Consider the following 54,803-nt stretch of genomic DNA (forward strand, 5'->3'; position numbering starts at 1 on the left):
TTCCCGGGCAACCGGACACCTCTTTCAGCCCGCGCCCTCCGGGCGTACGCTGAGGCGGCACAGCCAACGGAGGCTGCCTGGTGCAGCCCGGACCGAGGGGAACTGCCATGAGCACAAGGAACCTGCAGGATGCCCGGAGCAGCAACGACGACGGCGTTCGGAATATCAAGGAACGGGTGGTCACCGCCCAGGATGCCCGCGCACTGGCCGAGGACTCCCGCATCGCCGAGGACCGGCGGCCAAGCTTCGCCAAGGGCATTTACATGGGCAGCTACAACCTGGACCTGATTCGGCCCCAAGCCGCTGATCCCGAGGCAGCAATCCGGGAACGCGATTTCCTGGACCGGCTGGCCGCTTTCTGCGCCACCCTGGACGGCCAGCTGATTGAACGCACCGGAGTGATTCCGGACGAGTACCTGCGGGGCCTGACCGAACTGGGAGTTTTCGGAATGAAGATTCCCCGGCAGTATTCCGGCCTGGGCCTGTCCCTGCTCGCCTACGGCCGCGGCCTGATGCTCCTCGGATCGGTGCACCCCAGTTTGGGCGCGCTGGTGTCCGCCCACCTCTCGATCGGCGTGCCCGAACCCGTCAAGGTCTTCGGCACCGAGGAGCAGAAGGAGGAGTACCTCCCCCGCTGCGCAACCGGGGCCATCTCAGCGTTCCTGCTGACCGAACCCGACGTCGGATCCGACCCGGCGCGGATGCGCGCCACCGCCGTCCCGTCGGAGGACGGCAGCGAGTATGTGCTGGACGGGGTAAAGCTCTGGACCACCAACGGAGTGATCGCCGAACTGGTGGTCGTCATGGCGGCGGTGCCGACCCACGGAACGGAAAAGGGCGGCATCAGTGCCTTCGTTGTGGAAATGGACACTCCCGGGATCACTGTGGAGAACCGCAACAATTTCATGGGCCTGCGCGGCATCGAGAATGGCGTCACCAGGCTCCGCGGGGTGCGCGTGCCAGCGGCCAACCGGCTGGGCAGGGAAGGGCAGGGCCTGAAAATCGCCCTCACCACCCTGAACACCGGGCGCCTGTCCATCCCCGCCCTGTGCGCCTCCTCCGCCAAATGGTCAGTGAAAATCGCCCGCGGCTGGACGGGCACCCGCGAGCAGTGGGGACAGCCCATCGGCCGGCACGAGGCGGTGGCCAAAAAGGTGGCGTTCATCGCCGCCACTGCCTTCGCCGTGGAAAGCGTGTTTGAACTGTCTGCCTCCATGGCCGACGCCGGCACCAAGGACATCCGGATCGAAGCGGCACTCGCCAAGCTCTGGGCCTCCGAGATGGCCTACCGGGTCGCTGACGAACTCGTTCAGATCCGCGGCGGCAGGGGTTTTGAAACAGCGGCGTCCCTGGCTGCACGGGGGGAACGGGCGGTGGCCGCCGAACAGCAGCTGCGGGACCTGCGGATCAACCGGGTCTTTGAAGGCAGCACGGAGATCATGCATCTGCTGATCGCCCGTGATGCCGTTGATGCCCATCTCAAGGCCGCCGGCGACCTGGCGGTGGCGGACTCCCCGCTGGGAAACAAGGCCAGGGCAGCAGTGAAGGCCAGCGGTTTTTACGGCCGCTGGCTGCCCACACTGGCGGCCGGGCGCGGTTCCGTGCCCACCGCCTACGCGGAGTTTGGCCCCCTTTCCGGACATCTGCGGTACGCCGACCGCGCCTCCCGGCGGCTCGCCCGGTCCACCTTTTACGGCATGGCACGGTGGCAGGCCGGGCTGGAGCACCATCAGGTGTTCCTCGGCCGGATTGTGGACATCGGCGCTGAGCTGTTCGCCATGTCGGCAGTGTGCATGCGGGCCGAGACGATGCGCGGGAAGAATCCGGCGGAGGGTGCCGAAGCGTATGAGCTGGCCGGGGCCTTTTGCGCCCAGTCCCGCGCGCGGATTGACGCGCTCTTTGACGACCTGTGGCGCAACTCAGATGCCGAGGACCGCCGGCTCGCCAAGGGGGTGCTGTCCGGGCGGTACACCTGGCTGGAGGAGGGCGTGCTGGACCAGTCCGAGGGAACCGGCCCCTGGATCGCGGAAGGGGCAAACGGCCCGGAGGCCCGGGGAAACCTGCACCGCCGGTACCGGTGACGGCTGCCCTCCCGCTGCCTGGCAGGCGGTGACGTGGCCCTTGACACACTATTCGCGCTACAGCAGACTTAGCCCTGACCGCGCATCATACCAAGCGGTTGCTTGGGAGTGGTGCCCTTTCGGCGGCCCGGTCCCGGCAATCAGAGGAGTCCCATGCAGGAGTACAGCGAGTCCCGGCGACTGGAGGGGAAAACGGCCATCGTCACCGGTGCCAGCCGGGGCATTGGCCTTGCCGTGGCCCGGCGGCTGGCCGCCGAGGGTGCCCGGGTCTGCATCACGGCCAGGAAACCCGGGCCCCTCGAGGAGGCAGCGGCGTCGTTCCCGGAGGGATCGGTCCTGGCGATTGCCGGCAAGTCGGACGACGCGGAACACCGCGCCGAGGTGCTGGACACCGTGGCGGGGGCATTCGGCCGGCTGGACATCCTGGTGAACAACGCCGGCATCAATCCTGTGTACGGTCCGCTGATGGAGCTGGAGCCGGAGGCCGCCCGCAAAATCATCGAGGTGAACCTCTACGGCACGCTCGGCTGGGTACAGGCCGCCTTTCACCATCCGAAGCTGGACTTCGCCGAACGGGGCGGATCGGTCATCAACCTGTCCTCGGTCAGCGCGCAGACCCCCTCCCCCGGCATCAGCTTCTACGGAGTCAGCAAGGCCGCCATTGAGCAGCTCACCAGATCGCTGGCGGTTGAGCTGGGGCCGGCCATCCGCGTCAATGCCCTGGCTCCCGCCGTCGTCAAGACGGCCTTTGCCCGCGCGCTGTACGAGGGCAGGGAAGAACAGGTAGCCGCTGCTTATCCCCTCGGCCGGCTGGGCACGCCTGAGGACGTGGCTGCCGCCGCGGCCTTCCTGGCGTCGGACGACGCCGCCTGGATCACCGGCCAGATCCTGAACCTCGACGGCGGCCTGCTGGCCGCCGGCGGCAATGCCTAAGCTGCTAAGGACATCCCCATGAGCACCCTGCCCTCCGAGGTCGAAGACCTGCGCATCCGCACCCGGGACTTCATCCGGTCCACCGTCATTCCGGCCGAGCCCTTGCCGGGTGAGCGCCTCGGCGAGGACTCCCTCGACCGGCTGCGTGCCGCGGCCAAGAGCGCCGGCGTCTTCGCGCCGCACGCTCCGAAGGAATACGGCGGCCAGGGCCTGGCGCTGCGGTTTTGGTCGCCCATCTTCCAGGATGCGGGGTATTCCCTGATCGGCCCGACCGTGCTCAACTGCCAGGCCCCGGACGAGGGCAACATGCACATGCTCGAGCTGATCGGCACGGAGGACCAGAAGAAGCAGTATCTCCGCCCCCTGGTCTCCGGTGCGGCCCGGTCCTGCTTCGGCATGACCGAACCGCACCCCGGCGCGGGATCGGATCCGGCCGCCCTGCAGACCTCGGCCGCCAAGGTGCACGGCGGCTGGATCATCAACGGCCACAAACGCTTCACCAGCGGCGCCAACAACGCCGCCTTCTGCATCGCCATGGTCCGCACCCCGGCCCTCGACGCGTCGGCGCCGGAGGGTGGTGCCCCGGCCGGAGCCACCATGCTCCTCGTGGACATGGACACCCCCGGGGTGCGGATCGGCGAACAGATTTCCACCATGGACCGCGCCATCGGCGGCGGCCATCCGCACCTGCACTTCGAGGACGTGTTCGTGCCGGACTCGGCGGTGCTGGGCACTCCCGGCAGGGGATTCCGCTATGCCCAGGTACGCCTCGGCCCGGCCCGGCTCACCCACTGCATGCGCTGGCTCGGGCTGGCCCGGCGGGCCATGGACATTGCCCTGGACCGGACCAACACCCGGGAAATGTTCGGCTCCGCCCTACACGAGTTGGGCATAGCGCAGGACATGCTGGCCCTGAACGTGATGGATCTGGAAACCTCCGATGCCATCATCACCAAGACCGCCACGCTGCTGGAATCCAATGCCAAGGCCGGCTCCGCGCTGTCCTCGGTGGCCAAGGCGCACACGTCCGAGGCGGTATACCGGGTGATTGACCGTTCCCTGCAGCTGTGCGGCGGCGACGGCGTCTCCGACCGCCTGCCACTGGCGTCCTACCTCAACGAGGTGCGCGCCTTCCGCATCTACGACGGTTCAAACGAAACGCACAAGTGGGCCATCGCCCGCCGGGCGTCCGCAGAACGACGGCGGGCGGTGGAGGACGGCGCGCCCTTCCAGGCCGACGTCGCCCAGACCTACAGCTCCGCGGAGGCATAGAAGATGGCAGGCGCGAGCCTCCTGCACTCAGTGCCGGACGGCACCGAGGTGGTGGCAACCCAGGCCGATGCCGAGGCGCTCGCCTCCCCGCCCCTGCTCATCCTGGACGCCGTCACTGCTTTCCTGGATGCGCACAACCTGGGTTCCGGCCCGCTGTCCTGGGCTCAGATCGGCGACGGGCAGTCCAACATCACCTACCGCATCCAGCGCGGCAGCGAGGTATTCGTGCTCCGGCGCGGGCCCCGTCCGCCGCTGCCGCCTTCGACGCATGACATGGTGCGTGAAGCGCGGATCCAGCAGCTCCTGCACACCCAGGGGGTTCCGGTTCCGGACATCCTGGCAGTGTGTGAGGACGAGTCGGTGCTGGGCGTGCCGTTCTACGTCATGACCTACTTGGAGGGCCTCGTCATCACCGATACCGTCCCGGCGCCCCTGAACTCGGCAGCACAGCGGCTGGCCACCAGCAACGCCGTCGTCGACACCCTGGTCCAGCTGCACCGGGTGGATGTGACCGTCGGCGGACTCGCGTCCTTCGGCCGCCCGGACGGCTATCTGCGCCGGCAGGTGGAACGGTTTTCCGCGCTCTGGGACATCAATACGACGCGGTCCCTGCCGGACGTCGCGCGCCTGGGCAGCTGGCTGGCCGACAACCTTCCCGAGAGCCAGCACGCCGCAGTCCTTCACGGCGACTACCGGCAGGGAAACCTGATGTTCCATGGCAGCGCCCCCGCTCGGGTGACCGCCGTCCTGGACTGGGAGATGGCCGCCGTCGGCGATCCGCTGGCCGACCTCGGCTATCTGACGGCAACCTACGCTGAGCCCGGCAGCCCTCCCAGCCCACTGGAGCTGTCTGCCGTCACCCGCGGCCCGGGCTACCTGCGGCGGAGCGAGCTGATCGCGCGCTACCAGGCGCAGACCGGGCTCTCCCTTGAGGCGCTGCCGTGGTATCAGGCGCTGGCCCTGTGGAAGGCCTCCATCTTTTGCGAAGCCATCTACACCCGGTGGCTCAAGGGCGAACGGCCCAACGACACGCGTTTTGCCCCGTCCCTGGAGGCAGGCGTGCCGCAGCTGCTGGAGCAGGCCCGCGCCTTCGCAGGCCTGCTCCCAACAAGCACGGGGTAGGGAAGCGCCGGAGCCCAGCGGTGCTTTCTGTCAGCCGAACAGCGCAGCAGCCCGGGAGAGGGTCTGGAAAACGCCGTACCCCAAGGGAACACCCACCAGGAGCCAGCTCAGGGCTACCCGAAGGTCGAGAGATTTTTTCACTGGTGCTCATCCTTCAGCTTGGTTGCAGGTGCGTTCTCCGGTGCCGCACCCTGCGGTTCATGGTGCCGGGAATCGACCGGACGCACCATCAGATTGGCGATGAAGCCGATGATCAGCAGGCCCACCATTGTCAGCAGTGCCGGCTGGTACGCGCCGGCATCCAGTTCGCCAGGCGTTCCCTGGGCGTCCAGGAAGGAGTTCACGATCAACGGGCCGGCGATGCCTGCGGCTGACCACGCCGTCAGCAGCCTGCCGTGGATCGCGCCTACCTGATACGTGCCGAAAAGGTCCCGGAGATAGGCCGGCACCGTGGCAAACCCGCCACCGTAGAAGGACAGGATCACAAAGGCCAGGAGGACGTACAAGATGGTGGAGGTGCTGCCGAACAGCGAGAGCATCAAATAGAGCACGGCGCCCGCCCCCAGATACACCATGTAGATGCGCTTGCGGCCGATCACATCCGAGGTGGCGGACCAGACAAAGCGTCCACCCATGTTGCCGATCGAGAGCAGGCCCACAAAGCCTCCCGCCACCGCAGCGCTGACCAGGGAGACGCCGTCGGGCTGGCGGAAGAAGTCCTGGATCATCGGCGAGGCCTGTTCCAGGATGCCGATCCCGGCCGTGACATTGCAGAAAAGAACGATCCAGACCAGCCAGAACTGCCGGGTTTTGATCGCATTCGCGGCGGAGACGTGGGCGGTGGTGACCAAGGACTTGGCAGCTACTGTGGCCGGATCGAACCCCTCGGGGCGCCATCCTTCCGCGGGCACCCGGATGGTCCATGCACCGTAGAGCATATACACGAGATACACGGCAGCGAGGGTAATGAAGAGCTTTCCAACAGCCTCGCCCCCGTCACCGTCCGCGGTGCCGAACTCCGGGTCATAGAAGGTGAGCAGGGCCGAGGACAGCGGGCTGGCGATCAGCGCGCCGCCGCCAAAACCCATGATCGCCATCCCGGTGGCCAGTCCGGGCCGGTCGGGGAACCATTTGATCAGGGTGGAGACCGGAGAAATGTAGCCGATGCCCAGCCCGATGCCGCCGATGACACCGTAACCGAGGTAGAGGAGCCACAGCTGGTCGGTGAAGATTCCGGCCGCGCCCACGAGGAACCCGCCGGACCAGAAAACGGCGGACACAAACATCGCCTTTCGCGGACCGTTCCGATCCACCCAGGTGCCCATGATCGCGGCGGACAGGCCCAGCATCACGATGGCCACGGAAAAAATGACGCCGATCTGCGTGAGGCTGGCGTCGAAGTGCTCCACCAGCGCGTTTTTGTACACGCTCGTGGCATACGCCTGCCCGATGCAGAGGTGGACCGCCAGTGCGGCTGGTGGGATCAGCCAGCGGTTGAACCCAGGCGGGGCGATGATGTTTTCACGGTCAAGCCAGCTCATCCGAAGCTCCCTTGTCGATGGTGAAGCACCTGCAAACTGCCGTCGCCGCCAGCATTCACCACGACGCTGCCGCAACCGGCCTGACACGCCGATGGCTTTATCTGATTTTTATGGGGACTGCAACTTACCCGCGGGTAACTTCTTCCCGAAAATCCTTGCTTTGTTACCGGTCAGTAAGTTAGATGTAACAGACATCACACTTTTGTCGGGGGAATTCGTCATCAGAGCAGAGGCGCTTTCGGTCCGGCAGCACTGAGAGCGGGAGCCCACCGGCACCCCTCGCGGCCCACCCGGTCACGGGACCGGTTCTGACCCACATAAAGGAATTTCAATGACGAGTTCTCCGTCCGGGCGGGCAACTTCCCGCCCGCATGCACTTCTGACAGCACTGCTGGCCCTGTTCCTGATCCTCCTCCTGGCCTTCTTCGTGCTGTTCACCAGCCGGGTTGCCACCGGAGCCGCCCAGCTCAGCGAAGGCGCCGAGCGGGCATCCACCGGTGCCGGCGACCTGAAAGAGGGAGCCGCCAAGGCCCATGACGGCGCGGACAAGGTTGCCGCCGGGAGCGAGAAGGTCGACGCCGGGGCGAACACCCTGGCCAAGGGCATCACCTCGGCCAAGACCGGCGCCGCCACACTCAAGGACGGCGCGACGAGCCTGGATGAGGGTGCGGTTAAACTCCTCATCGGCGCTGAAGCCGCAAACGCCGGCGCCAACAAGCTCGCCACCGGCACCACCAGTGCCAACACCGGCGCGCAGCAGCTGGCCACCGGCGCCATTAGCGCCTTCGCCGGAGCCGACAAGCTTGCCGCCGGCGCCACCAGTGCCAACACCGGCGCGCAGCAGCTGGCCACCGGAGCTACCAGCGCAGCCGAAGGCTCCAAGAGCCTTGCCGCCGGCGCCACCAGCGCCAACACCGGCGCGCAGCAGCTGGCCACCGGCGCCACCAGCGCCTCCACCGGAGCCGACAAGCTTGCCGCCGGCGCCACCAGCGCCAACACCGGCGCGCAGCAGCTGGCCACCGGCGCCACCAGCGCAGCCGAAGGCTCCAAGAGCCTTGCCGTCGGCGCCACCACCGTGCGGGAGGGATCGGACGCGCTTGCTGCCGGCGCCTCCGATCTGCACTCCAAGATGGAACCTCTGGTTGGAGGCTCAGCCGAGCTGGCCGCCGGTGCCAAAGACGCCGTCGATGGCATCGCCAAGCTTGCTCCTGCCGCAGCAGCGGTCAACGGCGGCGTCCTGCAGATCAACGGCGGGATCAACACCGTCCAGGAGGGCCAGACCTATACGGTTGCCCAGCAGATCAGGGCCGATCTGAGCCCCTACAGCCCGCAGGGAGTCTCCCAGGGCGCGGCCGAGCTTCGAGCGGGGGCTGCCCAGCTTGAGCCGTTGATTGGCAAGGAGCAGGCGGACGGCATGCGCCTGGCCGCGGACAAACTTGAAGGATTGGAACGCCTGGTGGCCGGCATCGACCTCGGGCTGCAGGGCAATGGAACCACAGCCAACCCCGGCCTGTTGTACGGAACCGATGCCGTCTCGGCAGGATTGGAAGTTCTCAACAGCAAGGCTCCTGCCCTGGCAACCGGTGCTGCAACCGCAGCTGAGGGTGTGAAAGCGCTCCACGTCGGCGCCGGGGATCTTTCCACAGGCGCTGCGGCACTCAACACCGGCCTGGTTCAACTCGAAATCGGCGCCGGTGCCCTCGCCGAAGGCAACCTTCAGCTCGCTGCCGGGGCCGGCAGCCTGACCACCGGACTGGCCACCCTGGAAACCGGCGCCCACACCCTCGCCGAAGGCAACGGCAAGCTCGCCACCGGAGCCGGCAGCCTGACCACCGGACTGGCCACCCTGGAAACCGGCGCCCACACCCTCGCCGAAGGCAACGGCAAGCTCGCCACCGGAGCCGGCAGCCTGACCACCGGTCTCTCCACCCTGGAAACCGGCGCCCACACCCTCGCCGAAGGCAACGGCAAGCTCGCCACCGGAGCCGGCAGCCTGACCACCGGACTGGCCACCCTGGAAACCGGCGCCTACACCCTCGCCGAGGGCAACGCCAAGATCTACGACGGCACAGTGACTCTCGCCGACGGCACCGGCAAGCTGGTTACCGGCAGCGGCAGCCTTTCCGACGGCGTCGTGAAGCTCGACGACGGCGGCAAGACGCTGACCACAGGAACGGGTGATCTGAAGGAAGGCGCCGCAGATCTGGCCGAAGGCAACAAGGAACTGGCCGAAGGCAGTGAAACGCTCGACGGCGGCAACGGGGAAATCTCCGAAGGCGCGGAGACCATGAGGGCCAGCGCCTCCGCCATGACCCCCGGCGAGATTGCCACGTCCCCGAAGGTCCTGGCCGTGCTCATCCCACTGCTTCTGCTGATGGTGCCGCTGGTCATGCTGGCCGGCGGGCGCTCGCGCCGGTCCCAGCCCTAGCGAACAGCCCAGCACGTTCCACCGAAAGGGCGGAGCCGCATCTCGCGGCTCCGCCCTTTGGTTTGGTGCTGGTCTTAGGCCCCGGTCCGGGCCTCGAAATCACCGCTGCCGAAGGGTATGGGCCTGAGCCGAAGATGCAGGGCGCCGCTGTTCAGGGTTTCCGATTCGAGGAGATGGAAGCCCGAAGGCGTGGCTCCGGTTTCAAAGAGCCGCTTGCCCGATCCGACCACGACGGGAAACACCAGCAGCCGATACTCATCGACCAGGCCTGCGTCGTGCAGCGTCCGGGCCAGCTGGTGGCTGCCGTGGACCTGGATTTCGCCTCGGTGCGCGCGCAGCGCCGCGACGGCCGCCAGCGGGTTCCCCTGAAGCACCCGCGTGTTGTTCCAGGTCGGGTTGGTCAGGGTGGAGGAGACCAGATATTTGGGCAGGTGGTTGAGGGCGTAGGCCACTGCATCCTCCGGGTCGGTCACCCCTTCCCAGTACGGCTGCATCATCTCGTAGGTGCTCCGCCCGAGGAGCAGCGAGTCACCCCGGGCGAACCAGCCGGTGACCGTCCGGCCCACGCCCACATCCATGTGCGGCACCAGCCATCCGCCGCGTTCAAAGCCGCCGGACCGGTCCTCGTCCGCGGCGCCCGGGCCCTGCATCACGCCATCCAGGCTCAGGAAAATGTTGAGGGAGAGAGTCATGCGCGCCAATGTACGCCGCCGGTCGGACGAGCGGTATGCGTGCGCCCGGTTCTGGCCCGGGCACCGCGGGAAGGACTCAGTTCCAGGTGTGGGGCGCCGGCCGGCGGGTGCTCGGGAGCGCACCGTCTTCCCGCCACTGCCGGATCCACTCCGGCACTTCCAGATCGGCCGGCGGCAGCACGCCGGCGGCCTTGAAGATGTCCTCGTTGCTGACCGGCCCCTGCTTGGACACGAAGCGCGCGGCGATGTAGGCACGCGCGTAGATTTCGCCGTCGGCCACCATCCGCTGCTCCAGGTAAGTGGCGCGGTCGTCGAATCCGATGACCTTGGTTTCGATCGTGTAGCGCTGGCCCAGTTCCAGGGATTTGCGGAAGCTGATGGTCTCGTTTCCCACCACCGGGCTCCATCCCTTGCGGCGCATTGCGGCCCAGAAGCCGCTTCGAACCATGAGGTCGAAGCGGCCCAGGTCCATCAGCGACAGGTACATGCCGTTGTTCAGGTGCATCGCGATGTCGATGTCAGTGGGCAGCACCCGCATCGGCAGCGATGACGTATCAAAAAAGCCCAATGCAGAGCGCCGGCGGGAGCGGAAGAGGACCAGAAGCGTGCGAAGGAGTAGATGCATGCACGCCATATTACTGGTCGGTAACTTAGGTCGGTAACATGACATCCCGCGGATCCTGGTCGGGCGGGTTGATCACCCCTTCGGCCGGTATCGAGTCCGCAGGCGACATCGGCCGGATCAGGGGAACCGCTGCACGCCGGAAAGAAGCGCCTGTCGCCCTCTCCAGGGGCGTGAGGTCCAGTGAATTGGTCCGGCCGTCGTTGACCGGGCTTCCAAAAAAGGCGGCGCTTCCCTTTCGGGAGGCGCCGCCGTCGCCCTCTGTTTCAGGTGCAGTTTCGCGAGCAGATGTTGTTCGGCGTCCGGCCCGGCCTTGATTCCGCCGGGAACGCGACCATGGTCTGACCCTTCGCCCGGAGGTCTCCGGTCAAACGAACAGGAGTGGTTACTGCTTTTCCCATGTCCCGCAGCGCGCCGACTTAAAGTCTTGGCCTTCAGCCAGCGTGACGACGGGATGCCCTCCTCCTGGAATGTCGTTCTCAAGGATGTCTGCACCGTTGGATCCGCTGCGGTAGACACCCCAGTAGCAGCTGGACCCGACAGGCTGTGAAGCACGGTAAGTTCCCGGGGCAATATCTTGTCCCACTACCCAGGTGCCGTCGCCGACGGTGTTGGCAGCTTTAGTCTTTTCTGCCCCGGTGACCGCATCTTCGCGAGCCTTGACCGTAGCTTCGGCAGCCTTCACTTTCTCTTCGGAAGTCGCCACTGCAGTTTCGCGTTTCTCGACGTCGACTTCCCGCGCCCTAATACCGTCCGCCATGACGTCGTAGTCTTCTTGAAGCACCTCGTAGTCGGCTTCAATCTCTGTCAGTTCGGTCTCAAGGGACTTCGTCGAAGCTTCCAATGCGACATATTCATCGCTGCCGGTCGGATCGACCAGCGCCGCTCCCGCCAAACCACCGCCTCCAAGCAACACGACACAGGTCAACGCCAACGCCCAGCCCTTGCCCTTTCGCTTGCTCGGGCGGTCGGACACGGTCCGAGGAGCCCTCGGCCCGGAAGACTTAGGGGGCCCCGGAGGCCCGGGAGGCCCGTTTGTGTCGGCGGCAACAGCAGAGTTTTCGGGGAACCGACCGAGGTCTGTTTCCTGTTCAAGGGGTTTCATGACGAGGCTCCTAATCCGTAATTTCGACGACGATGTTCAGCCCGCTGTCGGGGTGATAACCCCAGGATGCAGTGAATTCGTCCCAGTCCGCGCTCTGGCGTCCGTCCAGCGCTCGGGTGGTCCCGATCCGGCTTTCCACACTGTCCGGAATGTCCATCTCAGCAAGAAGACAGGAGATATCGGCATAGTCGGCGCCGGTGGAGTCTTCTCCTTCACTGCTCATGGAGATTGACTGTCCGTTGTCACCGATGTCGATGCCATACGTGTCCGTGACGCTGCAGGACTCAGCCGCCTCTTCAATAGCGTTGGAGGAGAAGGGAATGTTGATCTGTCCCAGCCCGATTCCTGCGATCAGGCCAAAGCCGAGGCCGACTGCCCCGTAGACCAGGTGCTTCCGGCTTGCGCGCGAAGACGCCTCCGCCGGTCGCCAGTCGGCGCCTGAGGCAGGTGGATGAACGGTTTGTCCGGGAGAAGCAGGCGGAGGAGGCTGGCTTTGGCCGTACCCTGCCGCCGCGGAGGGTGGTGCGGCAGGACCTGCTGCCGATACTGCCGGTGAGTCGATGTCACCTGCCACCTCAGCTGAACCGGTTTGCTGACGTTCCGGCTGGGCTGCCTTCTGTGGTTCGCCATTTGCTCGATGTTGCAACATTAACTGTTTTCCCTGTTCTGGACGGCGGATAAGCGTTGGATGCGGAGCTGAAGCCGTCCCCAAATTAAGGTGCACAGCTATCGCGCCAGCAGAACCAATGCCTAGCCTTTATCCTGCCCTACAAACCGAGACGGGATTGCCGGAATCTTGGAAGGCAGTCCGATAACCCTCTGATCAGAATTTTCATGGAAACCGCGCAACTTTCTGCTGCACCGAACTAATCGAAGTCCCATGGGAATGAGCAGTCAGTAACCGTTAGTGACATCCCCTCCTGATGCCACTCTTTCGATCCGGGATAAACGCTCCAGTCAGCAGCATGCGGATATACCGCCTAGGGATTCCGTCCGGTTTCCCCAGCACGGCAGGCCGTCGCAAGAACAAGACTTCGATGCCAACGAAGTCATCCCCGGGCCGGGGATTCAAACGAAACCCCAGCTCAAGCACTTCTGTGATTTCGTTGGGAATTCATAGTTGCAGGGGCAGGTTTCGTCGGGGATGACGTCCGCTTCCCGGCACGCGTTCCCACTCTTCGTTATTCCTGTGACTGATGGGGCCGCAGCAGCCCCGGCAGGTATCAAAGAGTGGGAATCCGTGCGGGGTAGCCGGCAAAAGCGCCGAGCTCCGGACAGCATCCCGCCAGCCCCACCAATTACGGGCCGACCCGGCAAAAAGATTAGGATGATCCTAAGCACTTTGGGCGGCCGCTGTCCCCGGTCTGCAAAGCACTGCGCGGCGTTCGGCCACCCGAGGACCCCCACCCGCAACGGAGCCTTGAATGTCACAGAACGCCAGGATGTCACAGCGCACAAAGCAACCCGCCGCCATCTGGCGCGGAATGGCAGCGCTCGGAATGATCGGCGCCCTCGTCGGATGTTCCGGCCTGGACACGGGAAGCACCTCCCCGGACACCGACAGCACGACGGCAGGTCCCAGCCAGCGCGCCGAACGGACCGCCGAAAAGGTCGTCCAGGTCAGCGAGGTCCACCCCGAAACGGGCATGACACTGATCGAAGGACCGACGTTCGGGCCCGACGGCGGCCTTTTCGTCGTCGACGTCACCGCGCCTCCGGGGGATCCGAAAGTCCTGAAGGTCGACGTCGACGGGCAGACGGTCGAAGGAATCTACACCAACGAAACCAGCGCCTTCACCTCGGCCCAGTTCAGCCCGCAGGACGGACTGCTGTACCTGACCGACTTTGTCGGCGGAAAGATCGAGAGCATCACGGCTGAGGGCACCGATCCGAAGACCTTCTTCAGCGGCGATGTGGAGGGCACCTCCACGAAACTCGACGATCTGGCCTTTGACGAGGCAGGACACCTCTTCGTCAGCGACACCACCGGCCATGACGGCCCGGCGTCGGAGGTCCAGGGCAGGATCGTGCGGATCGACAAGGACACCGCGCAGCCAACGGTCCTGGCCAGGGACCTCCCTGCCCCCAACGGAATCTCGTTCACTGAGGATTTCAAGGCCCTGTGGGTCAGCCAGTACTCGGAAAACCGCATCGACTACCTGGGCCTCAGCGAGGACAAGACCCGCGTGGAAACGTCCCACCCCGGCGTCCAGGTCAATGGCGGCAAGAGCCAGATCGACTCCAACGCCGTGGATGAGAGCGGAAACATCTACCAGGCGTTCCACGGGCAGCCCAGCATCTACGTCTACAGCCCGCAGGGCGAACTGCTGTCCACAGTCTCGGTGCCGGCGGACGACGCCGAGGGCCTGACTTCCGCAACCAATGTGGCCATCAAGCCCGGCACCTCCGAGGCCTACATGACGGTCAGCGGGCCCGACGGCGGATTCGTCTACTCCTTCGAAGCGCTGGGCACCGGGATCCGCCAGTCCAACGGCGGCTAGGCCCGACGGCGAACGCCTCCGCGCGCCGTGGGCAAATGCCGTTGTCTGTAGTGCGATCCCCTAGAGTAACCGTCCATGGACTCGCCACCGCAGTTTGTCGTCATTCTGTTTGGCGCCCTGATCGTATGCCTCGGTCCGGTCCTGCTGGCGGGAGGCATTCTGGCCTACACCGGGCGTTGGACAGACTGGGTTGGTCCATCGAGCTACCCTTCGACGGCGAAGCACTCCCGGTTTGGGTTTATGGTGTTTTGGGCCGGCCTGCCGATGACCGTTGTGGACATCCACCTCGCGCTGGAGGTGCTGGGTATGGACGCCGGGGTGACAGGGTATCTCGTGCAGCCAGCCGCTGTTTCCTGCGCGCTGGTAGTGTTCATCCAAATCTACTTCCTGCCCCGGTTCCTCCGCCCCGTGCTGCTGCCCCGGTGGTACCGGGATTGGGAGGCTGCCCAATTCGAGGTGGAGGAGCGGGAGGCTGCAAAGCGCCGTGCAAGGCGTACACGCCGTCGGGAGAAACGCCGGAAAGCGAAGGAAAAGGCCCGCAGCTAGCCCTTCTTCAGCGCGGCCCGCAGCGCCTTCCAGGCCCCGGTGGACCACAGCGCCCAAAGCACCAGCAGCGGCTGGAACAACAGCCGCACCAGCCGGGCCCGGTCAGTATCGAGCCCGAATGCATCGGTGTGCGTCACGTACTGGGAGATGTTTCCGGGGGAAATCGCCACGAAAAACGCCGCCACGGCCAGGCCCACCGGCACCCGGCGCCTGCGCAGCAGGATCAGCGCCGCACCGAGGCTGAGCTCCTCAACACCGGAGAGCAGCACGACGGCGTCGTCGTCCATCGGCACCCAGCCCGGGACCTGGGCCTGGAATTCCTCCCGGGCGAAGGTCAGGTGGGAGGTCCCGGCGAAGGCCAGGAACGAACCGAGCGCAATGGCCCCCAGGCGCCGGGGCTTCGAGGTGGGCGGAGCAGGTTCGGCAGCGGCCGTGATCAGGTGTGAAATAGCCATGGCCCGAGCCTACGCCTGCTGCTACGTCAGCCGGTTATACGCCAGCTGGGCCAGTGCGGCAGCCTGGTCGCCCAGCACCGAATCGTCAAAAAGCACCCGCGGGGAGTGGTTCCAGGCGACGGTTTCCGGGTCCAGCGACGGCGGTGTGGCTCCCAGGAAAATAAACGTGCCGGGAACCTCGTTGAGGATCAGGGAGAAGTCTTCCGAGCCCATGAGCGGATCGCGGGACTCCAGCACCCGGTCCTCACCGAATATCTCGCGCAGCCCGGAGATGGCCTCCCGTGTCCGGCCGGCATCGTTGCGCGTCACCGGATAGCGCACGGTGAAGTGCACTTCCACACTGCATCCGTGCGCGGCGGCGATGCCCTCGGCGAGCGTCGTGGATTCCACGATCACGCGGTCCAGCGACTCGTCGGACAGCGTGCGGACCGAGGCCCCCAACTTGGCAGTGTCCGGAATGACGTTGATGGCGTCGCCCGCTTCGAGCTGAGTGACGGTTAGGACAATCGGGTCAAAGACGGAGAACCTGCGGGTGGCCATGGTCTGCAGCGCCGTGGCGATTTCGGTCAGGGCCGGAACGGGGTCGACGGCGGTCTGCGGCTGCGAGCTGTGGCCGCCGGATCCCTTCACGGTGATGCGCAGTTCGTTCGCCCCCGCCATCAGCGTGCCCGGCCGGGTGCGGAAAACACCGAGCGGACCGGGCCGCACATGGATCCCGTACGCAGCAACGGGGCGCTCCCCCGCGGCGTCGAGCACTCCTTCGTCCAGCATGAGACTCGCGCCGTCGTGGCCTTCCTCCCCGGGCTGGAACATGAAGATGACGCTGCCGGAGAGGTCCTCCTGCTGGGCGTGAAGCAGTTTGGCCGCCCCCACGAGTCCGGCCACGTGCAGGTCGTGTCCGCAGGCGTGCATGTTGCCGTTGGTGGAGGCATACTCCAGGTCGGTCAGTTCTGCCACCGGGAGGGCATCCATGTCTCCGCGCAGCAGCACGGCAGGCCCCGGCTCGGCGCCGCGGAGCACGGCGACCACCGACGTCGCCTTGACGCCCAACGTGATCTCCAGGTTCAGTCCCTCCAGCGCAGCCAGGATTTTCTCCTGGGTGCTGGGCAGATCCAGCCCGGTCTCGGGCTCCCGGTGCAGGGCACGCCGCAGCGCCACCAATTCAGGGAGGATCGCCTTTGCTTCTTCAACAAACATGCTCTGTGTCCTGTCATCCGCGCCGATGCCCGGCCGCCTTCGTGCCAACTTGCTACCTACGCAGTAAACCATTCCTTTCCCGCCAGCACACCGCCGGTTGCTCCCGCCCCACCTGCAACAGCCCGACCGACACCTTCCGGGGTCCTCCGCGCAGGCCCGGGCCAGTTGTCCACAGGTTTAATTCGGCCCTGTCCCTGATGCCGGGGAACGCACTTATAGTGATCGCAGAAACAGGGGTGGTGGTTTCATGTACGACATTGACGTATCTGCGCTCCAAGCGGTGCTCATGGCGGTTGCAGTGGACGGCACCGCGCTGCACCAGGCGGCAAATGAGGCGCGGGCCGGCGGCGACGAGGCGGCCGGCCAGTTCGGCACGGCTGAAGGAGTGGCCGAGGCCTTCGGGGTTTTCTGGGCACCGCGGGATGACCTGGGCCAGCGGGTGGCCAGCCTGGTGTTCCGTAAGGCTGACGCCGTTGCGGAGGCCGCCCAGGCATTCGTGGAAGCTGACGGCGAGATGAGCAGCACCGCGCTCCGTTCCCTGGCGGAAATCCACACCGGTTATGCACCGCCGGTTAGCCGCCCCCGGCCCGAAACTCCGGTGGAGTAGCGCCTTGTTTTACCTCGAGGCGCTCCCCGATATCAATGTCCCCTGGGCTGTTCTCACTGCGGCAGCAGCCACCATGAGGGACCGGGCCTCGAACGCCGTCAGCCTGTTTGACGCGGTCTCGGCCACGTGGGACGGACTGCAGCAGGCCTACCGGGAAACCTCCACCCAGGACAGGGTGTACTCCGCGTTGCTCGACCTTCGTGACCCGCTCATGGATTGGGCAATAGCACTCTCGGCGGGCTGCACTGTGCTCGAAGATTTCGCAGCGCAGGGACCGCCCCTGCAGCGGGAGGCCAACATCCTGGCCGGGGAAGGGGTCGGCCTGCGCACGTCAGCCGCGGCTGCTGACGCCTCCGGCGACGATGAGCTGCTCGCTGCCGCAGCCCGCGACGGGACCGCCTTCAACCTGCGCGTCCAGACGCTGCAGCAGAATTGGACGCGGCTGCTGGAAACCGTCAGCTCGGACCTGGCCGGCATATCCGGCGGCACCGGAGAAACCCTGCAGGTCATCGCCGCTCTCGGCGGGCCGGTGCTGCCCGCTCCGGACTGGGTTGGGCTGACCTCCACCCTCGATGACCTCGGGGAACTCGATCCGGAGGCCGTGGTCGACTCGATCCTCTCCCTCACCGACGACGAGCTTCGTGAGTGGTCCATGGTCAACCCGGAAGCGGCGCTGATCCTGGCGCGCAATAAACTTCCCCACACGCCCGCATCAAAGACCGCGGAATTCGTCATGGGTTTGGCCAGCGGCGGAGGCTATAAGCGGCCGCGGGGGAGCCTGGCCGCCGACCTGGCGCCGGAAGGGATCACCGTCATCCGAACGCAGTGGCTGACCCTGGATCCGCTCGAACAACGGAGGCTGCTGCTGCTGTATCCCTCCCTCTTCGGAAACATGAACGGCGTCCCCCTGGCCCAGCGGGCAGTGGCCAACATTGTCACCGTTGCCGGCTACCGGGAAGAAGTGGCCAGGCAGCTGGCGGGCATGGGTGGTGAACCTCAGAAGGAGAACTTCGCGCCGAACCCGGGCGAACAGGCCCTCTACTCCGCGGCGCGCTCCGTCTGGGATGAGCTCAACCGGAAGAAGGAGGGGCTGGACCACGCCGCCTTGGCCGGAGTCCAGGTAGTGATGGTGAGCTTGGACGGAGACGGCCGGGTTGTCACCATGAACGGAACACCCTCCCCCGCCACCAAAACCAGTACGATCCTGGTGCCCGGAACGGGCGCCGACTTGTCGAGTCTGGAAGACTACTCGCTGCGGCTCAACCAGCTGATGAAGGACAGCGGCCCCCAGGATCTCTCCTTCTACTGGCAGGGAACGGATCTGCCGGATGAGGTGAAGCACAACGCCTCCGCCCGGTACAACGAGGCAGGCGGCCCCCTGCTGGCGGGTTTCGACGCCGCCGTCGATCTCGAGCTGACCGCCGGCACTCGGACCACCAGCATCGGGTACAGCGCCGGAGCAGCACTCGTGGGGACCGGCGAACGGGAGGGCCTCGATTCCACGAACATCATCTATTTGGCGCCGTCCGGTGTCGGAAACGACGTCGGCAGCATCGGCGACACCCAGAACCGGGAAGCCCACCGGTTCTGGATCCAGGCCCGGGATGATCCCATCTCAACGGCTCTGCTCCTGAGCGGGGCGTCCCAGGGCGGCGACCCCGAACAGATGGATGTGACCCGGCTGGACTCCGGGTTCATCAATCATGATTCGGGCGGTGAGCTGGTCTCGGGCCATGAACAGTATTTCCATCCGCAGTCCACTGCCATGCAAAACATGTGGCAAGTCGTCTACGGCGGGAACGTTTACCCGTACGTTCCGGATGAAATGTACGTGGACGAGGGCGGCTTGTGGCCGTACAGTCCGTTGGAGAAGACGCCCGAGGACTATGCGGGAGACCGTATGCCCTCTGTTCCGATTGAAAGTACCGAACGATGATGCGGAATCCCCTTTCTGCGGCGCTGCCCCGGTTTGCCGCCCTGGCACTGCTGACTTTCGCCCTGGGAGGCTGCGCCTTGAACCCCTTTTCCGAAACCCCGGACCCGGCAGGCCGGCCGGCCGCTGACATCGTGCCGGAGCTGGAAGCTCTCTTCCCCGAACTCCTGGCAGAGGCAGGAGAAGGGTCACCGATCGAGGTCGCATCGCTCCGGGAAGCCTCCTGCCTCGACTCGGTGCAGGACGAGCATCCAAACGCGATGACGAGCGCGCAGGCCTGGGCACTGGGGCGGTATGCCGACCATGCACCGGCCCAGGCGGCAGTGGACGCCCTCGCCGCCCATCTGAGCGGGGAAGGGTGGGCACTGCAGGACGAGTTGCGGAAGGACGCGGACAGCAACGGCGATGTCCATGTCATCAACTACACGAAAAACGATTTGCGGGCGCTGGTGCGCTACCGGCATGCGGAACTCGACGGCCACCGGGTCGTTGATGTGATCATCAGCAGCCCGTGCGTGGAGAATCCGGTGGAGCACCGGATGATCCGCTCCAAGCTGGACCCTGATTACGGCGTCCACAGCAAGCACTACGATTACGAGGCCGAAGCCGCAGACCGATGAGCTCCGCGCAGGACGGCGTTCATCCCTGCGGCGGAGTTCCCGGAGCGCTCGGACTCCTAGACTGGCACCATGATCGATTCCCCGGCCTCCCACGCCGGCATCCGGAGCAGTTCCGGGGCCCGCCGCCGGCCGCGCCCAACTCCCCGGGTTCCCCGAGTTCCCCGGCTGCCCTGGCAAACCGGTGAGGACTGGGAGCGCCCAGGCCCGACGCGGGAGCAGCTGCGGCGGGATGTGCTCGGCGCCGCCCTCGTCTTACTGATCAGCGCCGTGGCGCTGGAGAGCAGCCGCGGCTTCGGTGCCATGAGCGGCGATGACCGCCCCTTCTGGGTGCAGCATCTGGTGATGGCGCTGATGGTGCTGCCGCTGGCAGTGAGGCGCCGTTTTCCGATCACCGTGCTGCTCGTGGCATCGGGCCTCTTCTTGGGCCTAAGCATGTACATGCCGGGCCTCGGCGCCCAGCTTGGCTTCCAGGCGGCCTACTTCGCCGCGATCTACGCCGCGGTGGCGTGGTCGCGGAACCGCCGCCTGCTGAACCTTGCCCTGGTGCTGGTGATAGCGGCGATGGCCCTGTGGCTGCTGCTTACCTTCACCGTCTCGCAGTCCTACGACGCCTTCCTTCAGGAAATCCAGGAGCAGAACGACAGCCACGACGGCCTGATGTCGCCGATGGTTTCGTATGCGGTCTACACCGTCCTGCTCAACGCCGCCTACTTCGGCGGGGCGATTCTGTTCGGCCGCACCTCCTGGCGCAGCGCCCTCCAGCGCGAGCAGCTCTCCCAGCAGGCCGAGCAGCTCAAGATCCAGTCCGCTGTGCTGGCCCACCAGGCCGTGGTCAACGAGCGGCTGCGGATCGCGAGGGAACTGCACGACGTCGTCGCGCACCACATCGCCGTGATCGGCGTCCACGCCGGGGCTGCGCGCCGGGTACTGGCGAAGAAGCCCGAAACCACTGCCGCAGCCCTGCAGACCATTGAGGAATCAAGCCGCGAGGCGGTGGATGAAATGCGTTCGCTGCTGGGGGTGCTGCGCGCATCCGACGAGGGGGAACCCGCGAACGACGGCGGCATCCACCGCCGGCCCGAGCCCGGCCTGGCGGAGCTGGACGGGCTGGTCGCCGAGCATCGCGCCAACGGGCTCAAAGTGTCCTTTTCCCGGGTCGAAGATCTTCCGGGCGCGCTGGACTCGGTGTCCGCCCCGCTGTCGCTGTCGATCTACCGCACGGTGCAGGAATCCCTGGCGAACGTGCGCCGGCATTCCACCGCCGGCGCCGCCGTCGTCGCCCTGCGCACCGGCTCGTCCGGCGACGCCCGCTGGCTGGAAGTGGAAACGGTCGACGACGGCAGGCCGCGTTCCGGTGCGGCCTCCGGCTCCGGCTTCGGGTTGCGGGGAATCCGGGAACGGGCAGCCCTGCACGGCGGAACCGCCGAAATCGGACCGCGGACCGGCGGCGGCTGGCGGGTGCGGGTCCGGGTTCCGATTCGCTGAACCCCGCTCCGGCCGCTTTAGCGGTACCGTAATTTCCGCAGGCGGTACAGCCCCTGCGGCCAGGGGGGCTTTCCCCGACGAAAGGGTGTGAACGCACGTTATGGAACCGATCCGGGTCCTGCTGGCGGATGATCAGGCGTTGGTGCGTGCGGGCTTCGCCATGATGCTTTCGGTGGAAGATGACGTCGAGGTTGTGGGGCAGGTGGCCAACGGCCGCGAGGCAGTGGACTTCGCCGCGGCCTACCCCGTGGACGTAATCCTGATGGATGTGCAGATGCCGGTGCTGGACGGAATCAGGGCCACTGAGGAGGTGGTGCAGGCCGGTCTGGCCAAGGTGATCATCCTGACCACGTTTGAACGCGACGACTACCTCTTTGATGCCATCCGCTCCGGTGCCAGCGGCTTCCTGCTGAAGAACGCCGACCCGGATGACCTGGTGGCGGCGGTGCACGCCGTGGCCAGCGGCCATGCCTTGCTTGCACCGGAAGTCACGGTCCGTGTCATCGAGCGGTTCGCCCGCCAGCTGGGGTCCGAACAGGCGCCCGCGGCCGCCGGGACACCGGCTCCCCTTTCCGCTCACCACCGCAAGCTCCTGGAATCCCTGACGTCCCGGGAGCGCGAAGTCCTGGTAAATGTGGCCGCCGGATGCAGCAACGCCGAGATCGCTTCCCGCATGTTCGTGGCCGAGGCAACGGTCAAGACGCATGTTTCCAACCTGCTCGCCAAAATCCAGGTCCGCGACCGGGTGCAGGCCGTGGTGTTCGCCTACGAATCCGGCCTCATCCTTCCGGGGGAGACCGCTGCTGAAATGCCCGGCGACCGGCACCGCTGACTCCAGGTCTTCACCCGTCCGGCCGATCCCAGCAGCCGCGGCCGGAACTAAAGTCGAGGGAGAAGTTACCCCTGACGACGCCCGGCCTGCCGGGAAAGGAGCAGCCCCCATGCTGCAGGTTCAAGACCTCACCCGGAAATTCGGGGACAAGACGGCGGTGGACAGCGTCACGTTCGACGTCCCGTCCGGCCAAATGACCGGATTTGTGGGCGGCAACGGCGCCGGAAAGACCACCACCATGCGCATGATCATGGGGGTGCTGACGGCCACCGGGGGCGAGGTGCTCCTCGACGGCTCCCCCGTGACCGCCGCTGACCGGTCCCGCTTCGGCTATATGCCCGAAGAACGGGGGCTCTATCCCAAGCAGCCCATCCTGGACCAGCTGGTCTACCTCGGCCAGCTCCACCGGATGAGCTCAGCTGCCGCCCGCACCGAAGCCATGGATCTGCTGGAACGGTTCACTCTGGCCGACAGGCACAAGGACAAGCTGGAGTCGCTGTCCCTGGGCAACCAGCAGCGGGTGCAGATCGCCGCGTCGCTGCTGCACCGGCCCAGCGTGCTGATCCTGGACGAGCCGTTCTCCGGGCTTGACCCTGCCGCGGTCGATTCCATGGTGGAGTTGCTGCGCGAGCGTACCCGCGAAGGTGTCCCCGTCCTGTTTTCCAGTCATCAGCTGGACCTCGTGGACCGGCTCTGCGACAACCTGGTGGTGCTCAAGGCCGGAAAGGTCATGGCCTCCGGATCCAGCGAGCAGCTGCGCGCCGAAGCGCCCCGCCGGCACCGCATCACCATTTCCCCGGATGCCGGTTGGCTGCGGGACGAGCCCGGCCTGGAGGTTATTGACGTAGCCGGACCCACGGCAGTGCTCGAGTTCGACGGCGACACCACCGCCCAGCGCGTGCTCGGCGCCGCCCTGGCCCGCGGCACGGTTGAAGAATTCACGCCGTTGAGGCCGTCACTCAGCGAAATTTACCGGGAGGTATCAGCATGAGCACCACCGAGACCCGCCGCCCTGATTCCTCGGCGCCTCAACGGCCGGAACCGGCGGAGGACAACACTCCCCCCTGGGCCATCGTCACCCTGCGCGAGGTTATGGTGAAGGCCCGCGACCGCAGCTACCTGATTTCCACTGTGGTCACCCTTGTGCTGATCGTGGGTGCCGTGGTGTTCAACGCCTACATGGCCAACCGCGGCACCGACTACACCGTGGCCGTGACCGCAGGGTCCGGAGCGTCGGTGGTGGACACCGCCGGCCAAAGTGCCTCCGCTGACGGCAGCACCGAATTTGAGGCGGTTACTGCCGACTCCCCCGAGGCTGCACGGAACCTGGTCAGCGACGGGGAGGCCGACGCCGCGCTGCTGCAGGACTCCGACGGCACCTGGACACTGGTGGGCGACGAGGAAATCGACAGCGGACTGCGCTCATCGGTCGCTGAAGCTCTGCGGATCACCGTTATTAATGACAACGCCGAAGCGGCTGGAATGACCGGCACGGAGCTGCTGGCCGGAAGCGAACTGGAGGACGAACTGCTGGACGGCGATGCCGACAACGCCCTGCTGGCCACCATCGTCGGCTTTGCCTTCAGCTTCCTGTTCTACATGTCGGCCATCATTTTCGGCATGGCCATCGCCAGCTCGGTCCTGGAGGAAAAGCAGAACCGGGTCGTGGAAATCCTCGCCACCGCCATTCCCATCCGGCAGCTGCTCTACGGCAAGGTGGCGGGCAATACCGTCCTGGCCATGGTCCAGCTGGCGCTGTACGGCGGGGCTGCCCTGCTGGCGCTGAACTTCACGGACACCGCGGACATGGTGGGAATGATCATTCCGGCCTCCGGCTGGTTCCTGGTGTTCTTCCTCGCCGGGTTCATGATCCTGGCATCCGCCTGGGCCATGCTGGGTGCCATGGCCAGCCGCAGCGAAGACCTGAACAACAGCTCCACACCGGTCCTCGGCGTCATCTTTGCGGCACTGTTTGCCGGCATGTTCGCCGAGGGACAGCTGCTGGTCATCGCCTCCTTCGTTCCGGTGGTTTCCTCCGTCGCCATGCCCATCCGGATGCTGAACAGCGAGATTCCGCTGTGGGAAACCTTCCTGTCCCTCGGCATTGCCCTGGCCGCGGCCTACGCCCTGCTGCGGTTCAGCGAAAACATCTACCGCCGCGCCGTCATGCAGAGCGGAGGCGCGCTGACCCTGCGCAAGGCCATGAAGCTGGAGTCCTAGATCGACCGCTGCATCAGGTTCGCCAAGGAGTTGAAGCGGTCGTTGGACGGCAGGTCATCGAGCAGGATGGCCTGCCCGTCCGGTCCGCACAGGGGGATGCGCCAGTTGGGATATTCGTCCCCCGTGCCGGGCTGGTTTTGGGTTTGCCGCTCCCCCACCGCGTCGGTCAGGGACACCCCGAGGAGCACCGACGGCGTCTGCAGGATAAAGGAATGCAGCGCCTCGACGGTCTGCTGTATCTTCTCGGCGCCGACGGCACCCGTATCCGCCAGCAGCCCCCGGGTGCGCACCAGGGACAGCAGGGCTTCCTGAGCCGCGGCGTCGAGCTCCCGCTCCTCCTCCACCGGGCGGCTCAGCAGGCCCAGGGACGCGCGGAGGTCCACGTGTTCCCCGGCCAGGTAGCCTGCGGCAGGCGGCAGGTCATGGGTGTTCACGGTGGTCAGTGCCCCCTGCCGGTACTCCTCCGGCAGGCGCGGACCGGTCTCCGTCTGTTCGAACCACAGGATGGACGTACCCAGCACGCCGCGCTCCCCGAGGTATTCCTGCACCCAGGGCTCGAACACCCCCAGGTCCTCGCCGATGACGACGGCGCCGGCGCGTTCGGCTTCGAGCGCCAGGATTCCGATCAGGGCTTCGTGGTCAAAGTGCACATAAGCGCCGTCGCCCGGAGAAGATCCGGACGGAATCCACCACTGCCGGAACAGTCCGAGGATGTGGTCGACGCGGATGCCGCCGGCATGCCGCAGCACCGTGCGCAGCATGTCCCGATACGGCAGGTAACCGGCGTCGGCCAGCCGCTGCGGATGCCACGGGGGCTGGCTCCAGTCCTGGCCCTGCTGGTTGAACATGTCCGGCGGTGCGCCCACGGACACGCCGGGCGCCAGGACCGGACGCAGCATCCAGGCGTCGGCTCCGGCCGGATGCACGCCAACGGCGAGGTCATGGACGACGCCGATGGCCATGCCGGCGCGGCGGGCAACTGACTGGACGTTTTCGAGCTGCTGATCGCAGATCCACTGCAGCCATTTGTAGAACTGTCCGCGGGCAGCAAGCTCGGCACCGTGTTCCTGCACGTAGGGGCTGTCGGGTCCGGTGATCCGCTCCCATTCCGGAGCTCCGGCCGGCAGCGTTTCCGTCAGCGCGCACCACAGGGCGAAGTTTTCCAACCCCTGGCCTTCCAGGGCACAGAACTGTTCAAACTGCTTTTCCCGGGCAAAACTGCGCGGCACCGCGAAAATGTCTTCCAGCGCTGCCAGCTTGGCCGCATAGGTGGAGTTCCGGTCCAGCTGCTCCGCCGACAGGTTCGCCGCGCCCAGGGTACGTGCCGCGTCCTCGACCTTTGCCCTGGCCTCGCCGGGAAGGTAGCCGTACTCCGGTATGTCTTCCACCCGGATATAGAGCGGATTGAAAAAGCGCCGCGTGGCCGGCAGATACGGTGACGGCTCCAGCGGCGGCACGGGTTCGGCGGCGTGCAGCGGGTTGATCAGGATGAACCCGGCACCATGGTCGGCTCCGGAGAGCGCGGCCAGATCCGCCAGGTCGTTGAGGTCGCCGATCCCCCAGGACCGGGAGGACCGCACCGAGTACAGCTGCGCCATCAGCCCCCAGGCGCGGCGGCGGGAGAGCTCCGCCGTCGTCGTCAGGCGTTCCGGCGTGACGACCAGGACAGTTTCGGCCTGACCGCCGCCGCCCTCAACCTCCAGTCGGTGCCACCCCAGCGGCAGGTCGTCGGGCAGCAGCACCATGGTGCGGACGATCCGGGTTCCGTCGACATCCAGTTCCTCGCTGGGAACCGCCGGCCACTCGATCTCCCGGCGGTTCCCGTCTTCCAACGTTATCCAGACGCGGTTTTCCTTCCGCGCGGGGGTGTGCACGGCGACGGAGTGGCTCCTGTGTTCGCGAACGACGACGGCGCCGGGCAGAGTCTGTCGCCACGGTGCCAGCCGCCCGCCAGCCAGGGACGCCGCCAACTCTTCCTCGGACTCCACTCCGACTCCAAGCGCGGAGAGCACCCTGCGCAGGGTTTCATCCGACACCTCGCGGGGCGTTCCGTCCCATCCCTTGAAGGTGGTGACAACGCGGTGCTGGGCTGCGAGCTCACGCAGCAGCGTGCTGCTTTCGGCCGGAAGGTCTGTGGAGTTCGGTGAAGTCATGACAATCAATCTAAGGCTTCGGATGCCCCGGCGCCCACTCCGGAGCCTCTGGCCGGGGTCAGCTCCGCTTTTCGGTGAGCCGCCAGACATCCTGATAATCCGGATGGTCCTGGTAGGCAGCAGCCATGGCCGCCAGCGCCAGGGTTGTCCATTCCAGCTCGTCCGCGAACTGCTTCCCCTGGCCGTCCGGATCCATGACCATCCGGGCGAGGGCGTTGCGTCTGGCACCGCCAATAATCTCGATCAGCATTAGCTTGGCCTCGCATTCGCGCAGCAGCCGCTCCTCATACCAGCGGTCGGAAGGGGAAACACCTCGGGCCGTCAGGAGCTTGCGGGACTCCGCGGCATCGTCCTGGAAGCGGGTCAGCAGGAAGTCCACGATATCCATGTCCTTGATCGTACGCGGTGGAAATCAGGGCGTCAGGGACACCGTTGAAAAAGCCCTCGCTGAGGACCGGAATAATTCTGCTGCCGGGTTAGTTGACATAACTAGTCAAGCGAAAGAGAGCCCGTGCCAGCTGTCAGCACGCCCAGCACACCCACACGTTCCAAGCCTGCCCGCGCCAAGCGGGTCCGAAACATCCGCGCCATCCGCCGCGGGGACCACATCGAGGTCCGCAGCGGAAGCGAAGTGTATTACCGCGGAGAAGTCCGCGACACCGCACCGGGTCTGGGCACCGTCTGGATCCGCGAGGACGACGCCGGAACCCGGACCGCCGTCAGCGTCGAGGATTTCACCATCTGGAAGATCCCTGCGTAACCGAAAGATTTCATCCTTCGGTTTCCCGGTGGAAATATTCCGTTAACGGAATCGGTCCACGCTTAAGTACTGCAATTCAAATCAGTGGAACTTTCCCCGCCTGCGTCCAGGAGGCTCCCGTGACACTGCCGCCAAATCACCGCCGCGTTCGGGTTCGGAATCTCAACGACCTTCAGCGGGGCGATGAAATTGAGGCCATGATCCTCAGCGTTGTCCACCACCGCGGCCGGGTGCAGGATGTCGCTCCGGGGATCGGCGCCGTCTGGATCCGCACCGCCGCCGGAAAGCGGGCGCTGGTCCATGCTGACGAGTACCGGCTCTGGCAGCTCCGGCCCGGCGAACACGGCTAGCGGTCCATCAAGGCTCCGGCGCTGATGTTCAAGGTAGCGGCTGTCATGCTGGCCGCCTTGTCCGAGGCCGCGAACGCTGCCGCATAACCCACCTCTTCCAGTGTTGCTGCCCGCCGCAGCAGCGTGGCTTCGACAATGCTGTTGGTTATATCCTCGCGGCCGTCCAGGTCCGCCGGCAGGGATTCCGGAATGCCGCCGCTGCGCAGCGTGACCACGCGGATGCCGTATTCACCGAGCTCGACGGCCAGTTGCCGCCGCATCGCCTCAATGGCTTCGAACGCAGTGATGAGCCCGCCGTAGTAGTTTCCCGGCGTCGTGTCGCCGGAGCCCCCGAACGCCAGGATCACGCCTGACCGCTGCCGCATCATATGCCTGGCGGCTGCCCTGGCTGTCAGGAACATGGACTGCACCGCGGTGGATACCGGGCGCAGATAATCCTCCACGTACATGTCCACCATCGGCGAACCCTGGACATCGCCGTGCTGGATCACGTTCATCGAGATGTCCAGGCTCCCGGAGGCTGCCGCCACATCCTTGGCATGCGCATCCACGGCCTGCGCGTTGGTGGCGTCCAGCAGCGCCGTCTCTGCCAGCCCGCCGTCGGCGCGGATCTCCCGTGCCACGGCCTCCAGCTTCTCCGGACTGCGGCCGGCCAGGTAGACACGGGCCCCCTCGCGGGCGAAGGCACGGGCCACCGCTCCCCCGACCGCTCCTCCTCCGCCGTAGATGACGGCGGTTTTCCTGTTGAGCAGCATGTGAGCCTCTTCGGTCCGCTGTGGCTGTGGCTGTGGCTGTGGCTGTGGCTGTGGCTGTGGCTGTCAATGATGGCACCGCCGGACCGGCTTGCACAGGGACCCGGACTGGAAGCCCGGGTCCCTGTGCCAGTTATTGGCGGCACTTATTGGCGGCAGTTTTGCGGCTGCGCCGGCGCTCTACCAGCGCACTTTTTTCTCCCTTCGGCCCTGCTTGCCGTTGGCATGCGTGGGTTTGTGGTCCTTGCCCAAGCTCTGCCATCCGGGCAGGGCGCTTTCTGCGGCCAAGGAGGCGGCGGTCCTTTCCGGACTCTCGCCGGTCAGCTTGGCCGCCGCCGCGGGAGCCATGTTCACCGTTGCCTCCAGCGGTGCCCCCGGTGCCGGCGCGGATAGGACCGGCACGGTCTGCGCCGGCGCGGTCAGAGGATTCGAGTGGTGTTTCTTGGACGTCATGGTGGTCTCCGGATCTTCAAGTAGGGGCCGGGAGCTTCGCTGGTATTGCGCAGGCGGGCAGGTCCTCACCGTTCCGGACAGGCAAGCCGCGGAAGACGCGGAGGCTGCAGCGGAACGGTCGGGGACGGAGCACGGCCACTGCTGCGCACACTGGACAAGCGCACCCGGCGATGGGTGGATGCTGTCTGCGAAATAGCGGGTGCGTGCGGCCGGGGGAAGCAGCAAATGACTCAGTTCAAACTGGCTGCTCCGGCGGCCCGGTCCGGGCACGGCCCTACTCGTAAATGAGTTCCATGGCCACACCGTAACAACAAAAGACGGCACCGGGATAGACCCGGTGCCGTCTCTTCCGGGACTTTTGCCCGACCTTAGGTCCTGCCCTAGATCAGGGCGTCAGACAGATGATTGGGCGTTCCGAAGCGGTGAGCGGTAATGCTGATGGCCTGCTCGTGGAGGAACGGCAGCAGCTCGACGCGGCCGGCCTCGGTGACCGGGTTCGCATAAACAGCCACGTCCGGCCGGCCTCCCAGGGCCCCCGCCAGTGCCAACGCGCCGGACCCGATGAGGCGGATGCGGGTGCCGTGGAGCGCGGGATCGAAACCGGCGGCAAAGGCCAGCCACGCGGCGTCGTTTTCCTCCGCCACCGATATCCCGTGTTCGGTCAGCAGCGCACGGACGGCCAGCGGCAGTTCCACGCCGGTGGACACGCGCAGCGCGGAACCGGCCAGCAGTCCTGCGGCCACAACCCGCAGCAGGGCGGAGAGCGGCTGATCTTCGGACAGCCGGACGGTCACGGGCAGCGGCCGGTAACGGAAGACGTTGCGTTCGGCGCTCAGCGCGGAGACATCCTTGGCAGTGCCGAATTCCTCGGCCCATGCTGCCGCGTCGCTGCTCAGTGCCCGGTGCAGGAAGTCGGTGTCGGCAGCAAAACTGCCGGAAACAGCCGCGGCCAGGATCTTGGCGGCTCCCTGATGACGGACGGGGGCACCGGCGCCGGTGGCGGGGGCGGGTTCCCACTGGCCCAGGCCCATCAGGTAGTTCGGGCCGCCGGCCTTGGTGCCCGCGCCCACCGCTGACTTCTTCCAGCCACCGAAGGGCTGGCGCTGCACAATCGCGCCGGTGATGCCGCGGTTGATGTAAAGGTTGCCGGCGGAAACGCTGTCCAGCCAGACGTCCATTTCAGCGGAGTCCAGGGAGTGCAGCCCCGAGGTGAGGCCGTACTCGATCTGGTTCTGCAGGGCGATGGCCTCCTCGAGCGTGGCTGCGGTCATCACGCCGAGGATCGGACCGAAGTACTCGGTGAGGTGGAACTCGGAGCCGGCGCGCACGCCGGTGCGCACCCCCGGGCTCCACAGCCGGCCGCTGTCATCAAGCTGCTTCGGTTCGATCAGCCAGGACTCGCCCTCGCCCAGGACCGTGAGGCCGCGCAGCAGCTTGCCGGCGGCCGGCTCGATGACCGGACCCATCTGCGTCACGGCGTCCACCGGATAGCCGACCTTCAGGGACTGCACGGCGTCGACCAGCTGGTTGCGGAAGCGCGGGGACCGGGCCACCGAGCCGACGAGGATCACCAGCGAGGCCGCGGAGCACTTCTGGCCCGCATGCCCGAAGGCGGAGGCGACGACGTCGCGGGCGGCCAGGTCGAAGTCGGCGCTGGGCGTGACGATGATGGCGTTCTTGCCGGAGGTCTCGGCCAGCAGCGGCAAATCGGCGCGGAACGAACGGAAAAGTTCGGCCGTTTCGTAACCGCCGGTGAGGATCACCCGGTCCACTGACGGATGGGCGACCAGCTGGCGGCCGAGTTCGCGCTCGCCCAGCTGCACCAGCTGCAGGACGTCGCGGGGAACACCGGCTGCCCAGAGGGCCTCCACCATGACCGCGCCGCTGCGGGCTGACTGCCGCGCCGGCTTGATGATGACGGCGGAGCCGGCGGCCAGGGCCGCCAGGGTCGAGCCGGCGGGAATGGCGACCGGGAAGTTCCACGGCGGTGTGACCACGGTCAGGCGTGCGGGAATGAACCGGGCGCCGTCGACGGTTTCCAGGTCCTTGGCGCGCTCGGCGTAGTAGTGCGCGAAGTCGATGGCTTCGGAAACTTCGGGATCCGACTGGTCCAGCGTCTTGCCGGTCTCGGCGGCCATGACTTCCATCAGGTCCGCGCGGCGGTCCTCCAGAGCGGCTCCGGCGCAGTGCAGGATCTCGGCGCGTTCGGTTCCGCTGAGGGCTGCCCAGCCCTTCGCGGAATCGACGCCGGTGGAAATGACGGCGGTCAGTGCCGCTTCGTCGGTTATCTGCGCGTCGGCGACGGCGGCCACGCCGAGGACGGAATCCTCGATGCGCTCCAGAATGGCCCCGCCCCACGCCTGGTTGGCCGGCAGGGCCGGATCAGTATCGGGGGTGTTGGAAAAGTCAGTGTTCGCGGCGTCGGCGCCGCGCGAATCTGCCGGGCGCGGCTGGCTGCGGTCCTGGACCCGGTTGGAGGCGGGAACGGCATCATCGAGGTCCGCCAGGGAGGTGAGGAAGCGCAGCTTCTCGCGTTCGAACAGCGCCTCGTTTTCGCTGAGCTCAAAGACTGCGGACATGAAGTTCTCGGAGCTGGCGCCCTCTTCCAGGCGCCGGATCAGGTAGGCGATGGCGACGTCGAACTCCGCCGGGTGCACCACCGGGGTGTACAGCAGCAGCGATCCGACGTCGCGCTTGACGACCTCGGCCTGGCCGGTGGCCATGCCCAGCAGCATCTCGAATTCGATGCCGTCGGCGACTCCGCGCTGCTGGGCCAGCAGCCAGGCGAACGCGACGTCGAAGAGGTTGTGGCCGGCCACGCCGACGCGGACGTTGGCGACGCGCTCGGGCTGCAGCGCGTAGTTAATGACCCGCTTGTAGTTGGTGTCGGTCTCCGCCTTGGTGCCGCAGGTGGCCAGCGGCCACCCGTGCAGGGATGCCTCCACCTGTTCCATGGGCAGGTTGGCGCCCTTGACGACGCGCACCTTGATGGCGGCACCGCCGTCGGCCCGGCGTGCGGCGGCGAACTCCTGCAGCCGCATCATGGCCGACAGGGCGTCGGGGAGGTACGCCTGCAGGACGATGCCGGCTTCCAGATCCTTGAACTCGGGCATGGACAGCAACCTGGTGAAGACCGCCATGGTCATCTCCAGGTCCTTGTACTCCTCCATATCCAGGTTGATGAACTTCTTCCGGGCAAAGGAGGCGGCCTGGCGGTAGAGCGGAGTCAGGCTTTCCACCACGTGCTCGACGGCTTCGTCGAACGCCCAGTGCGAGTGCGGGGACACGGTGGAGGACACCTTGATGGAGACGTACTCGACGTCGTCCCGGGCCAGGAGGTCATGGGTGCCCTTGAGGCGGCGTCCGGCCTCGCGTTCGCCCAGCACGGCCTCGCCGAGCAGGTTCATGTTCAGCCGGACGTCGTCCTTCCGGATGTCGGTGATGGCCTTGCCCAGCCGGGCATCGGTGGCATCGACGATCAGGTGGCCCACCATGCGGCGCAGCACCTTGCGGGCCACGGGGATGACAACCTGGGGCAGCACGGGGGCCATGACGCCGCCGAGGCGAACTGCCGAGCGCATGTACCAGGGCAGGAAGCCGGGCACCCGGGGCGCCAGGGCAGCAAGGTTCCGACCGGCAACCCGCAGGTCCTCGGGACGGATCACGCCGTCGACAAATCCCACGGTGAAATCCAGTCCGGACGGGTCCTTCAAGACTCCGGCGAGCTGGGCTGCCGAGGCGTCCACCGGCACACTTGCGGCTTCGGCCAGCCAGCGGCGGACGAGGGCAACTGCTTCACCGGCCAGGGCCTGGGGTGCGTCCGGACCGGCGGTGGTTTCGGTGACGATGTTGCTCATGGCGGCCAGCTCTTTTCAACGTGCGACTGATTGATTCTTCTCCAAGTATCCGCGCTAATTTGCGTAAGGCAAAGGTTAGTTTTCTTACGCATATAAGTTAGATTTACTAATGATTTGGTTTATCGGAAAAACATCGGAGGAAGCCCTTGCTGGATGTGCGCCGGCTGAACCTCCTGTGGGAGGTTAAGGTGCGAGGGACGCTGGCCGCCGTGGCGGAGGCGCTGTCCCTGAGCCCCTCCGCCGTCTCCCAGCAGCTGGCCCTGCTGGAGAAGGACGTCGGCGTGCAGCTGCTGCGAAAAACCGGACGCGGAGTGCAACTGACCCCGCAGGCGGAAATCCTGGTCAGCCACACCTCAGACATCCTGGAGTCGCTGGAACGGGCCGAAGCGGACCTGGCGTCGTCCCTGACCACCGTCACCGGGCGCATCCGGGTGGCGGTCTTCCAGTCAGCGGCCCTGGCCCTCATGCCGGGAGCCCTGTCCATCCTGCGGCAGGAGCATCCGGAGCTGCGGGTGGAAATGGTGCAGCGCGAGCCGGAGACGGCACTGTACGAAACCTGGGCGCGGGACTTCGACGTGGTGATTGCGGAGCAATACCCCGGGCATGCCGCCGTGCGGCATCCGGAGCTGGACCGCGTGCATCTGACCTCGGATGCCATTCGGCTCGCCGCACCCCATGCGGGCTTTCCGCCGGTGCAGACGCTGGCCGACACCGCGGAGCTGCCGTGGGTGATGGAGCCGCGGGGTGCTGCTTCGCGCCATTGGGCGGAGCAGGCGTGCCGGCGGGCGGGTTTCGAACCGGATGTCCGCTACGAAACCGCCGACCTGCAGGCCCAGATCCGCCTGATCGAGTCCGGCAACGCCGTGGCCCTGATGCCTGACCTCGTCTGGACCGGACGGGAGCCGAGCGTGCAGCTCCTGGAGCTTGACGGCAAGCCGCGGCGCAGCATCTTCACCTCCGCACGGCGGGCCGGCAGCCGGCGCCCGGCCATCCTGGCCTGCCGGGAGGTGCTGGAGCGGACCGCGCGGCAGGTGGCGGTTCAGCACCCGGCGCCCGACCAGCGGGGCCGTCCTTAACGGACAGCAGCTCCGGCCGAAGCCGGAGCTGCTGTCCGTGAATCATTTCCCCATCAGGCGTGCCCGGAACTAGTGTCCGGAGCCGGATCCGCCTGACTTGTCGGTTCCCGACTTGCCGGACCGGCGCGGTGAGCCGTCCACATCGGTGTCGATCTGCTCCTTGCTCACTTCTTCAGTCACGCTTTCGGTGTCGGTGACCGTCTCGGTGTCGAGCCGGACCCGCTCCACCGGAACGGTCTTCTTGCTGACCACCGGCTCCTCGGCGTGCAGCGTCACCTCGTGCTCTTCTTCGCTGAGCTCCGGGCCCGACGTGGCGGCGTCGATGTTCGCATCAGTGATCGGCTCGCGCTCGACGCGGACCTCTTCGTGGCTGACCGGAACCTGGGTGGTCACGGTTTCGGTGACGACGTATTTCCGCAGCCGCGCCTTGCCGGTCTGCCGGCTCTGGGTTCCAACGTCGAGCCGTTCTTCCGAACGGGTCATGGCGTCGTCGGTGGTGGGACCGGAGGTGTCGTGGCCCACGGTTCCGGAGGAGTCCCCCGCACCGGAGCGCGTGAAGTCCTCGTCGATGCCGGTGCCGGACCGGCTGTCGGTCATGGTGCCCGTGCCGGCGCCCATTGAGCTGCTGTCGGACGAGCCGTCGTCGTAGGTGAATCCGTAGTAGCGGTAGAGCGTCACTTCCTCCTCCGGCGAGATGGATCCGTCGGATTCCACCTGCGGAGAGTTCTTGACCTCGTCCTTGGAATACGGCACCAGCACGTCCACGCCTTCAACGGTTGCCTCGCTAAGCGGAACAAAGGACTCGTTGGTGCCGAAAAGGCCGGTGTTGACCGTCACCCAGGCGGGTTCGTTGGTCTGATCATCCAAGTAAAACGTTCCAACCGCGCCAATTTTGTCGCCGTTGGGACCCAGTACGTTACCTGAACCGGCCATGAGGCCTTCGACTTGCTGATTGCTGATCATGCTGTTCTCCTTCAGCTGCGAACCTTCACCGTTGTCCGGTGCTTATTCACGTTGGGCCGGAGTATGCCGGATGCATCGAAGGACGAACGGCGGAGGAATGATGAGCCGATCGGCCGGTGACGGCGCACGCCAAACTCCGGATGAGCCTTTGTGAGGGCCCTTTTGGCGACCCGGCCTGGAATCCCAAGCCTACTTACTATTCCAACGCAACAGCTTCAGAGCGTCAATAGGTAGTGTTCCGCTTCCCCTATTTGGTATCGGCCAAGAGCTCCCGGACTGAACGGCGCAGCACCTTGCCCAGCAGGGACTTCGGCAGTTCCTCGACGGCAACGATGCGGCGCGGCACCTTGTAGGGTGTCAGCCGCTCGCGGCACCAGGCCCGGAGCGCGGCTTCGTCCAGTTTCGTTCCGGCCTGCAGCACGACGGCGGCCACCACCTGCTCGCCGCCGTCGGCCCGGGGAAGCCCCACTACGGCAACGTCGGCAATGTCCTGGTTGCTGCGCAGCACCTCTTCGACCTCGCTGGGAGAGACGTTGAAGCCGCCGGTGATGATCAATTCCTTGCGGCGGTCCACCACCTTCACGAACCCGTCCTCGTCCACCGTGACGATGTCGCCGGTGCGGAGCCAGCCGCCCTCGAGCAGCACCTCCTCGGTGTCCTCGGTGTTGTTCCAATAGCCGGCAAACACCTGCGGCCCGCGGATCAAGAGCTCACCGGGAGCGCCGGCGGGAACATCGTTTTCCGGATGCTCCGGATCCGCCACGCGCATTTCGGTGCTCGGGAAGGGAACCCCGATGGTGCCGTTGCGGCGGGATTCGGCAAACGGGTTGCCCAGCGCCACCGGCGAGGACTCGGTGAGCCCGTAGCCTTCCACCAGCAGCCCGCCCGAGACTTCTTCCCACAGTTTCACCGTGGTTGCCGGCAGCGTCATTGCTCCGGAGATGGCAAAGCGGATGGTGGACAGGTCAATGCCGCGCTTTTTGGACTCCAACGCCACCTTTTCGTAGATCGGCGGGACCGCGCAGAAGACCGTGGGCCTGGACTTCTTCGCGGCTGCCAGCACCAGGTCCACGTCAAACTTGGGGAAGAGCACCAGCCGGGAACCGGTCAGCATGGCGAACGTCAGGTACAGGGTCAGGCCGAAGGCGTGGAACATCGGCAGCACGCCGTAAATGGTCTCCTTGCCCTCCTCGGCTCCGTGCATCCAAGCCTGGCCCTGGAGGGCATTGGACCGCAGGTTGAAGTGCGTGAGCATCACGCCCTTGGGAATGCCGGTGGTGCCCGAGGTGTACTGCAGCGCCGCCAGGTCCTGCACGGACGGCCGCGGATGGGCGGCGTCGATCGGGGGTGTGCTCAGCAGCTTTTCCCAGGACATGGTGTTCTCGGTCTTAGCCGTCAGCCCGGCGCGGGTGCGGCGCAGGGAGGGCACCGGCAGCCGCAGGGCCAAACGCTTGAGCCGCGGCATGGCCTTGGTGATGTCCACGGCGATCACGGTCTTCACAGCGATGTCACCGGGGAAACCCTGGATCTTTTCCACGGCCTTGTCCCAGACGATCGCCACCTGCGCTCCGTGGTTTTCGAACTGGTGGCGCAGTTCCCGCTCCGTGTACAGCGGGTTGTGGCCGACGACGACGGCGCCCAGGCGCAGCACGGCGTAGAACGCGATGAGGTACTGAGGGCAGTTCGGCAGGACGATGGCCACCCGGTGCCCGCGGCTCACACCCAGCTTCCGCAGGCCTTCCGCCGCGCGGTTGATCTGGTCACCCAGCTCGGCGTACGTCGTCTCAGCGCCAAAGAACTCCAGCGCCACCTTGGGCCCGAAGCGGACGACGGCGTCCTCCACCATGGCTGTCAGGGACTCGGTGGGCAACTTGATGTTTGCCGGAACGCCGGGCTGGTAGTTCTTGACCCACGTCGGTTCCTGGGCAGCAGTCATGAGCGGAAGCTCCTTCGGTTTGGCTAATTCCGACTATAGCGACGCGCCGCTCCGAGGGATAAATTACTTGTCGGAAGGCACGGCGCCGAGCCCGGCCAGATACTGCGCCAGGGCCCGCGGCGCCGAGCGCGGAGCGGTCGCTTCGACCACCGCGTTGTAGTTGGTGTTGGTGTTCACGTCATAGGTGAGGATCCGGCCGTCGGCGGTTTCCATGAACTCGATGCCGCAAACCTCCAGCCCGGTGCGCCGGGCGAAGTCGAGGTACCGGCCGACGATGGGGTGGTCGAATCCTTCCCGCAGGCTGAAGAGCTGGGTGTCGGCATCCGGGGCAATGGTGGCTCCGGGCGGCATGATGGGTTTGCCGGTGGAGGGATCGATCGCGCAGGCGTCCGCCGGGCAGAGCTGGAATCCGCCCCGGGCAGTGTCCGCGGTGATGGCGTAGATGAATTCACCGCCGACGATCTCCACCCGGGTGATGGTGGGTTCGGCGGCAACAATGAACTCCTGGATGAGGGTAATGCCGTCTGCGGGTTCCTCGAACTCCGGGCCGGCCACGTAGTCCGCCAGCTCTCCGTGGGATTCGAATTTCCGCACCCCCAGGCCCTTGCCGCCCTGGTTGTGCTTCGTGATGAAGGGGGCGGAGAACTCCTTCGCCGCAGCCAGGATCTGGTGGCGGCCGACGGCGGCAACGGTGCGCGGCGTGTCGATCCCGGCGGCGCGGAGCGCGGTGAGCTGGTCGACCTTGCTCATTTCCAGTTCCAGGATCCGCCGGCCGTTGACCGTCCGCCGGCCGTGCGCCTCAAGCCAGGACAACACCGACCGGGCGTAGTCCTTGGACAGGGTGTGGCCGCGGGTGGCGGAGGACGCGCTGATGCGGGACCAGAAGATGCCTTCCGGCGGCACCGAGTCCAGGTCCAGGACGCCGTCGGTCAGCAGCCATTCCTCCACCTCCAGGCCTTCGGCTTCAAAGGCGCGGGCAAACGGGGGAAACCACTCGGGGTTCTCGTGCAGGGCATAGATCTTGGGGCGGGCGGAGCTCATGAAGGTGCCTTTCGCTGGTTTCAGGTCTAGCGGTCGATGTAAATGCCATTGCCCGGGCCCAGCGGCAGGTCGAACACGAAGAACACCGTCAGCACAGCCACCCAGGCCAGCCAGAAGAGCACGGTGAAGGGCAGCATCCTTGCGATGACCGTGCCCAGTCCGGCCTGCGGCTCATACTTGCGCAGCATGGTGAGGAGCACAATCATGTACGGGTTCAGCGGGGTCAGGATCTGTGTGGCGGAGTCCCCCACCCGGAAGGCGCCCTGAATGAACGCGGGTTCAAACCACCTTGGCCTCCACCACGGCTGCCAGAGCCGCGGCTGCTCCGGCAAAAGGCGACTCAGGTGTCGATGCCGTCTGCATCCGGCGACCCGTTTCGGCGTCGAGCTGGTTCAGGTAAGCGGTGCTGGGGACTGTGATGCGCGTCATGGGCCCCCACACTAGGGCCGGGACGCGCTCCGGAGCCACTTCATGACGCGGTGTGCCGCGGCGGGGCCACCGGCCGCGGCGGAGCTACCGGCCGCGGCCGGCGATCCGTGCCACGAGGGCCTTCGGGCCGCGGGCGCCGACCCAGGCCAACGCCTTGTACCGCTTGGACGGAATGGACACGCCCTTGCCGGCGAAGGCGTCAGCGAGCCCCTCGCGCACCACGCGTTCGGCGTCGAGCCACATCCACCCCGGGTAGATGGACTTGTCCATGTCCATCCGCTGGTGAAACTCGGTGTGGACGAATCCGGGGCACAGGGCCGTGACATGCACCCCGCGGCCGCCGTAGTGGAGGTTGGCCCAGCGGCTGAAAGTGATCACCCAGGATTTCGCCGCGCTGTAGGTGCCGCGCGGGATGAAGCCGGCCACGGACGCCACGTTGATGATGTGGCCGCGTGGTTCCTCCATCCGGGAGAGCATCGTGTTCAGCGCGGTGTGGCTCAGCGCCAGCGGAGCTGCCACCAGCACGTTCAAGTGGTCCAGTTCCACGGAGAGCTCGTTGCGTTCGAAGCCGTTCTTCAGGCCGTAGCCGGCATTGTTCACCAGCATGCTGATGTCCGGCCTCTCCAACCGCCGGCTGACCCGCTCCACGCCCTCGGGATCGGCCAGGTCGGCCGCAATGTATTCCGTTTGTACGGCGTATTCGCGGGCCAGAAGTTCGGCCGAGTCCTTCAGCCGCTCCTCGTTCCGGGCCGTGAGGACCAGGTTGTAGCCGCGGTTGGCGAGCTGTCGGGCAAATTCGGCGCCGATGCCGGACGTCGCGCCGGTGATCAATGCTGTGGGAGTCATGGGTCCACCTTTCCACGCCCATCCTGCTATGCGCCGCAACCTTTGGCACGCGCCTCTGGCGAAGCTCAAGCCTTTGTCCCGCGCGGCCTCCGATCCGTGCCAACGCCTTGCACCCGGCTGCCGGCGCCCCTACCGTGGCAGGAGAAGCCCGGCCCCCATAGGAAGAGCCATGGCACCACTGCGGTTATATCGGGACAGGCAAGACGCAGGGCGGAAGCTCGGCGTCGAACTCGCGCCGTACTTCGGCACGCCGAACCTGCTGGTGCTGGGTCTCCCCCGCGGCGGCGTTCCGGTGGCCGCCGCGGTGGCGGGACTGCTGCGGGCCCCGCTGGACGTCGTGGCCGTGCGGAAAGTCGGCGTGCCGCTGCAGCCGGAGCTGGCCGCAGGGGCACTGGCCTGGCTCGCCGGAACCGTCACCTCCGTGCGCAACGAAGCGGTCCTGGCCGAATGGCAGCGCTCCCTCGGGTCCTCCCGCGAACATGATCCGCGCGCTGCGGACCAGGCGTTCGACGACGCCGCTTCGGTGGAGCTGCTCGAAGTGATCCGCCGCGACAAGCTCTACCGGATGCGGCGCGATCCCCTGGACGTCAGCGGGCGCACCGTGCTGGTGGTGGATGACGGGTTGGCCACCGGCAGCACCATGCGCGCGGCCCTGCTGGGGCTGCGCGAGCAGAATCCGGCCCGCCTGGTGGCAGCTGCTCCGGTGAGCTGCGGGACAGCCGGGGAGGCGGCCGCAGCCGTGGCCGATGACGTCGTAATCCCCTGGCAGAGCGGCGCATTGTCCGCCGTTGGGCAGGCCTACGAGAGCTTCGACCAGACCACGGATGCCGAAGTCCAGCGCCTCCTGAACCTGCCGTAACCGAAGGCCGGCCGCAGCTGTGTCCGACACAACGGGCCGGCCAACATTCGGCGGGCCTGCCGGTCCCGGCGGTCTGCCGTGCCGGAGGGGCCTGCAGGGGCCCTGCCCCTAGAGTTCCGGACACCTCCGGCGGGATAATCCAAGGGCGGGGGACCTTGCTTTTTCCGACTTTGTGGGAGGTTCCAAATGTCCATGTCAGGAAGTGCCCTTGGACTGGGCGGGTTGAACCTGGATGTCAGCGAACTCACTCGCAAGGCGGTGCGGAATATCCGCGGCGGGCTGGCCCTCACGGGGGCCCTCTCCATCGTGCTGGGCGTCTTGGTGCTGTTCTGGCCCGAGGCGACGCTGGATGTGGTTGCTTTCCTGTTCGGACTGTATTTCCTGGTCTCCGGAGCCGTGCGCGTTGTCACGGGCATCGTCACGCCGCTGTCCGGGGGGCTGCGGGTCCTGAACATCCTCACCGGAGTGCTGCTCTTCGTCGTTGGCGTGGTGGCGATGCGCAATCCGCTGGCCTCGCTGACGGTGCTGGGCATGGTGATCGGCATTGCCTGGATCATCGAGGGCATCATGGCGCTGACCGAAATCGAGAGCGGCGGATCGCGGTGGTACGCCATCACCTACGGGGTCATCAGCGTCATTGCCGGCGTGGTGGTGCTCTTCCTGCCGGTCGGTTCGCTGGCGGCGTTCGTCATCTTCGGCGGCATCTTCCTCGTGGTGCTGGGCATCGTGGAAGTGGTGCGGGCGCTCTCGTTCGGCCGCGGCCTGCCGCTGTCGGCGTAGGAACGGGTATTCCGCCGGCTGTTCCGCGGCCGCGTCCAGCAACCTTCCAGCAGTTGTTAACACAGCGCTAACCTGCCCGGAAACCTGGATGTAATACGGGGCCTCCACTCTGGGAGAAGCACGGTTACCACCCGCCGCTCCGGCCCAGCGTGGCCGCCCATTCCGAATGGAGCATCTCCATGGACTCTGGAAACACTGCTTGGCTGCTGGCCAGTTCCGCGTTGGTCTGCCTGATGATTCCCGGTATCGCCTTCTTCTACGGAGGAATGGTCGGCTCGCGCCGGATCCTGAACATGATGTTGATGTGCTTCGGCGGAGCGAGTCTCGTCGCAGTGCTGTGGGTGCTCTACGGCTATTCGGCTGCTTTCGGCAACTCGGTAACGGGGGCGGGACTGCTGGGCAATCCGCTGGAGTTCCTCGGGCTCTCCGAGTTGCTGGTCGAAGACCCGGACAGTTCGCTGCCCGTGGCACTCTTCGCAGTCTTTCAGTTGATGTTTGCCTGCGTTACCACGGCCCTGGTGGCCGGGGCCGCCGCCGGCCGGATGAAATTCGCCGCCTGGATGCTGTTCGCCGGGCTGTGGGCCACCCTGGTCTACTTCCCGGTGGCGCACTGGGTCTTTGCCTTCAGCAGCGAAGACGGCACGGTCACGGGCGGCTGGATCGCCAATCAGCTGGGCGCGATCGACTTCGCCGGCGGCACCGCCGTCCACCTGAATGCGGGAGTGGCAGCGCTCGCACTGGCTCTGGTGCTGGGCCGTTCCAAGGGCTGGCCGCACGCCCACGGCAAGCCCCACAGCCGGCCGCTGGTGCTGCTCGGTGCGGGACTGCTCTGGGTTGGCTGGTACGGCTTCAACGCCGGTTCGGCCCTGAGCGCAGGCCACGCGGCCTCAGTCGTTTTCCTGAACACGGCAGTGGCTGCGGCTGCCGGGCTGCTCGGCTGGATGCTGATGGACCGGCTGCGGCTGGGCACGTCGTCCTCGCTCGGGGCGGCCTCCGGCCTGATCTCAGCGCTGGTGGCCATCACGCCGGCCTGCGGCGCGGTCAGCCCGCTGGGCGCCGTGGCGATTGGCCTGCTGGCCGGGCTCGTGTGCTCCCTGGCCATCGAGTGGAAGTTCCGGCTCGGTTATGACGACTCCCTCGACGTCGTCGGCGTCCACGCCGTGGGCGGGCTGCTCGGCACCCTGCTGATCGGCCTGTTCGCCACCGAGGCCGCGCCCAACGGCGTCAGCGGGCTGTTCTACGGCAGAGGCTTTGAGCTGCTGGGCATCCAGGCGCTGGCTGCCGGCGCGGTCCTTGTCTACTCCTTCGTGGTCACCTGGGTCATCGCGAAGGTGCTGCAGCTGACCATCGGCCTGCGCATCCCGGAGGAAAGCGAGCTGCAGGGCATCGACATGGCGGCCCACGCAGAATCCGCCTATCTGAACGATGAGGAGCCGGTGGAACTGGGCGCACGCCCGTAGCTGCACCGGGAAAGGACAAACCCGTCAGTCCTCCGCCAGGGCCTGTTCCTGGCGGAGGTAGACGGAGAGGAGGTCGCGGGCGTGCTGCGTCTGCGGTCCTTCCTTTTCCATCGCTTCGACCATTGACGCGGCCTGCTTTTTCCCGGCGGGGAACGGCGGCAGAAGCGGAACGTCCGGGTCCGAAATGACCTCGATGATGCACGGCCGGTCGGCAGCGAGCGCCCGGTCCCAGGCGGCGCCCAGCAGTTCCGGATCCTCCACGCGGATGCCCTCGAAACCCAGCAGCTCCGCGTACCCGGCGTAGTTGAAGTCCGGCAGCGCCTGGCTGGCCTCAAACCGCGGCTCGGTCTCCATCTCCCGCTGTTCCCACGTGACTTCCGTCAGTTCGCGGTTGTTCAGCACGCAGACGATGAAGCGCGGATCCGCCCACTGCTTCCAGAGCCGGCTGACAGTGATCAGTTCGGTGAGGCCGGCCATCTGCATGGCGCCGTCCCCGGCCAGCGCGATGAGCGGCCGGTCGGGATGCGCCAGCTTCGCGGCCAGTCCGTAGGGCACGGCGCAGCCCATGCTCGCCAGCGTGCTGGAGAGGTGCGCCGGCACGCCCGCGGGCAGGCGCAGCTGCCGGGCGTACCAATAGACGCTGCTGCCCACGTCCACGGCCACCTGTGCGTCGGCGGGCAGGCGCCGGCTCAATTCGTGGACCGCGCGTTCGGGATTGATCGGGTCCGCCGGGGTGAAGGCCCGCTCGAGGGACAGCTCATGCCAGGAGCGCACTGCCTGTTCGACGTCGTCGCGCCAGGCGGAGCCGCCGCGCTCCTTGAGCAGCGGCAGCAGCGCATCGAGGCTGCCGGCCGCGTCACCGGTGACCGCCACCTCCACCGGATACCGGTTGCCGATCGCCGCCGAATCGATGTCGATCTGCACCGCCCGGGCGGCACCGGGCGGCGGATAGAACTCGGTCCACGGATCGTTGGAGCCGATGATCAGCAGCGTGTCACAGTTGCCCAGCACAAAGCCGCTGGCTGAGGTGCCCAAATGCCCCATGACGCCGGCAGCCAGCGGATGGGATTCATCCACATAGGGTTTGCCGAGCAGACTGGTGGTGATGGCGGCGCCGAGCTTCTCGGCCAGGGCCACCACCTGGGCCTGCGCACCCCGGGCCCCCTGTCCGACCAGCAGGGCAACTTTTTGCCCGCTGTTGAGCAGGTCCGCAGCGGCGGAGACGTCCTCCGGCCGCGGCAGGATGCGGGCCGGACTCCAGAGCGGTGCAGTGGTGAGGACTCCGTGTTCCTGTTCCAGCTCCGGCGCGTCGGCCTGCTGGACGTCGTGGGGCAGGATCACCACCGACGGGGTGCGGGTGGCCAGCGCCTCCTTGAAGGCCCGGTCAATGATCAGGGGTGCCTGCTCGGGGCTGCTCACCTGCTGCCGGAAGCCGGAGGCGACGTCGCGGAACAGATGCATCAGGTCCACCTCCTGCATGTAGGCCGAGCCCAGCACGCTCAGGCTCTGTTGCCCGATGAGGGCCACCACCGGCACCGAGTCCATCCGGGCGTCATAGAGGCCGTTGAGCAGATGGATGGCGCCGGGACCCTGGGTGGAAACGACAACTCCCACTTCCCCGGTGTACTTCGCATGCCCCACGGCCATGAATGCTGCGTTTTCCTCATGCCGGGCCTGGATGAACTCCGGGCCGCCGGCGCGCCGCAGGGCACCCATCAGCGGGTTGATGCCGTCTCCGCTGTAGCCGAAGATGCGGCCCACGCCCCAGGCCTGAAGCCGCCGGACCAGCAGGTCCGCCACCAGCCCCGGTTCGCCCTGCTGTTCCGGCTTCCCCTGCTGTTCAGTACCGTCTGTTCCGCCCATGACGCCGCCTCCCGAAATGATCAGTGTGCTGAATAACCACCACTCTATCCCCCGGCCGGTTTCAGCAACTTTGCCCTCGCCAACCACAACCTGCAGCCGGCCTGGTGTGCCGGTCCTTCCCCGCCGTTATGCTCGTGGACATGGGTAAGGTCCTCTATTACGTCGCGTCATCACTGGATGGATACATAGCCACCGAGGACCACAACCTGGACTGGCTGCTGGCCTTCGGGTTTGAGGCCTTCCAAGAGCACTATGACCAGTTCATTGCCGGTGTCGGGTCTCTGGTCATGGGGTCGACCACTTATGAATGGGTCCGCGAGCGTGAGCCGGACAGCTGGGACTTCGGCGCGCTGCCCTGCCAAGTGCTGACACGACGGAGCCTGCAGGCGCCTCCGGACAGCGGCGTGCGCTTCGCCTCCGGGGACATCCGGCGCATCTGTGCGGAAGCGGTGAACGACGCCGCCGGCCGCAACGTGTGGGTGGTGGGCGGCGGCGACGTGGCGGCGCAGTTCGCTGAGGCAGGGCTGCTCGACGAAATGCGGGTCACCTACATGCCCGTCGCCCTGGGCGCCGGGCGCCCGCTGCTGCCGGTGTCTGTGCCGACGGCGCCGATGCGGCTGACCGGCACGACGTCGTTCAACGGCGGCGCCGCCGAGCTCCGCTTTTCCTTCATCTGAAGCTCTCCGTCATTGCTGCGCGACTCTCCCGGCCGCCAACTGTCTTGACCGTCACGCCCCGAATGGCCGGCAGCCTCAATTTTGTGCCCCTCGCCCCCTTGTGAAAATATCCAAGGGAATCCCGGCATCTGCCGGGCGGAGGAAGCAGGGAACGGGTCCATGGCCAACAGCAAAGTCGCGCCGGTGCGAAAGATCATGCGCCGGCTGGGCTCTTTTTCCCTCGTCGGCACCGTGGCCTTCGTGGTGGATGTATCCCTCTTCAATGTGCTGGCCTCCACGGTCCTCACGGACAGTCCGATCACCGCCAAGGTCGCTTCAGTCGCCGCCGCAACGGCCGTGTCCTGGATTGGCAGCCGCTACCTGACTTTCCGCAGCACCCGCGGCCGGAGCATCCGCAGCGAAACCCTGCTGTTCGCCCTGACCAACGTGGTGGGCCTGCTGATCGCCACCGGGTGCCTTTTCGTTTCCCACTACCTGCTGGGCTTTGACAGCCAGTTCGCCGACAACATCTCCGGGAATGTGGTGGGTGTCGCTGCCGGCAACGTCTTCCGCTACTTCGCCTACCGGTACATCGTGTTCACCACCGCAGAGGAACGGGCCGCCCGCGCCGCGGCAAAAGAAACGGCGGCAAAAGAGACGGCGGCGGAACAAGACCGCGTCAGTGACAGCCCGGTGGAGGGCAGCCCGGCCGGGGATAGTCCGGCCACCGGCGGAGCGGTGAAGGAATCCGTTTAGTTCGCACTCCTCCGCCTACGACGACGGCGGTGCCGCCTTTCGGAGAAGGTGGCACCGCCGTCGTCGTACCGGGGTGGGTTAGCGCTGCTTCGGAGTGCGGATGAGCTTCTTGTTAACGAACTCGTCCATGCCGAAGCGGCCCAGTTCGCGGCCCACGCCGGAACGCTTGACGCCGCCGAACGGCAGGTCCTCCTGCGTGCCGGAGACTCCGTTGATCCAGACCATGCCCGATTCCAGCTGGTCGGCAACTTCCAGGGCCTTCTCCTCGTCGGCGCTGAAGACGGCGCCGCCCAGGCCGTAGGGCGAGCTGTTGGCCAGCTCCACGGCTTCGTCGGCGCTGGAAACCTTGTAGATCACTGCGGCCGGACCGAAGAGCTCCTCGGAGAAGGCACGCATGTCCTCGGTGACACCGGTCAGCACGGTGGGCTGCACGTAGGCGCCGGGACCGTCGATGAGGCTGCCGCCGGTGTGCAGGGTGGCACCCTTGTCCACGGCGTCCCGGATCTGTTCGACCAGGCCGTCCGCGGCCGCCTGCGAGGAGAGCGGGCCGAAGCGGGTGTCCTCATCCAGCGGGTTCCCGGGCTGGATCTTTTCCATCTTCGCCGTGAACTTCTGCACGAAGTCCTCGTAGAGGTCCTCCATGACGATGAAGCGCTTGGCAGCGTTGCAGGCCTGCCCGGCGTTGCCCATGCGCCCGGCCACTGCGGAGGCGACCGTGGCGTCCAGGTCCTTGGTATCCAGCACGATGAACGGATCGCTGCCGCCCAGTTCCAGCACGAACTTCTTCAGGTTCCGGCCGGCGACCTCGGCGACGGCGGACCCGGCGCGCTCGGAGCCGGTGAGCGAGACACCCTGGATCCGGGGATCGGCAATGATGTCCGCGGCCTGCTCGTTGGTGGCGAACAGGTTGATGTAGGCATCCTGCGGCAGGCCTGCGTCACGGAAGATCTGTTCCATGACCAGGGCCGACTGCGGGCAGTTGTTGGCGTGCTTGAGCAGCACTGTGTTGCCCAGCATCAGGTTGGGACCGGCGAAGCGGGCCACCTGGTAGTACGGGTAGTTCCACGGCATGATGCCCAGGATGGCGCCGATCGGTGCGGTCTTCACTGTGGCTCCGCCGCCGCCCTTGACGGTGAGTTCCTCATCGGCCATGAAGCCGGGGCCCTCGGTGGCGTAGTAGTCGTAGATGTTTGCCGAGAGGGCTACTTCACTCTTGGCTTCGCTCAGGGGCTTGCCCATTTCCGTCGCGATGAGCGCGGCGAGTTCATCGCTGCGTTCGCGGTACAGCTCGGCTACCCGGGCGATGGTTTTGCTGCGGGTTTCCACCGGCTGCCGGCGCCAGGCGGCGAAGGCGCCGTGGGCCGCGCTGATTGCTTCGTTGATCTCGCTGTTGGTGGCTTCGGCGAATTCTTTGAGTGTTTCCCCGGTTGCGGGGTTCACGGTTTTGTAAGCAGTCATTCCTGCCACGCTACCCGCGGGCAGGTGCCGGGGCCAGCCGGCATTTCGCTCCCAGCTCAATGCACCGGCGCGGTCAGCCTCAATGCAGCGGGACGGTCAGCGGCGGACCGGCGGGGCCTCGCCGTCGGCTTCGGGTCGTTTTCGGCGGAAGGAGCGAAGGCCCGGAACCCGGTTGAAGCGGGGCCGCGGCCACCCCTGTTCCTTCTTTCGGCCGCCCCTGCGTCCCGCCGCTTCCCCGGGCAAATCCCCCACCACGGAGCCTGCCCCGCGCGGGCGGCGGGTCAGGCGGACGCTCCACTCCCCCGGTGCCGGCAGCCGCCAGCCGCGGCGCCGGGCCACGGTGCAGACGACGGCGGCCGTCACGATGGCCATGCCCATTCCGAGGTTCGGCAAACCGAGGTGATACAGGATCACCATTTCCACGGAAGCGATCAGGGCGCCGGTGGCGTAGAGCGTGTTCCCGCCGAAGATGGCCGGCACCCGGCCAACCACGATGTCGCGGATCATGCCGCCGCCCACCGCCGTGGCCATGCCGATCAGGATCGCCGGGAGCCACTCCAGATCGACCGCCAGGGCCTTGGACGTGCCGGTGGCCGCCCAGCAGCCCAGGGCGAAGGCATCGATGACGATCAAAAACCGGTTGGCCCATTTGCCCCGAAGCTCAATCAGATAGGCGATGAACGCGCCGGCGATGGCGACGATCAGATAGGCGGGGTTGGTCAGTGCCACCGGCGTTCCGACCTGCAGCAGGGTGTCGCGCAGGACACCGCCGCCCAGTGCGGAGGTCAGCGCCAGGACCAGGAACCCGATGGGATCCATGCGCAGCTGCCGGGCCACGGCACCGCCGAGCACGCCGTTTGCCAGCACTCCGGCCAGATCAACGACGTCGAAGACGGCTCCCGGATCGAAATTCTCCACGTCGCTCCCGGTGCTCGATTATTGCCGTGTTTCCGGCGTCCATTCTAGCCGTGGCGGCGGCTGGCGCGTCGCCTGCGGCGGCTACTTCGCCGAGAAGTGGGCGGCCAGCTTCTCCAGGGTCTGTTCCAGGTTTGCCGGATGCCGGCGGGTGACACCCGTGATGCGGTACATGACGCGGTGGCGGACGTTCCGCGCATCCCACTGTTCGGTCACCAGGGTGCCGCCGTCCGCGGGCTCGAGGAGGTACCGCCAGACATGGCCGCCGGAGTGGCGCCAGGCAATCCGGCGGCCTTCCTCGAACTCGGTCACCGTGTTGCTGATCTTGTAGGGCACACCCATCTTCATGTCCATCCCGAACCGGGCTCCGGGCGCCAGGCGATCTGGGCCGCTGGGATGCGCCGCGCGGACCGTGCCCGATCCGTCGATGACGCTGTGCATGGCCGGGCGGGCGAGCAGATCGAACACGGCATCCGGTGAAGCGGACACCAGCCGGTCGCGGGAAATCAAATAGGGACTGTTCATCGGCCCAGTGTAATGGCGGGTTGATCCGGGCCGCGGCGGCACCAGAACCGCGCCCGCCGCGAGCTGCACGGTGAGCTAGAACGTCCGCTGATAGGTCCACGCGGTTCCGTCACGGACCAGCCGGTGCCGGCGGAAGGGTTCCGCGGCCGTGTCAGCTCCCGGGTATTCAGCGTCGCCCTGCCACACCATGACAGGAGGCACCTGCCCGGGCAGCTGGCGGGTTACATACGTTTCGGGAACGGCTGCCGCAGCGCCGGCCAGCGCCTCGGCCACATTCTTCCGGTCCAGCAGCCCGTGCAGGGTGACCCAGGTGGGCGGCACCAGGTCCATCGTCCCCTCGGTGCTCCGGCGCAGCGCTTCCGCCGGTGACAGCCAGACGGCGTCGACGTGTTCTTCCGGGCTGAGCCGGATATTCCCGGCGGGGGCCGCAGCCACGAAGAACTCAGTTTTCCAGCGGCGCGGGGCTTCCGGCGGCGGCACCCAGCAGGACAACCGCACCAGTTCCTCCGGCGCCAGCACCAACCCGGTTTCCTCAGCCGTTTCCCGCACGCCCGCCCGGCGGGCGGCAGCCACTTCGGCGTCGTCGTTCTCCGTTGGCTCCGCGGCGTCGGACGGGTCCACCACTCCGCCGGGAAAGACCCAGGCGCCGGCGAAGGAACCCCGGTGGCGGGGGCGTTCAAGCAGCAGCACCTGCAGGCCGGCCGGGGCATCGCGCAGCAGCACCACTGTGGCGGCCGTACCGTGCAGCATGCCGGGCATCCATTCGTGAGGAAATGTCGTGCAGGGATCCGTTCCCCCAAGAGGATGGTAGCCGTTTGGTTCGGGGCGGTAGCCGTCGGCACGCTGGCCGACCTACGCTGAGGACCGAGGTGGCGGCGGTTTCCAAGGGCGGTGCATGACAGTGGAGAAGTTCGAATTCAGGAAGGCCTATCCGGAGCTGTACGCTCCGAAAGCCGGTGATTTCGTCCTCGTGGAGGTTCCGCCGCTGCAGTACCTGGCATATGACGGCAGCGGGGATCCCAACACGTCCGAGGAGTATGTCTCCGCCCTGGAATGCCTCTACCCCACGGCGTATGCCGTGAAGTTCGCGTCCAAAAAGGACCTGGACCGCGACTTCACCGTGGGCCCGTTGGAGGGCCAATGGCGGGCCGACGACATGGAGGCGTTCACCCGCGGCGCCAAGGATGAGTGGGACTGGACGATGCTGGTTGCCCAGCCGGCGTGGATCACCCGGGACATGGTGCGGGCGGCGGTCACTGCGGTGCAGCAGAAAAAAGGCCTGCCCGGGCTGGACCGGCTGCGGCTGGTCACCCTTGACGAAGGCACCTCGGTGCAGATTCTGTACATCGGTGCCTATGACGCCGAAGGCCCCGTGCTTGAGCGGCTGCACCACCAGTGGATGCCCGCCCACGGACTGACGTTTAACGGCGACCACCACGAGGTGTACCTCAGCGACCCGCGGCGGACCGCTGCGGAGAAGCTGCGGACGGTGCTGCGGCAGCCGGTCCGCCCGCTCCAGCCCTCCGATTAGACCCGGGCTGTCCGTCAGTCAGGACGCGGTCCGTACGTGAGCACGGCGTTTCCCGAAACGGTGATCTGCGAGTCGACCAGCTGCAGCCGCGTCCTCGGGTCTCCCGGTTTGAACAGCCGCTGCCCGGAGCCGGCCACCACCGGGTGGACGACGAGGGTGAGCGCATCCAGCAGCCCGGCAAAGAGCAGTTGGCGGACCACTGAAATGCTGCCGTCCACGGCGATGTCTCCGCCGTCGAGCTCCTTGAGCCGCCGGACAAAGTCTTTCAGCTCACCGTCCATGAGCGTGGAATTTTCCCACTGCAGATCCGCGTTGGCCAGTGTCGTGGAAGCGACGAACTTCTGAATCGGGTTAATGAAACTGCCGAAGGCGTCCTCCTGGTTGCCGGGCCAGTAGTCCGCCCACTGTTCGTAGGTCACGCGGCCCAGCAGCACCGTGTCCTGCGTGGAAAGTGCCGTTCCCATCAGCGCGCCCAGGTCCTCGTCGAAGTGGTCGAACTGCCACTCCCCCGGACTTTCCACCACGCCGTCGATCGAGCTGAACAGTGAAGCCGTCACCTTGCGCATGTTGATCTCCTGCCGCCGCCATGCCCTGCGTCTTCCGACCGGAGGCTTCCTGCCGGACCCGTTCCCGGGCAGGATAGCCGCTTGGTCATCTGAGGGGAATGCCGCAGGAAAGGGTCACCGGCAGGGGCTTCCGGTCGGTCCCGGATGCGCCTTAGGATGGCGGCGAAGCCTATTCATTCCGTTCCGCAGGAGGAATGGCCATGCCTTCGAACCCGCCGTCGGCGTCCGGCCCCCAAGGATCCGCCGGCCGCCAGGACTACGGCAATGTCCCGGTGATTATTTCGGCCGTACTGGCCGCCGTGGCCGGCGTGGCCGTGGCCCTTTTCTCCACCGGAGGAACGGAGCGTGACTTCCGGTGGGAGCTGGGTGTTGCGGCTGCCTGCGTGACCTTCATAGTGTCGCTGCTGATTTTCCTGCTCCTGATCGTCACCGCCCGCCCCAACCCCGAGAACTTGGGCAAGGGCACCGGGATCAGGCGCAGCTTCGGTTCCAAGCCGGGCGCGGTCGACGACGACGACCGCGGGTTTCGCCCGGACGACCCGGATCCGCGGTAGCGAAGCCCGGCGGGACCACCGCCGGCGACGGGCCGCCGGGCGAACGCCCCGCCGCTGCCGTTACTCGTACCGCAGGGCGTCGATCGGGTTCTGCTTCGCCGCACGGCGGGCCGGCAAGGTGCCGGCCAAGAACGCAATCAGCATGACGACGCCGATGATGGTCGCCACTGAGGCAGGCGTGAACAGCATGATGTGCAGGCCGGGCAGGGCCGAAAGCACGGTATTGGACAGCACGGAGCTGATTATCGAGCCGAGCCCGACGGCGACGCCGGCCCCGAGCGCGGAGCCGAGAAAGCCGATGAAGATGGCTTCGAAGCTGAACAGGGCGAAGATCTTGCCGCCGCCCATGCCCATGGCCTTCATCAGCCCGATTTCCCGGGTGCGTTCCTGCACGCTCATCAGCAGCGTGTTCACAATGCCGAAGCCGGCAGCGATCAGGGCGATGACTGCGAAGGCATTCAGCACGCCGATGATGCCGTTGATGACGGTCTGGATGGCGCCGATCTGGTCCGCGACGGTCAGGCCGGTAAAGCCCTGCGCTTCAAGGTCCGCCTTGACGGCCGCGATCTGCTCTTCGTCCGCGCCGGCGTCCAGGAAGGCAATGGAGGTGATGTACCCGGTGGAGACACCCTCCGGGATGCCGGTGCGCTGCAGGGCGTCCAGTTCGGCGCGCAGGTCGGAGTTGAAGCCGGCACCGTCGCCGAACAGCGAGTCGTTCTGCACGCCGGCGATGACGGCCTCAACGGTGTGCTGGGTGCCGGCGTAGTCGGTGACCGCGATGGACACGGTCTGGTCCAGGGCGGCGTCAGCGTTGGCAAAGCCCAGCGGTTCCACGTAGCTGGACGGGATCAGCATTTCCGCTCCGGTGCCTTCGCCCAGCTGGCGTCCGGCGGCGAGGTCGGCATCGGCCAGCCCCACCATCGGGTTGGTGGTCAGCTCGAACTTGGCTCCGCCGTCGTACTGGATGTAGTCCGGCGCCAGCATCGCGGCGGGCTCGACCTTTTCGATGCCCTCGGTGGCGAGGATGGTCTCGATGTCCGCGTCGGAGAGCAGGGTGAAGTTGCCCTGGGTGGCGGCGCCGTCGGGGTTGTATTCCTTGGGCCCGTCATCTTCGGCTGCGGCCTCGGTGGTGGGCGAGACGGTCATCAGGTTGTCGCCGCCGATGGCGCCGACCTGCTTGTCGATGTAGTCCGAGACGCCGGCGCCGATCGCGCTGGTCAGGGTCAGGGTGAAGGCACCGATGAAGATCGCGACGACGGTCAGCGCGGTGCGGACCTTGCTGCGGAAGGTATTCGCTACGGCTGAGCGGAGAATATCGCCGACGGTCATGCTGGGGCCCCTGTGGTGATGGTGGTGGAGGTGAGTTCGGCTTCGGACACTTCGCGGCCGTCCTTGATGTAGAACTGGCGGCCGCAGCGGGCGGCGAGGTCGGTGTCGTGCGTGACCGCGATCAGGGTGATGCCCTGCTCCCGGTTCAGGTCGAAGAGGATGTCCTCGACGACGGCGCCGGTGGCGGTGTCCAGGTTGCCGGTCGGTTCATCGGCGAAGATCACCGACGGGTTGTTCACCAGGGCGCGGGCAATCACCACGCGCTGCTTCTGGCCGCCGGAGAGGTCGGTGGCGCGGTTCTTGGCCTTGTCCGCCATTTCCAGGCGTTCCAGTGCCTCCATGCCCCGTCGTTTGCGTTCGGCCGGCTTCACGCCGGCGATCATCAGCGGCAGGACGACGTTGTCCAGCACCGACGAGTTGGGGGTGAGGAAGAACTGTTGGAACACGAAGCCGAAGTCGCGGTTGCGCAGTTCGTTCAGCTCGTTCTTGCCCAGCGAGCGGGCGTCCTGGCCCTTGACCGTGATGGTGCCGCCGTCCGGGGTGTCCAGCAGGGCGAGCAGATGCATGAGGGTGGACTTGCCCGAGCCGCTTTTGCCGACGATGGCCAGGGATTCACCGGCTTCGACGGCGAGGTTGACGCCCTTGAGCGCATCGAAGCGGTTCTCGCCCTGCCCGTACGACTTGGTCAGGCCCTGGGCGCTGAGTATGTGTGCTGTCATGCTGTTCAGATTATGCGCGGCACCTGCACGTTTGCCGTGTGTGCCCGGCCATGCCGTCGTGTCAGCGGGCGTCCTGCGGAGGGGTCCCGCAGATCCGCTTTTACGCTGGCAGGGCCGGATATTGACTTCTGAATGGCAGCGATACCCCCGGCATCCATGCCCGGCGGCCCGCGGCACGGCAAGCCCGAGATTTTCGTTTCACACGGACGCGCCGACAACGTCCGGCCCCTCCGTTCCAGCAGCCGCAAGATGGTCCCGTCACTGGAACGGGACGGCTACGGCGTCAGCTACCGGGAGCGTGACGGCAGCCACTCGGCTCCGCCGTGGATCATTGGGGAGGCGCTGGACTGGCTGGGCTGGTAGCCGGAATCCAATCCGGCGGGCGCTGCCGCTCACTGGCTCCCACTCTTTGTTGCCTTCTGGGGCCAGTGTGATCCCTGGGGCCTCATGCGTCACGAAGACTGGGAACCCGTGCACGCTCTGGCGGTTCTGCCCGCACGGATTCACCGCACGGACAAAGCTCCCGCTCAGAGCGGCGGAACCCAGGCGGGATCCCGCCCGGTCAGCCCGATCAGCTGGTCCAGGGGCGAGGCTGCCTCATCCACCGGAACCGCGGGTCCGAAAAGCTCCGGGCTGCGGGGCTGTTCCAACAGGAATTCCGCGCAGGCCTGCACAGCCCGCGGGTCCGGGTTGAAGTGCTGGCCGGTGGAGCGGGCCAGGTCCCAGCCGTGCACAATGATCTCGTCCAGGGCAAACATCCCGGCTTCGGAGGCCGAGAGCGGAACCCGCCCGGCCACGGTCTCGCCGTCCCAGGCTGCTGGGTCGGCCCAGGCTCCGGCCAGGGCGGTGAGCTGATTGGGAATCCGCTCCCGCCAGCCCCCGGCCAGGTTGCCGGAGTCGGCCGGCGGAGCTTCCTCGGCGCCCGGCGGCAGCGCACGCTTGAGCGCCGCGAGCTGGAACTCCAGTGACAGCCCGTCCATGTGGTCCAGGAGATCGCCCACCGTGTACTCGGGCGACGGCGTGGGCCAGTTCAGCTGATCGTCCCGGATGGCGGTTATAACCGCGCCGGTGTCCCGGGCTGCATGGTGAAAATCGACTGGAGCGCGCATGTTTCCTCCTCGCGGGAGAGCATCTGCCGGATCGGCAGGACCCATCTGCTCTCCTCAAAACGGTAGCAATGAAGAGTCCCGGCCCGTAAGGGTCAGCCGGTCCAGCCAGGTCACCGGCGGGATTCTTCCTGCCCGTCCAGGGGCTCTTTCCACCGTCCCCGGCCACGGCTAGGATTGCCGCACCGATAATCCGGCAGCGCGGAAGACGGTGGGCCATGGCCAAGAAGCCTGCGGAATCCGAAGCGGGCCGTGCAGGAGAGTCCCGGCTGATCAGTTTCATCGATGCCGTCATTGCCATCGCGATGACTCTGCTGGTCCTGCCGCTGGTCGACGATGCCGCGGACATCGGCACGCAGTCCCCCGCGGCATTCCTGCGGGACAACGCCTATGGCCTCTTTGCCTTTGTCCTGAGTTTTGTGGTGATTTTCCGTTTCTGGCTGGGCCACCACCAGATGTACGAGGGAGTCTCCGGCTACACCCCGGGCCTGGTCTGGGCGAATCTGCTCTGGCTGCTGTGCCTGGTGTTCCTGCCCTTCCCCACCCAACTGCTGGACACCGGCGACCGGGGCGGCTCGCTGACCAACGGCCTGTACATCGGGACAATGGTGCTCGCCAGCGCCTCCGCGCTGGTCCAGCAGCTGATCATTCGCCGCACACCGGCCCTGACCGCACCTGACGCCGACCCGGTTCCGGTGCTTCCGGCGGCCACGATAACGGCACTGTTGGCGGCAGCCCTGCTGGTCGCAGTCGCGGTTCCAGCAGTCGGGCTCTGGGCGCTGCTGCTGCTCTTCCTGCAGGCGCCGGTGCAGCGGCTGGCCGCACGGAAGCTCCGAGCCGCGTAAATTGAAGAACATGCCCATCCAGCACGAACAGTTCGCCATCCCCACCGGTGACACCGAGGTCTCAGCCGCCTTC

54 protein-coding genes and 1 pseudogene (1 of these 55 cut by a window edge) are annotated in these 54,803 nt (G+C 66.6%); 27 read left to right on the top strand and 28 right to left on the bottom strand.

Annotated features, from left to right (window positions below):
• The first annotated feature begins 107 nt into the window (after window positions 1–107).
• The 4 genes from QNN99_RS09415 (at window position 108) to QNN99_RS09430 (ending at window position 5,408) form a co-directional block, all read left to right on the top strand.
• The gene (locus QNN99_RS09415) at window positions 108–2,081 is read left to right on the top strand and encodes an acyl-CoA dehydrogenase family protein (RefSeq protein WP_229966197.1); all 1,974 of its coding nucleotides are present in this window, start codon (window positions 108–110) and stop codon (window positions 2,079–2,081) included.
• A gap of 153 nt (window positions 2,082–2,234) precedes the next feature.
• The gene (locus QNN99_RS09420) at window positions 2,235–3,014 is read left to right on the top strand and encodes an SDR family oxidoreductase (RefSeq protein ID WP_229966198.1); all 780 of its coding nucleotides are present in this window, start codon (window positions 2,235–2,237) and stop codon (window positions 3,012–3,014) included.
• Window positions 3,015–3,032: 18 nt separating this feature from the next.
• Window positions 3,033–4,286, top strand: coding sequence for an acyl-CoA dehydrogenase family protein (locus QNN99_RS09425; protein ID WP_229966199.1), 1,254 nt, complete (start codon window positions 3,033–3,035; stop codon window positions 4,284–4,286).
• A 3-nt stretch (window positions 4,287–4,289) separates the two neighbouring features.
• Window positions 4,290–5,408, top strand: a complete 1,119-nt coding sequence (locus QNN99_RS09430; RefSeq protein WP_229966200.1) for a phosphotransferase family protein — start codon at window positions 4,290–4,292, stop codon at window positions 5,406–5,408.
• Window positions 5,409–5,438: 30 nt separating this feature from the next.
• On the opposite strand, the gene QNN99_RS17500 is transcribed toward QNN99_RS09430, so the two are convergent.
• Window positions 5,439–5,549 carry an MFS transporter small subunit gene (locus tag QNN99_RS17500; protein ID WP_442860508.1) on the bottom strand — a complete coding sequence of 37 codons (111 nt, stop codon included), beginning with the start codon at window positions 5,547–5,549 and terminating at the stop codon, window positions 5,439–5,441.
• Complete coding sequence (locus tag QNN99_RS09435; protein WP_229966201.1) at window positions 5,546–6,949, bottom strand: OFA family MFS transporter; 1,404 nt, start codon at window positions 6,947–6,949, stop codon at window positions 5,546–5,548. Before QNN99_RS09435 ends, QNN99_RS17500 begins: the two co-directional genes overlap by 4 nt.
• Window positions 6,950–7,280: 331 nt before the next feature.
• Here QNN99_RS09435 and QNN99_RS09440 point away from each other — a divergent pair, with 331 nt between their 5' ends.
• A complete protein-coding gene (locus QNN99_RS09440) occupies window positions 7,281–9,377 on the top strand; it encodes a YhgE/Pip domain-containing protein (protein WP_269439193.1) in 2,097 nt (698 codons plus the stop codon).
• A 74-nt stretch (window positions 9,378–9,451) separates the two neighbouring features.
• On the opposite strand, the gene QNN99_RS09445 is transcribed toward QNN99_RS09440, so the two are convergent.
• The 4 genes from QNN99_RS09445 to QNN99_RS09460 all read right to left on the bottom strand — a co-directional run bounded on the left by QNN99_RS09445 (window position 9,452) and on the right by QNN99_RS09460 (window position 12,019).
• Entirely contained in the window at window positions 9,452–10,069 is a 618-nt protein-coding gene (locus QNN99_RS09445) for a dihydrofolate reductase family protein (protein ID WP_229966202.1), read from the bottom strand.
• A gap of 76 nt (window positions 10,070–10,145) precedes the next feature.
• Window positions 10,146–10,694 (bottom strand): acyl-CoA thioesterase, encoded by a 549-nt coding sequence (locus tag QNN99_RS09450; protein WP_229966203.1) that lies wholly within the window; start codon window positions 10,692–10,694, stop codon window positions 10,146–10,148.
• Window positions 10,695–11,076: 382 nt separating this feature from the next.
• Window positions 11,077–11,667 (bottom strand): Rv1352/Rv1906c domain-containing protein, encoded by a 591-nt coding sequence (locus QNN99_RS09455; protein WP_229966204.1) that lies wholly within the window; start codon window positions 11,665–11,667, stop codon window positions 11,077–11,079.
• A gap of 139 nt (window positions 11,668–11,806) precedes the next feature.
• Window positions 11,807–12,019 carry a hypothetical protein gene (locus QNN99_RS09460; protein WP_229966205.1) on the bottom strand — a complete coding sequence of 71 codons (213 nt, stop codon included), beginning with the start codon at window positions 12,017–12,019 and terminating at the stop codon, window positions 11,807–11,809.
• Between the two features lie 1,219 nt (window positions 12,020–13,238).
• Here QNN99_RS09460 and QNN99_RS09465 point away from each other — a divergent pair.
• On the top strand, window positions 13,239–14,297 hold the full coding sequence (locus tag QNN99_RS09465; RefSeq protein ID WP_229966206.1) for an SMP-30/gluconolactonase/LRE family protein: 1,059 nt from the start codon (window positions 13,239–13,241) through the stop codon (window positions 14,295–14,297).
• Between the two features lie 75 nt (window positions 14,298–14,372).
• Window positions 14,373–14,843: a hypothetical protein gene (locus QNN99_RS09470; RefSeq protein WP_229966207.1), complete on the top strand. Its 471-nt coding sequence runs from the start codon at window positions 14,373–14,375 to the stop codon at window positions 14,841–14,843.
• Here QNN99_RS09470 and QNN99_RS09475 read toward each other — a convergent pair.
• Window positions 14,840–15,298, bottom strand: coding sequence for a DoxX family protein (locus tag QNN99_RS09475; protein ID WP_229966208.1), 459 nt, complete (start codon window positions 15,296–15,298; stop codon window positions 14,840–14,842). The two genes, QNN99_RS09470 and QNN99_RS09475, sit on opposite strands and share 4 nt — an antisense overlap.
• A gap of 21 nt (window positions 15,299–15,319) precedes the next feature.
• Window positions 15,320–16,495 (bottom strand): M20 metallopeptidase family protein, encoded by a 1,176-nt coding sequence (locus tag QNN99_RS09480; RefSeq protein WP_229966209.1) that lies wholly within the window; start codon window positions 16,493–16,495, stop codon window positions 15,320–15,322.
• Between the two features lie 247 nt (window positions 16,496–16,742).
• Between QNN99_RS09480 and QNN99_RS09485 the strand changes: the two genes are divergently transcribed.
• The 7 genes from QNN99_RS09485 to QNN99_RS09515 all read left to right on the top strand — a co-directional run bounded on the left by QNN99_RS09485 (window position 16,743) and on the right by QNN99_RS09515 (window position 24,192).
• On the top strand, window positions 16,743–17,102 hold the full coding sequence (locus tag QNN99_RS09485) for a DUF6507 family protein (RefSeq protein WP_229966210.1): 360 nt from the start codon (window positions 16,743–16,745) through the stop codon (window positions 17,100–17,102).
• A 4-nt stretch (window positions 17,103–17,106) separates the two neighbouring features.
• A complete protein-coding gene (locus QNN99_RS09490) occupies window positions 17,107–19,038 on the top strand; it encodes a hypothetical protein (RefSeq protein ID WP_229966211.1) in 1,932 nt (643 codons plus the stop codon).
• Window positions 19,038–19,655 (top strand): hypothetical protein, encoded by a 618-nt coding sequence (locus QNN99_RS09495; protein ID WP_229966212.1) that lies wholly within the window; start codon window positions 19,038–19,040, stop codon window positions 19,653–19,655. Before QNN99_RS09490 ends, QNN99_RS09495 begins: the two co-directional genes overlap by 1 nt.
• A gap of 69 nt (window positions 19,656–19,724) precedes the next feature.
• Window positions 19,725–21,140, top strand: coding sequence for a sensor histidine kinase (locus QNN99_RS09500; RefSeq protein ID WP_229966213.1), 1,416 nt, complete (start codon window positions 19,725–19,727; stop codon window positions 21,138–21,140).
• Window positions 21,141–21,240: 100 nt separating this feature from the next.
• A complete protein-coding gene (locus tag QNN99_RS09505) occupies window positions 21,241–21,972 on the top strand; it encodes a response regulator transcription factor (RefSeq protein WP_229966214.1) in 732 nt (243 codons plus the stop codon).
• A gap of 109 nt (window positions 21,973–22,081) precedes the next feature.
• Complete coding sequence (locus QNN99_RS09510; RefSeq protein WP_229966215.1) at window positions 22,082–22,963, top strand: ABC transporter ATP-binding protein; 882 nt, start codon at window positions 22,082–22,084, stop codon at window positions 22,961–22,963.
• A complete protein-coding gene (locus QNN99_RS09515) occupies window positions 22,960–24,192 on the top strand; it encodes an ABC transporter permease (RefSeq protein ID WP_229966216.1) in 1,233 nt (410 codons plus the stop codon). Before QNN99_RS09510 ends, QNN99_RS09515 begins: the two co-directional genes overlap by 4 nt.
• Here the strand turns inward: QNN99_RS09515 and malQ are convergent.
• On the bottom strand, window positions 24,189–26,345 hold the full coding sequence (malQ, locus tag QNN99_RS09520) for a 4-alpha-glucanotransferase (protein WP_229966217.1): 2,157 nt from the start codon (window positions 26,343–26,345) through the stop codon (window positions 24,189–24,191). The two genes, QNN99_RS09515 and malQ, sit on opposite strands and share 4 nt — an antisense overlap.
• A gap of 58 nt (window positions 26,346–26,403) precedes the next feature.
• Complete coding sequence (locus QNN99_RS09525) at window positions 26,404–26,733, bottom strand: DUF6221 family protein (protein ID WP_229966218.1); 330 nt, start codon at window positions 26,731–26,733, stop codon at window positions 26,404–26,406.
• A 123-nt stretch (window positions 26,734–26,856) separates the two neighbouring features.
• Here QNN99_RS09525 and QNN99_RS09530 point away from each other — a divergent pair, with 123 nt between their 5' ends.
• Entirely contained in the window at window positions 26,857–27,105 is a 249-nt protein-coding gene (locus tag QNN99_RS09530) for a hypothetical protein (protein WP_229966219.1), read from the top strand.
• Between the two features lie 119 nt (window positions 27,106–27,224).
• Window positions 27,225–27,455, top strand: coding sequence for a hypothetical protein (locus QNN99_RS09535; RefSeq protein ID WP_229966220.1), 231 nt, complete (start codon window positions 27,225–27,227; stop codon window positions 27,453–27,455).
• Here QNN99_RS09535 and QNN99_RS09540 read toward each other — a convergent pair.
• The 3 genes from QNN99_RS09540 to QNN99_RS09550 all read right to left on the bottom strand — a co-directional run bounded on the left by QNN99_RS09540 (window position 27,452) and on the right by QNN99_RS09550 (window position 32,517).
• The gene (locus QNN99_RS09540; protein ID WP_229966221.1) at window positions 27,452–28,210 is read right to left on the bottom strand and encodes an SDR family NAD(P)-dependent oxidoreductase; all 759 of its coding nucleotides are present in this window, start codon (window positions 28,208–28,210) and stop codon (window positions 27,452–27,454) included. The two genes, QNN99_RS09535 and QNN99_RS09540, sit on opposite strands and share 4 nt — an antisense overlap.
• Window positions 28,211–28,387: 177 nt before the next feature.
• Window positions 28,388–28,660 (bottom strand): hypothetical protein, encoded by a 273-nt coding sequence (locus QNN99_RS09545; protein ID WP_229966222.1) that lies wholly within the window; start codon window positions 28,658–28,660, stop codon window positions 28,388–28,390.
• Window positions 28,661–29,040: 380 nt separating this feature from the next.
• Window positions 29,041–32,517, bottom strand: coding sequence for a bifunctional proline dehydrogenase/L-glutamate gamma-semialdehyde dehydrogenase (locus tag QNN99_RS09550; protein ID WP_229966223.1), 3,477 nt, complete (start codon window positions 32,515–32,517; stop codon window positions 29,041–29,043).
• A gap of 146 nt (window positions 32,518–32,663) precedes the next feature.
• On the opposite strand from QNN99_RS09550, the gene QNN99_RS09555 reads away from it, so the two are divergent.
• Window positions 32,664–33,593 carry a LysR substrate-binding domain-containing protein gene (locus QNN99_RS09555; protein WP_229966224.1) on the top strand — a complete coding sequence of 310 codons (930 nt, stop codon included), beginning with the start codon at window positions 32,664–32,666 and terminating at the stop codon, window positions 33,591–33,593.
• A 69-nt stretch (window positions 33,594–33,662) separates the two neighbouring features.
• Here QNN99_RS09555 and QNN99_RS09560 read toward each other — a convergent pair whose 3' ends face one another.
• The 6 genes and pseudogenes from QNN99_RS09560 to QNN99_RS09585 form a co-directional block, all read right to left on the bottom strand.
• Window positions 33,663–34,556 carry a YsnF/AvaK domain-containing protein gene (locus tag QNN99_RS09560; protein WP_229966225.1) on the bottom strand — a complete coding sequence of 298 codons (894 nt, stop codon included), beginning with the start codon at window positions 34,554–34,556 and terminating at the stop codon, window positions 33,663–33,665.
• A 247-nt stretch (window positions 34,557–34,803) separates the two neighbouring features.
• On the bottom strand, window positions 34,804–36,492 hold the full coding sequence (locus QNN99_RS09565; protein WP_229966226.1) for a long-chain-fatty-acid--CoA ligase: 1,689 nt from the start codon (window positions 36,490–36,492) through the stop codon (window positions 34,804–34,806).
• A gap of 63 nt (window positions 36,493–36,555) precedes the next feature.
• Window positions 36,556–37,533, bottom strand: a complete 978-nt coding sequence (locus tag QNN99_RS09570) for an ATP-grasp domain-containing protein (RefSeq protein ID WP_229966227.1) — start codon at window positions 37,531–37,533, stop codon at window positions 36,556–36,558.
• Between the two features lie 26 nt (window positions 37,534–37,559).
• A pseudogene (locus tag QNN99_RS09575) lies at window positions 37,560–37,817 on the bottom strand (AbgT family transporter); the annotation flags it as partial.
• Complete coding sequence (locus QNN99_RS09580; protein WP_229966228.1) at window positions 37,813–37,962, bottom strand: hypothetical protein; 150 nt, start codon at window positions 37,960–37,962, stop codon at window positions 37,813–37,815. The pseudogene QNN99_RS09575 and the gene QNN99_RS09580, both read right to left, overlap by 5 nt.
• A gap of 84 nt (window positions 37,963–38,046) precedes the next feature.
• Complete coding sequence (locus QNN99_RS09585) at window positions 38,047–38,808, bottom strand: SDR family NAD(P)-dependent oxidoreductase (protein ID WP_229966229.1); 762 nt, start codon at window positions 38,806–38,808, stop codon at window positions 38,047–38,049.
• Window positions 38,809–38,977: 169 nt separating this feature from the next.
• Here QNN99_RS09585 and QNN99_RS09590 point away from each other — a divergent pair, with 169 nt between their 5' ends.
• The 3 genes from QNN99_RS09590 (at window position 38,978) to QNN99_RS09600 (ending at window position 41,907) form a co-directional block, all read left to right on the top strand.
• The gene (locus tag QNN99_RS09590) at window positions 38,978–39,667 is read left to right on the top strand and encodes a phosphoribosyltransferase (RefSeq protein WP_229966230.1); all 690 of its coding nucleotides are present in this window, start codon (window positions 38,978–38,980) and stop codon (window positions 39,665–39,667) included.
• Between the two features lie 186 nt (window positions 39,668–39,853).
• Window positions 39,854–40,447: an HdeD family acid-resistance protein gene (locus QNN99_RS09595; protein ID WP_229966231.1), complete on the top strand. Its 594-nt coding sequence runs from the start codon at window positions 39,854–39,856 to the stop codon at window positions 40,445–40,447.
• A 179-nt stretch (window positions 40,448–40,626) separates the two neighbouring features.
• Complete coding sequence (locus QNN99_RS09600; RefSeq protein ID WP_229966232.1) at window positions 40,627–41,907, top strand: ammonium transporter; 1,281 nt, start codon at window positions 40,627–40,629, stop codon at window positions 41,905–41,907.
• Window positions 41,908–41,931: 24 nt separating this feature from the next.
• On the opposite strand, the gene QNN99_RS09605 is transcribed toward QNN99_RS09600, so the two are convergent.
• Window positions 41,932–43,770, bottom strand: a complete 1,839-nt coding sequence (locus QNN99_RS09605) for a thiamine pyrophosphate-requiring protein (protein WP_229966233.1) — start codon at window positions 43,768–43,770, stop codon at window positions 41,932–41,934.
• Window positions 43,771–43,910: 140 nt separating this feature from the next.
• Between QNN99_RS09605 and QNN99_RS09610 the strand changes: the two genes are divergently transcribed.
• Window positions 43,911–44,447 carry a dihydrofolate reductase family protein gene (locus tag QNN99_RS09610; protein WP_229966234.1) on the top strand — a complete coding sequence of 179 codons (537 nt, stop codon included), beginning with the start codon at window positions 43,911–43,913 and terminating at the stop codon, window positions 44,445–44,447.
• Window positions 44,448–44,606: 159 nt separating this feature from the next.
• Window positions 44,607–45,182, top strand: a complete 576-nt coding sequence (locus tag QNN99_RS09615; protein WP_229966235.1) for a GtrA family protein — start codon at window positions 44,607–44,609, stop codon at window positions 45,180–45,182.
• 78 nt (window positions 45,183–45,260) lie between these two features.
• On the opposite strand, the gene QNN99_RS09620 is transcribed toward QNN99_RS09615, so the two are convergent.
• The 4 genes from QNN99_RS09620 to QNN99_RS09635 form a co-directional block, all read right to left on the bottom strand.
• Window positions 45,261–46,640: an NAD-dependent succinate-semialdehyde dehydrogenase gene (locus QNN99_RS09620; protein ID WP_229966236.1), complete on the bottom strand. Its 1,380-nt coding sequence runs from the start codon at window positions 46,638–46,640 to the stop codon at window positions 45,261–45,263.
• Between the two features lie 96 nt (window positions 46,641–46,736).
• On the bottom strand, window positions 46,737–47,558 hold the full coding sequence (locus QNN99_RS09625) for a trimeric intracellular cation channel family protein (RefSeq protein ID WP_229966237.1): 822 nt from the start codon (window positions 47,556–47,558) through the stop codon (window positions 46,737–46,739).
• Between the two features lie 81 nt (window positions 47,559–47,639).
• Complete coding sequence (locus tag QNN99_RS09630; RefSeq protein ID WP_229966238.1) at window positions 47,640–48,080, bottom strand: SRPBCC family protein; 441 nt, start codon at window positions 48,078–48,080, stop codon at window positions 47,640–47,642.
• Between the two features lie 75 nt (window positions 48,081–48,155).
• The gene (locus QNN99_RS09635; RefSeq protein ID WP_229966239.1) at window positions 48,156–48,830 is read right to left on the bottom strand and encodes an NUDIX hydrolase; all 675 of its coding nucleotides are present in this window, start codon (window positions 48,828–48,830) and stop codon (window positions 48,156–48,158) included.
• Window positions 48,831–48,975: 145 nt separating this feature from the next.
• On the opposite strand from QNN99_RS09635, the gene QNN99_RS09640 reads away from it, so the two are divergent.
• The gene (locus tag QNN99_RS09640; protein ID WP_229966240.1) at window positions 48,976–49,611 is read left to right on the top strand and encodes a GyrI-like domain-containing protein; all 636 of its coding nucleotides are present in this window, start codon (window positions 48,976–48,978) and stop codon (window positions 49,609–49,611) included.
• 14 nt (window positions 49,612–49,625) lie between these two features.
• On the opposite strand, the gene QNN99_RS09645 is transcribed toward QNN99_RS09640, so the two are convergent.
• Window positions 49,626–50,177 carry a dihydrofolate reductase family protein gene (locus QNN99_RS09645; RefSeq protein ID WP_229966241.1) on the bottom strand — a complete coding sequence of 184 codons (552 nt, stop codon included), beginning with the start codon at window positions 50,175–50,177 and terminating at the stop codon, window positions 49,626–49,628.
• 200 nt (window positions 50,178–50,377) lie between these two features.
• Between QNN99_RS09645 and QNN99_RS09650 the strand changes: the two genes are divergently transcribed.
• On the top strand, window positions 50,378–50,731 hold the full coding sequence (locus QNN99_RS09650) for a hypothetical protein (protein ID WP_229966242.1): 354 nt from the start codon (window positions 50,378–50,380) through the stop codon (window positions 50,729–50,731).
• 60 nt (window positions 50,732–50,791) lie between these two features.
• Here QNN99_RS09650 and QNN99_RS09655 read toward each other — a convergent pair whose 3' ends face one another.
• Window positions 50,792–52,060, bottom strand: coding sequence for an ABC transporter permease (locus QNN99_RS09655; protein WP_229966243.1), 1,269 nt, complete (start codon window positions 52,058–52,060; stop codon window positions 50,792–50,794).
• Complete coding sequence (locus QNN99_RS09660; RefSeq protein WP_229966244.1) at window positions 52,057–52,779, bottom strand: ABC transporter ATP-binding protein; 723 nt, start codon at window positions 52,777–52,779, stop codon at window positions 52,057–52,059. The genes QNN99_RS09655 and QNN99_RS09660 overlap by 4 nt, the downstream gene beginning before the upstream one ends.
• A 132-nt stretch (window positions 52,780–52,911) precedes the next feature.
• Here QNN99_RS09660 and QNN99_RS09665 point away from each other — a divergent pair, with 132 nt between their 5' ends.
• On the top strand, window positions 52,912–53,142 hold the full coding sequence (locus QNN99_RS09665; RefSeq protein WP_229966245.1) for an alpha/beta hydrolase: 231 nt from the start codon (window positions 52,912–52,914) through the stop codon (window positions 53,140–53,142).
• A gap of 164 nt (window positions 53,143–53,306) precedes the next feature.
• On the opposite strand, the gene QNN99_RS09670 is transcribed toward QNN99_RS09665, so the two are convergent.
• A complete protein-coding gene (locus QNN99_RS09670; protein WP_229966246.1) occupies window positions 53,307–53,888 on the bottom strand; it encodes a TIGR03086 family metal-binding protein in 582 nt (193 codons plus the stop codon).
• Window positions 53,889–54,103: 215 nt separating this feature from the next.
• On the opposite strand from QNN99_RS09670, the gene QNN99_RS09675 reads away from it, so the two are divergent.
• On the top strand, window positions 54,104–54,730 hold the full coding sequence (locus QNN99_RS09675; RefSeq protein ID WP_229966247.1) for a TMEM175 family protein: 627 nt from the start codon (window positions 54,104–54,106) through the stop codon (window positions 54,728–54,730).
• A 10-nt stretch (window positions 54,731–54,740) separates the two neighbouring features.
• Window positions 54,741–54,803 carry the start of an alpha/beta hydrolase family protein gene (locus tag QNN99_RS09680; protein ID WP_229966248.1) on the top strand. 597 nt of this gene lie beyond the right edge of the window, so the window shows 63 of its 660 coding nt (coding positions 1–63); it begins with the start codon at window positions 54,741–54,743; its stop codon lies off the right edge, out of view.

Source organism: Arthrobacter sp. zg.Y820, assembly GCF_030125555.1.
In the GTDB taxonomy this organism is placed as follows: Bacteria; Actinomycetota; Actinomycetes; order Actinomycetales; family Micrococcaceae; genus Arthrobacter_B.

Bases quoted from the DNA above. Each gene is read 5' to 3' on its own strand.
- QNN99_RS09415 (WP_229966197.1), top strand. From the start codon at position 108: ATGAGCACAAGGAACCTGCAGGATGCCCGGAGCAGCAACGACGACGGC.
- QNN99_RS09420 (WP_229966198.1), top strand. From the start codon at position 2,235: ATGCAGGAGTACAGCGAGTCCCGGCGACTGGAGGGGAAAACGGCCATC.
- QNN99_RS09425 (WP_229966199.1), top strand. From the start codon at position 3,033: ATGAGCACCCTGCCCTCCGAGGTCGAAGACCTGCGCATCCGCACCCGG.
- QNN99_RS09430 (WP_229966200.1), top strand. From the start codon at position 4,290: ATGGCAGGCGCGAGCCTCCTGCACTCAGTGCCGGACGGCACCGAGGTG.
- QNN99_RS09435 (WP_229966201.1), bottom strand. From the start codon at position 6,949: ATGAGCTGGCTTGACCGTGAAAACATCATCGCCCCGCCTGGGTTCAAC.
- QNN99_RS09440 (WP_269439193.1), top strand. From the start codon at position 7,281: ATGACGAGTTCTCCGTCCGGGCGGGCAACTTCCCGCCCGCATGCACTT.
- QNN99_RS09445 (WP_229966202.1), bottom strand. From the start codon at position 10,069: ATGACTCTCTCCCTCAACATTTTCCTGAGCCTGGATGGCGTGATGCAG.
- QNN99_RS09450 (WP_229966203.1), bottom strand. From the start codon at position 10,694: ATGCATCTACTCCTTCGCACGCTTCTGGTCCTCTTCCGCTCCCGCCGG.
- QNN99_RS09460 (WP_229966205.1), bottom strand. From the start codon at position 12,019: ATGAGCAGTGAAGGAGAAGACTCCACCGGCGCCGACTATGCCGATATC.
- QNN99_RS09465 (WP_229966206.1), top strand. From the start codon at position 13,239: ATGTCACAGCGCACAAAGCAACCCGCCGCCATCTGGCGCGGAATGGCA.
- QNN99_RS09470 (WP_229966207.1), top strand. From the start codon at position 14,373: ATGGACTCGCCACCGCAGTTTGTCGTCATTCTGTTTGGCGCCCTGATC.
- QNN99_RS09475 (WP_229966208.1), bottom strand. From the start codon at position 15,298: ATGGCTATTTCACACCTGATCACGGCCGCTGCCGAACCTGCTCCGCCC.
- QNN99_RS09480 (WP_229966209.1), bottom strand. From the start codon at position 16,495: ATGTTTGTTGAAGAAGCAAAGGCGATCCTCCCTGAATTGGTGGCGCTG.
- QNN99_RS09485 (WP_229966210.1), top strand. From the start codon at position 16,743: ATGTACGACATTGACGTATCTGCGCTCCAAGCGGTGCTCATGGCGGTT.
- QNN99_RS09495 (WP_229966212.1), top strand. From the start codon at position 19,038: ATGCGGAATCCCCTTTCTGCGGCGCTGCCCCGGTTTGCCGCCCTGGCA.
- QNN99_RS09500 (WP_229966213.1), top strand. From the start codon at position 19,725: ATGATCGATTCCCCGGCCTCCCACGCCGGCATCCGGAGCAGTTCCGGG.
- QNN99_RS09505 (WP_229966214.1), top strand. From the start codon at position 21,241: ATGGAACCGATCCGGGTCCTGCTGGCGGATGATCAGGCGTTGGTGCGT.
- QNN99_RS09510 (WP_229966215.1), top strand. From the start codon at position 22,082: ATGCTGCAGGTTCAAGACCTCACCCGGAAATTCGGGGACAAGACGGCG.
- QNN99_RS09515 (WP_229966216.1), top strand. From the start codon at position 22,960: ATGAGCACCACCGAGACCCGCCGCCCTGATTCCTCGGCGCCTCAACGG.
- malQ (WP_229966217.1), bottom strand. From the start codon at position 26,345: ATGACTTCACCGAACTCCACAGACCTTCCGGCCGAAAGCAGCACGCTG.
- QNN99_RS09525 (WP_229966218.1), bottom strand. From the start codon at position 26,733: ATGGATATCGTGGACTTCCTGCTGACCCGCTTCCAGGACGATGCCGCG.
- QNN99_RS09540 (WP_229966221.1), bottom strand. From the start codon at position 28,210: ATGCTGCTCAACAGGAAAACCGCCGTCATCTACGGCGGAGGAGGAGCG.
- QNN99_RS09545 (WP_229966222.1), bottom strand. From the start codon at position 28,660: ATGACGTCCAAGAAACACCACTCGAATCCTCTGACCGCGCCGGCGCAG.
- QNN99_RS09550 (WP_229966223.1), bottom strand. From the start codon at position 32,517: ATGAGCAACATCGTCACCGAAACCACCGCCGGTCCGGACGCACCCCAG.
- QNN99_RS09560 (WP_229966225.1), bottom strand. From the start codon at position 34,556: ATGATCAGCAATCAGCAAGTCGAAGGCCTCATGGCCGGTTCAGGTAAC.
- QNN99_RS09565 (WP_229966226.1), bottom strand. From the start codon at position 36,492: ATGACTGCTGCCCAGGAACCGACGTGGGTCAAGAACTACCAGCCCGGC.
- QNN99_RS09570 (WP_229966227.1), bottom strand. From the start codon at position 37,533: ATGAGCTCCGCCCGCCCCAAGATCTATGCCCTGCACGAGAACCCCGAG.
- QNN99_RS09580 (WP_229966228.1), bottom strand. From the start codon at position 37,962: ATGACGCGCATCACAGTCCCCAGCACCGCTTACCTGAACCAGCTCGAC.
- QNN99_RS09585 (WP_229966229.1), bottom strand. From the start codon at position 38,808: ATGACTCCCACAGCATTGATCACCGGCGCGACGTCCGGCATCGGCGCC.
- QNN99_RS09590 (WP_229966230.1), top strand. From the start codon at position 38,978: ATGGCACCACTGCGGTTATATCGGGACAGGCAAGACGCAGGGCGGAAG.
- QNN99_RS09595 (WP_229966231.1), top strand. From the start codon at position 39,854: ATGTCCATGTCAGGAAGTGCCCTTGGACTGGGCGGGTTGAACCTGGAT.
- QNN99_RS09600 (WP_229966232.1), top strand. From the start codon at position 40,627: ATGGACTCTGGAAACACTGCTTGGCTGCTGGCCAGTTCCGCGTTGGTC.
- QNN99_RS09605 (WP_229966233.1), bottom strand. From the start codon at position 43,770: ATGGGCGGAACAGACGGTACTGAACAGCAGGGGAAGCCGGAACAGCAG.
- QNN99_RS09610 (WP_229966234.1), top strand. From the start codon at position 43,911: ATGGGTAAGGTCCTCTATTACGTCGCGTCATCACTGGATGGATACATA.
- QNN99_RS09615 (WP_229966235.1), top strand. From the start codon at position 44,607: ATGGCCAACAGCAAAGTCGCGCCGGTGCGAAAGATCATGCGCCGGCTG.
- QNN99_RS09620 (WP_229966236.1), bottom strand. From the start codon at position 46,640: ATGACTGCTTACAAAACCGTGAACCCCGCAACCGGGGAAACACTCAAA.
- QNN99_RS09630 (WP_229966238.1), bottom strand. From the start codon at position 48,080: ATGAACAGTCCCTATTTGATTTCCCGCGACCGGCTGGTGTCCGCTTCA.
- QNN99_RS09635 (WP_229966239.1), bottom strand. From the start codon at position 48,830: ATGCTGCACGGTACGGCCGCCACAGTGGTGCTGCTGCGCGATGCCCCG.
- QNN99_RS09640 (WP_229966240.1), top strand. From the start codon at position 48,976: ATGACAGTGGAGAAGTTCGAATTCAGGAAGGCCTATCCGGAGCTGTAC.
- QNN99_RS09645 (WP_229966241.1), bottom strand. From the start codon at position 50,177: ATGCGCAAGGTGACGGCTTCACTGTTCAGCTCGATCGACGGCGTGGTG.
- QNN99_RS09650 (WP_229966242.1), top strand. From the start codon at position 50,378: ATGCCTTCGAACCCGCCGTCGGCGTCCGGCCCCCAAGGATCCGCCGGC.
- QNN99_RS09655 (WP_229966243.1), bottom strand. From the start codon at position 52,060: ATGACCGTCGGCGATATTCTCCGCTCAGCCGTAGCGAATACCTTCCGC.
- QNN99_RS09660 (WP_229966244.1), bottom strand. From the start codon at position 52,779: ATGACAGCACACATACTCAGCGCCCAGGGCCTGACCAAGTCGTACGGG.
- QNN99_RS09665 (WP_229966245.1), top strand. From the start codon at position 52,912: ATGGCAGCGATACCCCCGGCATCCATGCCCGGCGGCCCGCGGCACGGC.
- QNN99_RS09670 (WP_229966246.1), bottom strand. From the start codon at position 53,888: ATGCGCGCTCCAGTCGATTTTCACCATGCAGCCCGGGACACCGGCGCG.
- QNN99_RS09675 (WP_229966247.1), top strand. From the start codon at position 54,104: ATGGCCAAGAAGCCTGCGGAATCCGAAGCGGGCCGTGCAGGAGAGTCC.